The 57,671-nt window shown below is 66.9% G+C and carries 49 protein-coding genes and 1 pseudogene (1 of these 50 running past the window's edge); 15 read left to right on the top strand and 35 right to left on the bottom strand.

The window, feature by feature from the left end:
- The 8 genes from narI to U5771_RS19200 all read right to left on the bottom strand — a co-directional run.
- On the bottom strand, positions 1-200 hold the beginning of the coding sequence (gene narI, locus U5771_RS19235) for a respiratory nitrate reductase subunit gamma (RefSeq protein WP_322025443.1). Its footprint begins 484 nt before the window's first position; only the first 200 of its 684 coding nucleotides appear in the window; it begins with the start codon at positions 198-200; its stop codon lies beyond the left edge, outside the window.
- 24 nt (positions 201-224) lie between these two features.
- Positions 225-920, bottom strand: coding sequence for a nitrate reductase molybdenum cofactor assembly chaperone (narJ, locus tag U5771_RS19230; protein WP_322025442.1), 696 nt, complete (start codon positions 918-920; stop codon positions 225-227).
- Positions 917-2,446, bottom strand: a complete 1,530-nt coding sequence (gene narH, locus U5771_RS19225) for a nitrate reductase subunit beta (protein ID WP_322025441.1) — start codon at positions 2,444-2,446, stop codon at positions 917-919. Before narH ends, narJ begins: the two co-directional genes overlap by 4 nt.
- Positions 2,443-6,213, bottom strand: a complete 3,771-nt coding sequence (locus U5771_RS19220; RefSeq protein ID WP_322025440.1) for a nitrate reductase subunit alpha — start codon at positions 6,211-6,213, stop codon at positions 2,443-2,445. Before U5771_RS19220 ends, narH begins: the two co-directional genes overlap by 4 nt.
- Before the next feature lie 210 nt (positions 6,214-6,423).
- Positions 6,424-6,708, bottom strand: a complete 285-nt coding sequence (locus U5771_RS19215) for a hypothetical protein (RefSeq protein WP_322025439.1) — start codon at positions 6,706-6,708, stop codon at positions 6,424-6,426.
- 214 nt (positions 6,709-6,922) lie between these two features.
- Positions 6,923-7,381, bottom strand: coding sequence for a hypothetical protein (locus U5771_RS19210; protein ID WP_322025438.1), 459 nt, complete (start codon positions 7,379-7,381; stop codon positions 6,923-6,925).
- A 699-nt stretch (positions 7,382-8,080) separates the two neighbouring features.
- Positions 8,081-8,272 carry a DUF2964 family protein gene (locus U5771_RS19205; RefSeq protein WP_322025437.1) on the bottom strand — a complete coding sequence of 64 codons (192 nt, stop codon included), beginning with the start codon at positions 8,270-8,272 and terminating at the stop codon, positions 8,081-8,083.
- A gap of 12 nt (positions 8,273-8,284) precedes the next feature.
- Positions 8,285-8,764: a universal stress protein gene (locus U5771_RS19200; RefSeq protein ID WP_322025436.1), complete on the bottom strand. Its 480-nt coding sequence runs from the start codon at positions 8,762-8,764 to the stop codon at positions 8,285-8,287.
- 283 nt (positions 8,765-9,047) lie between these two features.
- Here U5771_RS19200 and U5771_RS19195 point away from each other — a divergent pair, with 283 nt between their 5' ends.
- Positions 9,048-9,809 carry a 2-keto-4-pentenoate hydratase gene (locus tag U5771_RS19195; RefSeq protein WP_322025435.1) on the top strand — a complete coding sequence of 254 codons (762 nt, stop codon included), beginning with the start codon at positions 9,048-9,050 and terminating at the stop codon, positions 9,807-9,809.
- A 131-nt stretch (positions 9,810-9,940) separates the two neighbouring features.
- On the top strand, positions 9,941-11,347 hold the full coding sequence (locus tag U5771_RS19190; protein WP_322025434.1) for a 3-deoxy-D-arabino-heptulosonate 7-phosphate synthase: 1,407 nt from the start codon (positions 9,941-9,943) through the stop codon (positions 11,345-11,347).
- A gap of 53 nt (positions 11,348-11,400) precedes the next feature.
- Here the strand turns inward: U5771_RS19190 and U5771_RS19185 are convergent, their stop codons facing one another.
- From U5771_RS19185 to U5771_RS19170, 4 genes are all read right to left on the bottom strand, one after another.
- Positions 11,401-12,456: an AraC family transcriptional regulator gene (locus U5771_RS19185; protein WP_322025433.1), complete on the bottom strand. Its 1,056-nt coding sequence runs from the start codon at positions 12,454-12,456 to the stop codon at positions 11,401-11,403.
- Positions 12,457-12,606: 150 nt separating this feature from the next.
- Entirely contained in the window at positions 12,607-12,933 is a 327-nt protein-coding gene (locus tag U5771_RS19180) for a hypothetical protein (protein WP_322025432.1), read from the bottom strand.
- A gap of 32 nt (positions 12,934-12,965) precedes the next feature.
- Complete coding sequence (locus U5771_RS19175) at positions 12,966-14,471, bottom strand: hypothetical protein (protein ID WP_322025431.1); 1,506 nt, start codon at positions 14,469-14,471, stop codon at positions 12,966-12,968.
- A 575-nt stretch (positions 14,472-15,046) separates the two neighbouring features.
- Positions 15,047-15,883: an alpha/beta hydrolase gene (locus tag U5771_RS19170; protein ID WP_322025430.1), complete on the bottom strand. Its 837-nt coding sequence runs from the start codon at positions 15,881-15,883 to the stop codon at positions 15,047-15,049.
- A gap of 250 nt (positions 15,884-16,133) precedes the next feature.
- Between U5771_RS19170 and U5771_RS19165 the strand changes: the two genes are divergently transcribed.
- Complete coding sequence (locus tag U5771_RS19165) at positions 16,134-16,508, top strand: VOC family protein (protein WP_322025429.1); 375 nt, start codon at positions 16,134-16,136, stop codon at positions 16,506-16,508.
- 50 nt (positions 16,509-16,558) lie between these two features.
- Here the strand turns inward: U5771_RS19165 and U5771_RS19160 are convergent, their stop codons facing one another.
- On the bottom strand, positions 16,559-17,392 hold the full coding sequence (locus U5771_RS19160) for an oxidoreductase (protein ID WP_322025428.1): 834 nt from the start codon (positions 17,390-17,392) through the stop codon (positions 16,559-16,561).
- A gap of 94 nt (positions 17,393-17,486) precedes the next feature.
- Between U5771_RS19160 and U5771_RS19155 the strand changes: the two genes are divergently transcribed.
- Positions 17,487-18,458: an AraC family transcriptional regulator gene (locus tag U5771_RS19155; protein ID WP_322025427.1), complete on the top strand. Its 972-nt coding sequence runs from the start codon at positions 17,487-17,489 to the stop codon at positions 18,456-18,458.
- 77 nt (positions 18,459-18,535) lie between these two features.
- Here U5771_RS19155 and U5771_RS19150 read toward each other — a convergent pair whose 3' ends face one another.
- Positions 18,536-19,225 (bottom strand): CoA pyrophosphatase, encoded by a 690-nt coding sequence (locus tag U5771_RS19150; protein WP_322025426.1) that lies wholly within the window; start codon positions 19,223-19,225, stop codon positions 18,536-18,538.
- 154 nt (positions 19,226-19,379) lie between these two features.
- Here U5771_RS19150 and U5771_RS19145 point away from each other — a divergent pair, with 154 nt between their 5' ends.
- Positions 19,380-19,580 (top strand): hypothetical protein, encoded by a 201-nt coding sequence (locus U5771_RS19145; protein ID WP_322025425.1) that lies wholly within the window; start codon positions 19,380-19,382, stop codon positions 19,578-19,580.
- A gap of 162 nt (positions 19,581-19,742) precedes the next feature.
- On the opposite strand, the gene U5771_RS19140 is transcribed toward U5771_RS19145, so the two are convergent.
- On the bottom strand, positions 19,743-22,076 hold the full coding sequence (locus tag U5771_RS19140) for a molybdopterin oxidoreductase family protein (protein ID WP_322025424.1): 2,334 nt from the start codon (positions 22,074-22,076) through the stop codon (positions 19,743-19,745).
- A 110-nt stretch (positions 22,077-22,186) separates the two neighbouring features.
- Between U5771_RS19140 and U5771_RS19135 the strand changes: the two genes are divergently transcribed.
- The 4 genes from U5771_RS19135 (at position 22,187) to U5771_RS19120 (ending at position 25,735) form a co-directional block, all read left to right on the top strand.
- On the top strand, positions 22,187-22,750 hold the full coding sequence (locus tag U5771_RS19135; RefSeq protein ID WP_322025423.1) for a TetR/AcrR family transcriptional regulator: 564 nt from the start codon (positions 22,187-22,189) through the stop codon (positions 22,748-22,750).
- Positions 22,751-23,164: 414 nt separating this feature from the next.
- Positions 23,165-24,049 (top strand): metal-dependent hydrolase, encoded by an 885-nt coding sequence (locus tag U5771_RS19130; RefSeq protein ID WP_322025422.1) that lies wholly within the window; start codon positions 23,165-23,167, stop codon positions 24,047-24,049.
- A 101-nt stretch (positions 24,050-24,150) separates the two neighbouring features.
- Entirely contained in the window at positions 24,151-24,648 is a 498-nt protein-coding gene (locus tag U5771_RS19125) for a DUF6632 domain-containing protein (RefSeq protein WP_322025421.1), read from the top strand.
- A 226-nt stretch (positions 24,649-24,874) separates the two neighbouring features.
- The gene (locus U5771_RS19120) at positions 24,875-25,735 is read left to right on the top strand and encodes a PhzF family phenazine biosynthesis protein (protein WP_322025420.1); all 861 of its coding nucleotides are present in this window, start codon (positions 24,875-24,877) and stop codon (positions 25,733-25,735) included.
- 105 nt (positions 25,736-25,840) lie between these two features.
- Here the strand turns inward: U5771_RS19120 and U5771_RS19115 are convergent.
- Positions 25,841-26,171, bottom strand: a pseudogene (locus U5771_RS19115) (hypothetical protein); the annotation flags it as partial.
- A 112-nt stretch (positions 26,172-26,283) separates the two neighbouring features.
- Here U5771_RS19115 and rbsK point away from each other — a divergent pair.
- Positions 26,284-27,210 (top strand): ribokinase, encoded by a 927-nt coding sequence (rbsK, locus tag U5771_RS19110; protein WP_322025419.1) that lies wholly within the window; start codon positions 26,284-26,286, stop codon positions 27,208-27,210.
- A 43-nt stretch (positions 27,211-27,253) separates the two neighbouring features.
- A complete protein-coding gene (gene fucP / locus U5771_RS19105; RefSeq protein WP_322025418.1) occupies positions 27,254-28,654 on the top strand; it encodes an L-fucose:H+ symporter permease in 1,401 nt (466 codons plus the stop codon).
- A gap of 22 nt (positions 28,655-28,676) precedes the next feature.
- Here the strand turns inward: fucP and deoR are convergent, their stop codons facing one another.
- Entirely contained in the window at positions 28,677-29,447 is a 771-nt protein-coding gene (gene deoR, locus U5771_RS19100; protein WP_322025417.1) for a DNA-binding transcriptional repressor DeoR, read from the bottom strand.
- A 146-nt stretch (positions 29,448-29,593) separates the two neighbouring features.
- On the opposite strand from deoR, the gene deoC reads away from it, so the two are divergent.
- Positions 29,594-30,274 carry a deoxyribose-phosphate aldolase gene (gene deoC, locus U5771_RS19095; RefSeq protein WP_322025416.1) on the top strand — a complete coding sequence of 227 codons (681 nt, stop codon included), beginning with the start codon at positions 29,594-29,596 and terminating at the stop codon, positions 30,272-30,274.
- Between the two features lie 162 nt (positions 30,275-30,436).
- Here deoC and U5771_RS19090 read toward each other — a convergent pair whose 3' ends face one another.
- The 14 genes from U5771_RS19090 to U5771_RS19025 all read right to left on the bottom strand — a co-directional run bounded on the left by U5771_RS19090 (position 30,437) and on the right by U5771_RS19025 (position 49,985).
- Entirely contained in the window at positions 30,437-33,958 is a 3,522-nt protein-coding gene (locus tag U5771_RS19090) for a pyruvate carboxylase (protein ID WP_322025415.1), read from the bottom strand.
- A 221-nt stretch (positions 33,959-34,179) separates the two neighbouring features.
- Positions 34,180-34,383, bottom strand: a complete 204-nt coding sequence (locus U5771_RS19085) for a hypothetical protein (RefSeq protein WP_322025414.1) — start codon at positions 34,381-34,383, stop codon at positions 34,180-34,182.
- Positions 34,384-34,954: 571 nt separating this feature from the next.
- The gene (locus tag U5771_RS19080) at positions 34,955-36,211 is read right to left on the bottom strand and encodes an aromatic ring-hydroxylating dioxygenase subunit alpha (protein ID WP_322025413.1); all 1,257 of its coding nucleotides are present in this window, start codon (positions 36,209-36,211) and stop codon (positions 34,955-34,957) included.
- 187 nt (positions 36,212-36,398) lie between these two features.
- Entirely contained in the window at positions 36,399-37,328 is a 930-nt protein-coding gene (locus U5771_RS19075) for a LysR substrate-binding domain-containing protein (RefSeq protein WP_322025412.1), read from the bottom strand.
- A 33-nt stretch (positions 37,329-37,361) separates the two neighbouring features.
- Positions 37,362-38,360 carry a LysR substrate-binding domain-containing protein gene (locus U5771_RS19070; RefSeq protein ID WP_322025411.1) on the bottom strand — a complete coding sequence of 333 codons (999 nt, stop codon included), beginning with the start codon at positions 38,358-38,360 and terminating at the stop codon, positions 37,362-37,364.
- A 528-nt stretch (positions 38,361-38,888) separates the two neighbouring features.
- Positions 38,889-40,382 (bottom strand): aldehyde dehydrogenase, encoded by a 1,494-nt coding sequence (locus tag U5771_RS19065; RefSeq protein ID WP_322025410.1) that lies wholly within the window; start codon positions 40,380-40,382, stop codon positions 38,889-38,891.
- Between the two features lie 16 nt (positions 40,383-40,398).
- A complete protein-coding gene (locus U5771_RS19060; protein WP_322025409.1) occupies positions 40,399-41,730 on the bottom strand; it encodes an FAD-binding oxidoreductase in 1,332 nt (443 codons plus the stop codon).
- A 6-nt stretch (positions 41,731-41,736) separates the two neighbouring features.
- Positions 41,737-42,624 (bottom strand): dihydrodipicolinate synthase family protein, encoded by an 888-nt coding sequence (locus U5771_RS19055; RefSeq protein ID WP_322025408.1) that lies wholly within the window; start codon positions 42,622-42,624, stop codon positions 41,737-41,739.
- 161 nt (positions 42,625-42,785) lie between these two features.
- Complete coding sequence (glyA, locus tag U5771_RS19050; protein ID WP_322025407.1) at positions 42,786-44,081, bottom strand: serine hydroxymethyltransferase; 1,296 nt, start codon at positions 44,079-44,081, stop codon at positions 42,786-42,788.
- A 167-nt stretch (positions 44,082-44,248) separates the two neighbouring features.
- Positions 44,249-45,130 (bottom strand): glycine betaine ABC transporter substrate-binding protein, encoded by an 882-nt coding sequence (locus tag U5771_RS19045; protein ID WP_322025406.1) that lies wholly within the window; start codon positions 45,128-45,130, stop codon positions 44,249-44,251.
- A 153-nt stretch (positions 45,131-45,283) separates the two neighbouring features.
- Positions 45,284-46,168 carry an ABC transporter permease gene (locus tag U5771_RS19040; RefSeq protein WP_287733644.1) on the bottom strand — a complete coding sequence of 295 codons (885 nt, stop codon included), beginning with the start codon at positions 46,166-46,168 and terminating at the stop codon, positions 45,284-45,286.
- On the bottom strand, positions 46,165-47,454 hold the full coding sequence (locus tag U5771_RS19035; protein WP_322025405.1) for a glycine betaine/L-proline ABC transporter ATP-binding protein: 1,290 nt from the start codon (positions 47,452-47,454) through the stop codon (positions 46,165-46,167). Before U5771_RS19035 ends, U5771_RS19040 begins: the two co-directional genes overlap by 4 nt.
- Complete coding sequence (locus U5771_RS19030) at positions 47,439-47,705, bottom strand: hypothetical protein (protein WP_322025404.1); 267 nt, start codon at positions 47,703-47,705, stop codon at positions 47,439-47,441. The genes U5771_RS19035 and U5771_RS19030 overlap by 16 nt, the downstream gene beginning before the upstream one ends.
- A gap of 318 nt (positions 47,706-48,023) precedes the next feature.
- Entirely contained in the window at positions 48,024-49,985 is a 1,962-nt protein-coding gene (locus U5771_RS19025; protein ID WP_322025403.1) for a HAMP domain-containing sensor histidine kinase, read from the bottom strand.
- Between the two features lie 647 nt (positions 49,986-50,632).
- Here U5771_RS19025 and U5771_RS19020 point away from each other — a divergent pair.
- Together U5771_RS19020 and U5771_RS19015 are read left to right on the top strand one after the other, a co-directional pair.
- The gene (locus U5771_RS19020; RefSeq protein WP_322025402.1) at positions 50,633-51,274 is read left to right on the top strand and encodes a response regulator transcription factor; all 642 of its coding nucleotides are present in this window, start codon (positions 50,633-50,635) and stop codon (positions 51,272-51,274) included.
- Positions 51,275-51,347: 73 nt separating this feature from the next.
- Positions 51,348-53,084: an ATP-binding protein gene (locus tag U5771_RS19015; RefSeq protein WP_322025401.1), complete on the top strand. Its 1,737-nt coding sequence runs from the start codon at positions 51,348-51,350 to the stop codon at positions 53,082-53,084.
- Positions 53,085-53,373: 289 nt separating this feature from the next.
- On the opposite strand, the gene U5771_RS19010 is transcribed toward U5771_RS19015, so the two are convergent.
- Positions 53,374-53,859 (bottom strand): DUF1772 domain-containing protein, encoded by a 486-nt coding sequence (locus U5771_RS19010; protein ID WP_322025497.1) that lies wholly within the window; start codon positions 53,857-53,859, stop codon positions 53,374-53,376.
- Between the two features lie 2 nt (positions 53,860-53,861).
- Positions 53,862-54,686, bottom strand: a complete 825-nt coding sequence (locus U5771_RS19005) for an NmrA family transcriptional regulator (RefSeq protein ID WP_322025400.1) — start codon at positions 54,684-54,686, stop codon at positions 53,862-53,864.
- A gap of 97 nt (positions 54,687-54,783) precedes the next feature.
- Between U5771_RS19005 and U5771_RS19000 the strand changes: the two genes are divergently transcribed.
- Positions 54,784-55,461, top strand: a complete 678-nt coding sequence (locus tag U5771_RS19000) for a TetR/AcrR family transcriptional regulator (RefSeq protein ID WP_322025399.1) — start codon at positions 54,784-54,786, stop codon at positions 55,459-55,461.
- A 73-nt stretch (positions 55,462-55,534) separates the two neighbouring features.
- Here U5771_RS19000 and U5771_RS18995 read toward each other — a convergent pair whose 3' ends face one another.
- On the bottom strand, positions 55,535-56,389 hold the full coding sequence (locus U5771_RS18995; protein WP_322025398.1) for a 3-hydroxybutyryl-CoA dehydrogenase: 855 nt from the start codon (positions 56,387-56,389) through the stop codon (positions 55,535-55,537).
- 38 nt (positions 56,390-56,427) lie between these two features.
- Positions 56,428-57,621: a beta-ketothiolase BktB gene (gene bktB, locus U5771_RS18990; RefSeq protein ID WP_322025397.1), complete on the bottom strand. Its 1,194-nt coding sequence runs from the start codon at positions 57,619-57,621 to the stop codon at positions 56,428-56,430.
- Between the last annotated feature and the right edge of the window lie 50 nt (positions 57,622-57,671).

Raw genomic sequence — 57,671 nt, 5'->3', positions numbered from 1 at the left:
TGCCCGAGCACGACGACCAGCACGCCCCAGTGGAACAGGTTGCTGCCGAGCCGCAGCATCCCGTGGCGCAACAACTGCGACGAATCGCTTTTCCACGTGTATTGCTCGCGGTCGAAGCGGATCAGGCTGCCGACCAGCAGCACCGCGAGACAGATGTACGGGTAGATCCCGAACAGGAACTGATGCAAGTAAGCGTTCATGTCTTTCCCCTGTTGGGCCCGCGCCTACGCGCCGCGGGCCGGCCGCTTGTCGTGGAACCGCACCGTCTGCCCGGCCGGTGTTGCCGCGCCGACGAAGCGCACGGCTTCGTCCGCATACGACGCATCAAGCGCGCGGTAGTCGTCGGCACTCGGCCGTTCGGCGGCGACGTCGTCGTCCGCGGCCGCCGGTGCGTCGGCCGGCGCGAGGCCGGCCATCGGCAGCAGCGCGCCGACGACGAAGCTGTAATGGCTGCCGCGCTGCGCGAGCTGGCCGGCCAGCGCGCGCAGGATCTCGCCGGTCTCGCCGAGCAGATTGCGCGCGTCGGGCGCCGGCAGCCGCGACAGGTATTCGAGAAACACGGGCAGGTAGTCGGGCAACTCGCCCGGGTTCAGCGCCAGCCCGTGCCGCTCGTACATCTGCAGCAGGTCGACCATCGCCTGCCCGCGGTCGCGCGATTCGCCGTGCACGTGCTCGAACAGGTGCAGCGAGGTCGCGCGGCCGCGATCGAACAACGCGACGTAGTTCTCCTGCAGCGTCAGCAGGTCGCGCTCGCGCACGTACGCGAAGAACCGGTCGAGGCCCGCGCGCACCGCCTTCGGCATGCGCGCGCGTTCGTGCAGGTGGGCTTCGATCGAGTCGAGCACGTCGACGAGCGCGTCGTCGGGATAATCGAGCAGCGCCGCGAACGCCGCGTAGGTCGGATCGGGTGCGGTGCTCATCGGGACGCCTCGTGGATCGGAATGGTTTTCGTGCCCTTCTTCGGGCTGAACAGGCTGCCCTCCGAACGGCCGTCGGAACAGCCGTTGCCGAACGAGAAGCCGCACGATGCACGCAGGTCGTACGCGTTCTCCGCATACTCGCGGTGCGTCGTCGGGATCACGAAGCGATCCTCGTAGTTCGCGATCGCGAGATAGCGGTACATCTCCTCGACCTGCGCGAGCGACAGCCCGACCTGGTCGAGCACGCCGCGCGCATCGATGCCGTCGACATGACGCGCGCGCATGAACGCGCGCATCGCCAGCAGCCGCTCGAGCGCGAGCTTCACGGGCGCCTCGTCGCCGGCCGTCAGCAGGTTCGCCAGATAACGCAGCGGAATGCGCAGCGATTCGACGTCCGGCAGGTAGCCGTTCATCCCGAGCGCGCCGCTGTTCGCGGCCGAGTTGATCGGCGACAGCGGCGGCACGTACCAGACCATCGGCAGCGTCCGGTATTCCGGATGCAGCGGGAACGCGATCTTCCAGTCGATCGCCATCTTGTAGGTCGGCGAGCGTCGCGCGGCGTCGATCCACGCGGCCGGCACGCCGTCGCGCTCGGCCTGCGCGATCACGGCCGGATCCTCGGGATCGAGGAACAGCGACAGCTGCGCTTCGTACAGGTCCTGCTCGTTCTCCGCGCTGGCCGCTTCGCTGATGCGGTCGGCGTCGTACAGCAGCACGCCGAGGTAGCGGATACGGCCCACGCAGGTTTCCGAACACACGGTCGGCTGGCCGGCCTCGATGCGCGGATAGCAGAAAATGCACTTCTCGGCCTTGCCGCTCTGCCAGTTGTAGTAGATCTTCTTGTACGGGCAGCCCGACACGCACATGCGCCAGCCGCGGCACTTGTCCTGGTCGATCAGCACGATGCCGTCTTCCTCGCGCTTGTAGATCGAGCCCGACGGGCACGACGCGACGCAGGCCGGATTCAGGCAGTGCTCGCACAGGCGCGGCAGGTACATCATGAAGGTGTTCTCGAACTGACCGTAGATCTCCTTCTGCACCGACTCGAAGTTGTAGTCCTTCGCGCGCTTCTCGAACTCGCCGCCGAGGATTTCCTCCCAGTTCGGGCCCCACTCGATCTTCTCGAGCCGCTGGCCGCTGATCAGCGAGCGCGGCCGTGCAACCGGCATCGCGCGCGTGTTGCCGGCTTCCTGCAGATGGCCGTAGTCGAACGTGAACGGCTCGTAGTAGTCGTCGATCTCGGGCAGGTGCGGGTTCGCGAAAATCTGCGCGAGCAACCGCCACTTGCTGCCGAGGCGCGGCTCGATCCTGCCGTCGGCGCGCCGCTGCCAGCCGCCGCGCCAGCGGTCCTGGTTCTCCCAGTCCTTCGGATAGCCGATGCCCGGCTTGGTCTCGACGTTGTTGAACCACGCGTATTCCATCCCTTCTCGGCTGGTCCACACGTTCTTGCAGGTCACCGAGCAGGTATGGCACCCGATGCACTTGTCGAGGTTCAGCACCATCGCGATCTGTGCACGTACTTTCATGACGTTTCTCCTGCGCGTACGGGCTGTGTGGTCGGATCGACCGCGGTCTCTTCTCCGTCGAGCCAGTCGATCCTGCTCATCCTGCGCACGATCAGGAACTCGTCGCGATTCGAGCCGACCGTGCCGTAGTAGTTGAAGCCGTACGACAGCTGCGCGTAGCCGCCGATCATGTGGGTCGGCTTCAGCGCGATGCGCGTGACCGAGTTGTGAATGCCGCCGCGCGTGCCGGTGATCTCGGAGCCCGGCGTGTTCACGATCTTCTCCTGCGCGTGGTACATCATCACCATCCCGGACGGAATCCGCTGGCTCACGACGGCCCGCGCGCACAATGCGCCGTTCGAGTTGTAGCACTCGATCCAGTCGTTATCGACCGCGCCGATCGCCTTCGCGTCGTCCTCCGACATCCACACGATCGGGCCGCCGCGCGACAGCGTCAGCATCAGCAGGTTGTCCGTGTACGTGCTGTGGATCCCCCACTTCTGGTGCGGCGTCAGGAAGTTCAGCACGCGCTCGGGATTGCCGTTCGAGCGCTTGCCGACCATGTGCGCATAGCTGCCCGTGTCGACCGGCGGCTTGTACGCGCACAGCGACTCGCCGAACCCGCGCATCCACGGATGGTCCTGGTACAGCTGCTGACGTCCCGTCAGCGTGCGCCACGGCACCAGCTCGTGCACGTTCACGTAACCGGCGTTGTACGACACGTGCTCGGATTCGATCCCGCTCCATGTCGGCGACGAGATGATCTTGCGCGGTTGCGCCTGGATGTCGCGGAAACGGATCTTCTCGTCCTCGCGCGCGGCGGCCAGGTGCGCGTGATCGATGCCGGTGATGCCGGACAGCGCGCGCCATGCCTTCACCGCGACTTCGCCGTTGGTTTCCGGCGCGAGCGCGAGGATCACCTCCGCCGCGTCGAGCGCGGTGTCGATGCGCGGGCGCCCCTGTGTCGCGCCGTCGGCGACCGTGTAGTTGAGCTGGCCGAGCAGCTGCACTTCGTCCTTCGTATCCCAGCCGATACCCTTGCCCGCATTGCCGAGCTTGTCCATCAGCGGGCCGAGCGACGTGAAGCGCGCATAGGTGTTCGGATAATCGCGCTCGACCGCGATCACCGCCGGCATCGTGCGGCCCGGCACCGGCTCGCATTCGCCGCGCTTCCAGTCCTGCACGTCGAACGGCTGCGCGAGTTCGCCCGGCGTATCGTGCGCGATCGGCGCGAGCACGACGTCGCGTTCGACGCCGAGATGCCCGTCGCACAGCTCGGAGAAGCGCTTCGCGATCCCCTTGAAGATCTCCCAGTCGCTCTTCGATTCCCACGCGGGATCGACCGCGGCCGACAGCGGATGGATGAACGGGTGCATGTCGGACGTGTTCATGTCGTCCTTCTCGTACCACGTCGCGGTCGGCAGCACGACGTCCGAATACATGCAGGTGGTCGACATCCGGAAGTCGAGCGTGACGAGCAGGTCGAGCTTGCCGCGCGGCGCTTCGTCGTGCCACTTCACTTCCTCCGGACGGGCGCCGCCCGTCGCGCCGAGATCCTCGCCCTGCACGCCGTTGGTCGTGCCGAGCAGATGCTTCAGGAAATACTCGTGGCCCTTGCCCGACGAGCCGAGCAGGTTCGAGCGCCACACGAACAGGTTGCGCGGGAAGTTGTCCGGTGCGTCCGGGTCCTCGCACGCCATCCGCAGCATGCCGGCCTTCAGTTGCCGCGCGACGTCGGCGCCGGCCTGCGTCGGGTCGCCGAGACTCGCGCCGACCTTCAGCGGATTCACCGCGAGCTGCGGCGCGGACGGCAGCCAGCCCATCCGTTCCGCGCGCACGTTGTAGTCGATCGGCGATCCGTGGAACTGCGTCTTGTCCGCGAGCGGCGACAGCAGCGCGCTCGGGTTCATCGTGTCGTAGCGCCACTGGTCGGTGTGCGCATAGAAGAACGACGTCGCGTTCATGTGCCGCGGCGGCCGGTTCCAGTCGAGCGCGAACGCGAGCGCGGTCCAGCCCGTCTGCGGACGCAGCTTCTCCTGGCCCACGTAATGCGACCAGCCGCCGCCCGGCTTGCCGACGCAGCCGCACATGATCAGCATGTTGATGATCGCGCGGTACGACATGTCCATGTGGAACCAGTGGTTGATCCCCGCGCCGATGATCACCATCGACTTGCCTTGCGTCTTGTGCGCGTTCTCCGCGAACTGCCGTGCGACCGAGATCACGTCCGCGCGCTTCACGCCGGTGATCGTTTCCTGCCACGCGGGCGTATAAGGCAGATCGTCGTCGTAGCTCGCGGCCACGTCGCGCCCGCCCAGCCCCTGGTCGAGCCCGTAGTTCGCGACGAACAGGTCGTAGACGGTCGCGACCAGCATCTCGCCGTCGCGCGTCGCGACGCGCCGCACGCCGATCCGGCGCGACAGCTCGGAGCCGTGCTGCGTCGAATTGAAGTGCGCGTGCGGCTGGTTGCCGAAGTACGGGAACAGCACGTCGACCACGTCGTCGTGCGCGGCCGTGCAGGACAGCCGCGGCGACAGCGCCGCGCCCTTCGACGTCTCGCCGCGCAGGTTCCACTTGCCCTTGTCGGCATCCGCCTGTTGCCCCCAGCGGAACCCGATCGAGCCGACCGGCACGACGAATTCGCCGGTCGCGTCGTCGATCATCACGGTCTTCCAGTCCGGATGCGCGGCCTCGTCGAGCGAATCGTCGAAGTCGGACGCGCGCACGAGACGCTCGGGCACGTAGCCGTCGCCGTGCGGCACGAGGCGCACGAGCGACGGCATGTCCGTATAGCGCTTGCAGTAGTCGATGAAGTAGTCGCTCTTTCCTGCAAGGTGGAATTCCTTGAGGATCACGTGACCCATCGCGAGCGCGAGCGCCGCGTCGGTGCCCTGCTTCGGATGCAGCCACAGGTCGCCGAACTTCGCGCCTTCCGAGTAGTCGGGAAACACCGACACGACCTTGGTGCCGCGATAGCGCGCCTCGACGAGGAAGTGCGCGTCGGGCGTGCGGGTCTGCGGGACATTCGAGCCCCACATCATGATGAACGTCGAGTTGTACCAGTCGGCCGACTCCGGCACGTCGGTCTGCTCGCCCCAGGTCTGCGGCGATGCCGGCGGCAGGTCGCAATACCAGTCGTAGAAGCTCAGGCACACGCCGCCGATCAGCGACAGGTAGCGCGAACCTGCCGCGTACGACACCATCGACATCGCCGGAATCGGCGAGAAGCCGACCACGCGATCGGGGCCGTGCCGCTCGACCGTGTAGACGTTGGCAGCCGCAACGATCTCGTTGACCTCGTCCCAGCTCGCGCGCACGAAGCCGCCGAGCCCGCGCCGGCTCTGGTACGAACGCCGCGCGTCGTCGTCCTCGACGATCGAGCGCCATGCGTCGACCGGCGCAAGCGTGCGGCGACGTTCGCGCCACAGCTTCACCAGCGCGCTGCGCACCATCGGATGCTTGAGCCGGTTCGCGCTATACAGATACCAGGAGTACGAAGCGCCGCGCGAGCAGCCGCGCGGTTCGTGGTTCGGCATGTCGGGGCGGGTGCGCGGGTAATCGGTCTGCTGGGTTTCCCAGGTGACGATCCCGCCTTTCACGTAGACCTTCCACGAGCACGAGCCCGTGCAGTTCACGCCGTGGGTCGAACGGACGATCTTGTCGTGCTGCCAGCGCAGCCGGTAGCCGTCCTCCCATTTTCGGTCCTCGTCCGTGACAGCGCCGTGTCCGTCGGAGAATGTTGGCCTTGTGGTGGAGAAATAACGCAATCTATCCAGGAAATGGCTCATGGGGATCTCGTTTTTTTCCGGTCTTTTGGCAGACCATGGTTATTTAAGGAGGTGAAATACCGGTTGTAAAGGACGATCGATCGTCGGCCAATACGCCGATGGGGTCACCGGTCAGTCATAGTGTGGTCGGAAACCACATATCACGACTTGATATAAATCACCGTATTGTTTATTGTCCGTGGTGACCGCTTCCGGGACGCCTGGACTGTGTCAGCGATCGCCCGGGCTGCTTGCCGCGGACGATCCTTCTTTGCCCCTTCGAGATTCGATTCCCGTATTTCGCTTGCGGCGCTGCATTGCCGCGCGCGACTCTGCAGCGCTGGCGGATCGCCATTCGCCATCGTCACCGTGCACACGCACGCGGTCACCGTGAATCTGGATCACGGCTTCGTCCCCCCATGCGTCGCGAAGCCGATTCAACCGCATCACCTGACTGCGATCGAGCCAGAACAGAGCGGTCGACGCCGCCGCGCCCCACCAGGGTGCCTTGCTCATGGGACAATCCTCGCGCCATGCTGCCGTCGCGAATGGCAGGCAGCGCTCCGCACGGGATGCCCGTCGTCGAACGCAGGCGCGACTCGCGCTGCCCCCGGGGCCGGCCGACCACCGCGACCACCGGAGCGCAATCGACATCCTCGGTGAAGTCGATCGACCTGGATTCGATGAAACGTCCTGCCGATCCGCGACCACGACGCGACGTGCTCCCGAATCATTGCCAGAGTCTTTCCATCCGACTGCCCGGCAAAGGAGACAGCTGGTCCGAATCCGCAAATCGACACATGCGCGCCCACGCTTCCTGATAGCGATATTTCGGCGTTTTCCGGATCAATTGGTCGAAGCACAGCAACATGCGCTCGATCGACGGCACGATGTCGCCCGACAAACGCCGCTCCCCGTCTCGCTCTGCCGCTTCGACGCTGATCTCCAATGCCGATTCGATGTCGAGAAACTGCTGTACATCTGCCTCGTATGCGGTTTTTTCCAGCATGAACCAGGTCATGTACAGCACGCGCATCACCGCAACGACCGCGTCCTTGTTGCCATGTCCCGCCTTGAGGGTGGCGAGCGCCAGATGGTTTTCCAGAGAAATGCCTCGTGCGACGTTCACCGGCAACGGTAGAAGCATCTCCGTGCTGATCGGCGTGCGGCCTCGGTTCTTTCGCGACATCCTGTCTCGGTACCCTGCAATTTCCCGCGGTTCCCCATGAACGGTACGCGTCCACGCCGCGTGCGGTGACTGCACACCGACACGTCGCGATCGCGTCCGGTGATTATTGACCGTGCGCCCACGTGTCTCTGTGAACAAATCTGACGGCGAATGGCACCTGCAGCCCTGCGTTCCGTGTCGCGACAAGCACGTATCGACCGGCACGCCAGCGCGAATGAGCGGTCGCTCTCGTCACGGACATTCCACTGCTGCCCGGCCTCGAATTGAAGCGCTGACGGTCCGGCGGATCGAATGAAATGGCGGTTTGAAGGAAGATCGCGCGAACGTCGATCGACAACCGACACCGGCGAGGACAGCGCGGCGCGCGACACCACGCGATTGACCGACGCACAAGAGAGGAGAGAGAAGCGCGGTGGCAGCCGGCGCGGGAACGAATCTCGCGACGCGTCCGGGCAGGCGCGGAAGATTCAGGCACGCAACGAGACGCGAAAGGAAACGTTGCAGCGGTTGAACATTCAGGCCGGACCCGACGGTGCGGCCTCACCGCGTCCGGCCAACAGGCGATCGACCGCGCAATGCACGGCGAGCAGCAATCGTCGGGAGAACGCCGGTCACTGCTTGCACGGATCGCGCGCGGGGCAGCATATGGACGTGCCGTACGCATTCACCATCGCGATCCGGCGTGGTTCGTATGCCGCGTCACCCCTCGCCCTTCGGCCCCGGGTTGAGCATCACGACGAAGCAGGCCACGCCGACGATCAACGCGATCGCGCCGCCGCGCAGCGCGATCGTTTCGTCGAACAGCAGCCCGGTCACGACGGCCATCATCCCCGCGAGCGACACGAACACGGCGATCGCCGCGACGACGATCCGGTACTGGCGACGTATCATCCCGCCCCCGCGTCAGGCTGCCGCGGCGGAAGCCGGCAGGCCGGCATCGTCGCCGCGAATCAGCAGCACCGGGCACTTCGAGCCGCGCACGAAGCGCTCGGCGACGCTCCCGAGCAACACGCGCCGGATACCGCGCCGCCCGTGCGTGCCGACCACCGCGAGGTCGATCCCGTGCTCCTTCACGTAACGCTGCAGGCGCTCCGCGACGTCCTCGCCGATGCTCTCGGTTTCGACGAGTTCGGCCTCGCCCTTCGCGCCGGCCCGCGCGATGACCTGCTCGGCTTCACGCAACACCTTGCGCCCGTCGTCGCGGATTTCCTCGACAAGCGCGTGCGGGTCGAAACGGCCCGCATACGTAAACAGCACCGACTTGTCGACCACGTACACGACGCTGACGTGCGTGTCGCCCGCCAGTGCCACCTTCACGGCCTCGGCAAGCGCCTGTTTCGACGAAGCGCTGCCGTCGACGGCCACCATGATCTTCTTGTACATGCGAACCTCGCTGGGGTGAGTTGCCGGGCGCGGTCGCGCGCGGCCATGCCCCCATCATCAGCCGACGGCCGGCTCGAAGGTTGACGGCGATCAAGATTCCGCGGAAGCGGGTCGTGCGGCAAAGCGCCACGCGGCGGAATCGGCACAATCGGCACAATCGGCACGCCGCCCACGCGGCCGCGCCGTGCAAACAAGCGGCCATGCCGCCGAAGGCGCTATCATCGACGGTGCGACCTTCGTCCGGCCCCTTTTTGCCGGCTCACTTTCAACTCGTTCAACCGACATGACAACGACTACCGAACGCGTGGACGGCGCCGCCCAGCATCTCGTCGCCGCCCGCCATGCCGGCGTGCCCGGCCCGCTGCTGCCCGACGCGTTGCGCCCCGAGAACGTCGACACCGCGCTCGCGATCCAGCATCGCGTCGCCGACCTGCTCGGCGAGACCATCGGCGGATGGAAATGCGCGCTGCCGCCGCCCGACCGCGTGATCGTCGCGCCGATCTTCGCGTCGACGATCCGCGCAGCCGATGCGCCGTACCGCGTCGTCGGCGGCCCGATCGTGCGGATCGAGCCGGAAATCGCGTTCGTGCTCGATCGCGACCTGCCCGCCCGCGCGCAGCCGTACGACGAGCACGACGTGCGCGGCGCGATCCGCGAAGTGCGCATCGTGCTCGAGGTGCTGGGTTGCCGCTATGCGGAGCCCGCGCGCGCGTCGAAGTTCGAACTGCTCGCCGACGGGCAGTTCAACCAGGGATTGTGCGTGGGTCCGGTCGTGCCCGACGGGTTGAGCGTGCCGCTCGCGACGCTCGCGCTGTCGTTCGAGGGCGCGCTGAATCGCACGATCGACGGCCGCCACCCGGATGGCGATCCGCTCAAGCCGCTCGTGTGGCTGGTGAATTTCCTCGCCGCGCGCGGCGACGGCGCGCGCGCCGGCCAGATCGTGACGACCGGTTCGTACGCCGGCGCGATCGACGTGCCGCTCGGCGATGCGCTGACGGTGCGCTTCGGCGAGCTCGGCAGCCTGTCCGTGACGCTGACGGCCTGACGTCCGACGGCCGCGGCCGTCGGCGCGCGAACGGCGGCTTCGCGTGCCGCGGGCTGCAGCATGCGCGCGCTGCGTGATACCGTTGCACATCGCCCGTCACGCGCGAACCGCGTGCACTTCCGTCATTCGCCATGCCGCCGACACCGTTGCCCGCCCTGCTGAACGAAGTCCTGGAGAGCGTCGATCGCCGCTACCGGTTGCCGCCGCTCGTGCGCGCGGCGTCGCTGACCCACGCCGCGAACCCGGCCACCGTCATCGCCGTCGTGATCGAGGAAGCGCGCCGGATGCAGGCCGACGGCCGAGCGCCCGATCCCGCGTTGCAACGCCGGTTCATCGACGCGCTCGCGCGGATGATCGGCGACGCGATGGACATGCAATCCGGCGACCCCGCGTTCCAGGCCGCGGTGCTTCGACACGGCGCGGCGACCGTGCGCGAATACGCGTCGCTCGCCGCGCATGCCGAGCAGGATCGGCGCACGCTGCGCTCGGCCGTCAACACGATCGCGCATCCGGCCCGGCTCGAACGGCATGCGCAGGCATGGCAACGCGAACCGCTCGCGCGGCTGCATGCGGCCGCGGCCGGCGCGTCGTGGGACGATCTCGATGCCACGCTGCGGCACCTGCTCGCGCAGCCGGAGATGGCGACGGACACCGCGTTCGGGCAGGACATCGCCAGACTGAAGGACAGCGCCGCGCTGGCCCGGCTGCAGCGGCTCCAAGCACTGTCGCCGGATCCGGACGTCGAGCAGTACCGCACGCTGTGGAGCCGTCAGGGGCCGCTCGAAGGCAGCGCGCTCGCCGTCGCGCAGGGCGTCACGTCGCAACAGCGGGGCGCGGCCGTCGAAGCGCTGGCCGCGCAGGCGCTCGACGCGCTGGCCGCGCAACTCGATGCGAGCGATGCGCACAGTACGTATCGCGTGGTCACGTCGATGCGCGTGCCGGCCTCGATACCCGGCAAGCACGACCGCGCGAAAACCGAGTGGGATGCGGTGCTGCTCGCGCGCACGCGCGGCGACGATGCGTCGGCCGCGTGGCACGTCCGGTTCCTCGTCGAAGCGAAGGCGTCCGCGGATGCCGCGACGACCGATTTGCCGCGCCTGCTGCGCGGCCTGAGCCTGCTCGCGCAAGCCGATCCGGACACCGTCTATGCGTTCGACACGCGCGAAGGCGCGGTACGCCTGCACGGCGCGTCGCTGCACGCGCTGACGATCGACGACGCGGCATTGCAACGCGAGGTGCTGTACTGCTGCGATGCATCGGCAGACCCGGCGCCGCGCCTGCTGGGTGCCGCAAGCCGGATGCAGCTGCTGTCGGCGCCGGCGAGCCTGGAATACGCGAGCGCGCTGACGCAGCGCACGGATGCCGATCCGCACGGCCTCGGCGTCATCTGGCACGCGCTGCTGGAACTGCCGTCATGGCGCGCGGTGCTGCACCAGTACGAATCGCTGCGGCAGGTTCGGGCGCTGATGGTGGGCGTCGACGATCTGATGGCCGCGATCGAAGGCGATGTGGGCGACAGCGCGGCAAACGAGGCGTGACGTGCGCGCCCGGATGGCCCGGCTTCCGCATCGAATCGCCACGCGCCGCCGGCTCAGTTGTTGAGCACCCCGAACGGTAGCGTCCACCCCGTCAGCCGCCCGCCGTCGCCCCAGCGATTGTCCCCGTCCGCGCCGACCGGCAGCAGAACCGGCGCCGCCGCACATGCCAGCGTTTCCTTCGGCGTATGGCCGAACTCGGCCTTGAACAGCCGATGGAAGTATTTCTCGTCCGGAAAGCCGTGCGCCCACGCAATCTCCGCGATGCGCTGGTGCTGGCGCCGCGGATCGCCGAGCACGTGGTACGCGTGACGCAGCCGCCTGCGCGTGATCTGCCGCATCACGCCGCCCTCCTCCTTGAACAGCTGATAAAGCCGCGCCCTCGACACACCGATGTCCCGGCAGATCCGGTCGGGCGTGAGGTCGGGTTCCAGCAGATGCGTGTCGATGTAGCGCCGCACGCGTTCGACCAGCGCGTTGTCGATCGGGCCGCGCGCGTCGTCGAGCGCCTGTGCGCTCGGGGCAACCGCCGCGGTCAGGAGCAGCAGCAACGATTGCACGACGCTCGGCAATTCGTGCGTGCGCAGGTTCGGCAGGTTGCGGTACAGCGACAGCATCTGGTCGCCGAGCAGCCGCCCGACACCGCTCGAAAGCGTCTGCCCGTGCGCGTTCGCCGCATGGGCCGGCAGCAGGTAGCGCGGCACCACGACGCTGATCACGTCGCCGGCCTCGACCCGGCAGTCGTTGACCTGCGCGACGTCGTAGACGAACAGCTCGCCCGCGCGCTTGACCAGCTCCGGCCCGCCGGTGCGGCACGTGAGCTGTCCGCCCAGCAGCAGCGTGAAGCGGATCGAATCCTGGCCGTCGAGCCGGATCCGCCGCGTCGTCCGGTGCACCGTGTAGGTCGGCGCGCGCGACCGCCAGCGCCGCCCCGAGAAGATCAGCGGGCCGAGCGCCGCGCCGGTCGCTTCCGCGTTGAACGCGCCGTAGCCGCCGACGTCGTCCAGCCGGTAGTCGCAGAGCATGTCCTTGACCCACACGTGGAATCGGTCCCGGACCGGATAGTCGGTGGTGCGAAACCTGAAAACGGGGATGGCATCCGCTTGATCCATGGCAGTTTTTATTCGAGCCGACGGGGAAGGATGAATCGGTTCGTCGATTATCGGACCAAAATGCGGCGCCGGACAGTGGGTTCATCGAGGCGCCCGCCGCGCCGTCGATCGACGGCGCGGCGGCGGGCCGCGCTGCCTTCCGCGCGGCCATCAGCGACGCGGATGGCATTCCCAGTCGTTGTACGTCGGCCGATCGATCGGCGTGAGGCCGGGAATCATGAACACGGTGCAGGTGAACCGCCGCCCCTTGCCCGTCGTCGCGTCATAACTCACCTTCTGGCCGCCGAGCCCGTCCTTCTTCCCGTACTGCACGTTGGCGATGGTGATCTCGTCGGACGACGCGAGGCCGATCGTCTTCGCCGTCGACGTCTGCACGTCGGTCATGTTCATCTGCGTCGTGCCGCACGCGGACAACACGAGGCCGGCGGCCGCGGCCGCCAGCGCGGTCCTTACGGTGCAATGCAAGGTCTTCTTCATCACTTCTCCCCTCGGTTTCCCGCGCAACGCGATCACGTGCCCGGCGTATAGAAACTGGACTGCAGCTGGCTGCCGATACTCGCGACATACGACTGCCAGACGAGCGCCATCGCCCCCGTCGCGTTGACGGCCAGCGCCGGCCACGACGCGCTCTGTGCCGCCACCGTCGACGCCCCCCACGCACCGTTCCGGTAGCTGGCCGCGATGACGGCCGACGCGCCCGGCAGGCCCGTGTCCTGCCATGCAGCCGTCACATTGCCCGCCGCGTCGATCACCAGCGGCGGGTACTGGGCGGCCGCCCCGTTCAGGTGTTCCGTCAGCCGCTGCAGCGGCCCCCAGTTTCCGCTCGCATCGGACACGCTCGCCTGCAGCACCGCGCCGCCTTCCGCCCACATCACGGCCGCAATGCCGTTGTCGTTGACGGTCAGCATCGGCGTCGCGATGAAGCCGGTCGGCTCCGTGATCGCCGGCGCCACCGGCACGGCCGGCTGCCACCCGGTGCCGGCGACGAAGCGTTGCGCCATCGTGGTCGTCTCGAGATGCCCGCCGGTCACGTCGAGCTGCCCCCACACCAGCGTGATGTTGCCCTTCGCGTCCATGCCGGCCGCGGGCGAGATGATCGTCGTAAACAGGCTCGTGTTCGAGACGGCCTGGTTGACGTCGGTCCAGCCGTTGGTCGCGTCGTACGTGGCCGTCCACAGCGCCGACTGCGTATGGTTGGTCTGCCGCCATGCGAGCACCGCGCGGCCGGACGCCAGGACCGACATCATCGGCCTCACGTTGTCGGTATCGCCGGTCACCGCACCCGGCCCGGTCTGCACCGGCATCTGGATCAGCGCCGTCGGCGACCACTGTCCCGCTTGCGTATAACGCGTCCACGCGATGCGCGTATCGAGCAGGCTGATCGACTGCGTCCAGGCGACGAGCGCGTTGCCCTGGCTGTCGATCCCGGCCGTATAGGACGAACCGGCCATGTCCGGCGCCAGCTCGAACGCCGTGCCCCAGCCGGCGCCCGGGCTGTACGGGCGGGCCCACAATGCGTACGTGTTGGGGCCCGGCATCCATTCGGTCCAGAACGCGACCGCCTGGCCGCTCGCGTTGCCGACCAGTTGCGGCTGAACGCCGGTCAGCCCGTTCATCGAATGCGACCCGTCGCTCGTGTCGAGCCGCGTCGCGCTTTCCCAGCCCGCGCCGGGGACATAACGCGCGCCCCACATTTCGTTGCCGTACGGACTGGCCGGGTCGACGGTCATCCAGGTGGCGAGCGCATTGCCGCTCGCGTCGATGGTCACGCTGGGGTCGCCTTCCGGTCCCTTGCCGTCCACCGCGACGGCCGTCGACCAGCCGGCTTGCGGCTGCGACGGCCCCCCGCCCGTCGGCCCGCCGTTCGAGCCGCCGCCGGGCGACGACGGCCCGGAAGGCGATCCTGGATTCGTCGGCGTCGACTGCGACGCACCGCTCTTTGTCGAGACGTCGTCGCCGCCGCATGCGGTCAACGCGAGAACGACGGCCATGACCGTCCAGGTAACGGGTTTCATCACAATCCTCTTGTTCTGGATTGACGGCATGTGCTTGCCCGAGCAGCAGGTCAACCCTGCCGCGCATATTGATAAGCAGTGCCATTCAATCGATATGGAATGCCGCGCTTTCGTCGAGCCTCGCCCGGTTCGATCGCGCGGACGGCCTTTGCTTCCGGCACGGACGACGGCTTGCATCCTGTCTGTGTCGCCCATCGCCGGACACCCCGAAGTGCCGGCTGCATCTTAATTCAACCGATCCGGAATCAAGGTGGGGTTGCGTCCACAGTGAGTGGACATGCATTTCGCCGGGTATCGGGTATCGGGTATCGGCACGCGCATGAGCCGGCGATGCGCGGATGCGGATGACCGCGCCGGCCGCGGCGGGCGGCGGCTGCAATCCTGCGGTGCATGGAAGGGGGGGATTCGACGGTGGCGAGCGGGACGCTGCGCTGCGTCGTGGCGACGTCGCGGTGCCGCGCCGGCGGCATCGTGCCGCGTCACCGGTCAAACCCGCCGTCAAAGCGGGATGAGGCCGGCGCGGTGTGACCGGCCGGCGCGGCGCAGCCCGCGAAAGCGGGCTTGCGCCGACAGCGTTACGACTGGACGAAGGCCAGCAGGTCGGCGTTCAGCACATCGGCGTTGACCGTCAGCATGCCGTGCGAATAGCCCGGATACGTCTTCAGCGTGCCGTTCTTCAGCAGCTTGACCGACTTCAGCGCCGAGTCCGCAATCGGCACGATCTGGTCGTCTTCGCCGTGCAGCACGAGCGTCGGCACCGAGATCGACCGCAGATCTTCGGTCTGGTCCGTTTCCGAGAACGCCTTGATGCCGTCGTAGTGCGCCTTTGCGCTGCCTTCCATCCCCTGGCGCCACCAGTTCCGGATCACGCCCTGGTGGACCGTCGCGCCGGGCCGGTTGAAGCCGTAGAACGGGCCGGACGGCACGTCCAGGAAGAACTGCGCGCGATTGTCGGCAAGCGCCTGGCGGAAGCCGTCGAAGACGTCGAGCGGCAGGCCTTCCGGGTTCGCGTCCGTCTTCAGCATCAGCGGCGGCACCGCGCTGACCAGCACCGCCTTCGCGACGCGGCCGGCCGGCTCGCCGTGGCGGGCCACGTAGCGCGCGACTTCGCCGCCGCCGGTCGAGTGACCGATATGAACCGCGTTGCGCAGGTCGAGCGCTTCGGCCACCGCGAACGCGTCCGCCGCGTAGTGATCCATGTCATGGCCGTCGGAAACCTGCGCCGACCGGCCGTGGCCGCGGCGATCGTGCGCGACCACGCGATAGCCCTTCTGAACGAAGAACAGCATCTGCGCATCCCAGTCGTCGGAAGACAGCGGCCAGCCATGGTGAAACATGATCGGCTGTGCATCCTTCGGGCCCCAGTCCTTGTAGAAGATCTCGACGTTGTCCTTCGTGGTGATGATCGGCATGGCTGCAGGCTCCTTTGGGGTAGGTGAACATCACGTGCCGGCCGGCGACCCGGGCGGGTGTCGGTGACGGACTGCGGCGCGGCGGCACACCGCGCCCATCGATGCGGCACGTTCCCGTTGTAGCGGAAAACCGCGAACGTGTCATGACGCCGATGACATGCCGGCCTCAACCGGGGCCCGCGGGCGATCTCGACCTATGGCAATATCGCGTCGGATCCGTCGTGCAGCCCAATCCACTTCAGGAACCCTCATGTTCGACCACGTCAAATTCGGCGTCAGCGACTATGCAGCGAGCAAGGCGTTCTTTCTCGACGCACTCGAACCGCTCGGCGTCGTGATACTCGGAGAAGGGGTGCCGACCTACGGCGTCGAACTCGGCGCGCCCGGCAAGCCGACGCTGTGCCTGTTCCAGACCGACGAGAAACCGGCCCGGCTTCACCTCGCATTCGCGGCCGACACGCGCGCGCAAGTCGATGCGTTCCACCGCGCGGCGCTGGCGGCGGGCGGCCAGGACAACGGCGCACCCGGCCTGCGCCCGCAGTATCACGCGAACTACTATGCCGCGTTCGTCATCGGACCGGACGGGCACAACCTCGAAGCGGTTTGCTCGCGTCCCGAGGCGTGACCGCTCAACGCAACTAACCGTAGGCTGCACCACACACGCCCCCCCGTGCGTCAACCGTCGGTCGACACGGTCACCGCCTCCCACGCGCGCAAGTCGTCTTCCAGCGCAGACCATTTGGCGCGCACGAGCCGAAGTGCATCGCCGCCGAGCAACAGGTGGGCCGGCGGATGGTCCGCTGCGATGACCGCAAGCATCGCGCGCGCGGCCTTCGCGGGATCGCCCGGTTGCCGGCCGCTTTTCTCCTCGCGCGCCTGGCGGATCGGACCGAAGAGCGCGTCGTAATCGGCGATCGAGCGCGGCGTTCGCGTCATCGAGCGGCCGGCCCAGTCGGTGCGGAACGAGCCCGGCGCCACGGCGGTCACCGCGATCCCGAACGGCGCGAGCTCCTTGCCGAGCGTGTCGGAAATCCCTTCCAGCGCGAACTTGCTGCCGCAGTAATAGGCAATGCCCGGCATCGTGATGTGGCCGCCCATCGACGTGATGTTCAGAATGCGGCCGCGCCGGCGTTCGCGCATGAACGGCACGACGGCCTTCATCATCGCGACGGCGCCGAATACGTTCACGTCGAACTGTCGGCGCATCTCCGCCAGTGGCGACTCCTCCATGATGCCTTCGTGCCCGTAGCCGGCGTTGTTCACCAGCACGTCGACCGGCCCGACACGCGCCTCGATCTCCGCGACAACGGCGTCGATGCGCTCGAAGTCGGTCACGTCGAGCACGCGCCCGATGGCCGCATGCGGGGACAGCGCTTCGAACGCCCGCTGTGCCGCTTCGCTTCTCACGGTGCCGACCACCGTATGACCCGCGGCCAGCGCCGCTTGTGCGAGCGCGCGGCCGAAGCCGCTGCTGACGCCGGTGATGAGCATGAGGTTGCCGAATGCCATGTGCGCTTCTCCCGAATGTCGATCGAAGCATGCATGCTAGTCTGACGATCTACGCCGATTAAGCCCGATTCCGCTTATTTTCTTGCACAAAACTATGAGCGCCGCACCCTCTTCCGCCCGATCGCCGTCGCTGCCCGCGCGCGGCGGCCAACGCCTGATCGCATTGCTGCACGCGTTGGCGCCGGACGAAGGCTACAACCTGACCGCGCTGCCGAGCGTGCGCATCCTGCGCTCGAACCGGGCGCTGTCGCGCACGCCGGTGCTGTACGACCCGGGTATCGTGATCGTGTGCCAGGGCCGCAAGCGGGGCTATTTCGGCGGCGAACGCTATCTGTACGACGCGGAGCACTATCTGGCCGTATCGGTGCCCGTGCCGTTCAGCATGGAAACCGACGCAACAGCAGAGCACCCGCTGCTCGCGCTGTATCTGCACCTCGATTTCCCGATGGCCGCCGAACTGGCCGCGCAGATCGATCGCGAAGGAAGCGCCGAACCCATGCAGGCGCCGAGAAGCATGATGTCGACGCCGATGGACGACGCGATGCAGGCGACCGTGCTGCGTTTCGTCGAGGCGATGCACCGGCCGCTTGAAGCGGCCGTGCTCGGCCCCGGGTTGCTGCGTGAACTGTATTTCCGCGTGCTCACCGGCGCGCAGGGCGGCGCGATGAGGAATGCGCTGGCGATGCGCGGACAGTTCGGCCGGATCGGCCGTGCGCTGCGCCTGATCCACGCCGACTACGCGCAATCGCTCGACGTGGCACACCTGGCCGGGGAAGCCGGCATGAGCGTGCCGAGCTTCCATAGCCACTTCAAGGCGATCACGCAGGTGTCGCCGATGCAGTACCTGAAGTCGACGCGGCTGCATCAGGCGCGCCTGTTGATGGTGCGCCGGGACCTGACGGCGGAGGCGGCCTGCCATGCGGTCGGTTATACGAGCCCGTCGCAGTTCAGCCGGGAATTCAAGCGGCTGTTCGGGCTGACGCCCGCGCAGGAGACGAAGCGCATGCGCGCGCAGTTCGCGATTCCGGCGGCGTTCGAAGATGCGGTGTTCGTGTCGTCGCACTGAGCGGCGAACCACGAGCGGCACGCGCACTCTTGCGGGCCCGAGGCCCGAGGCCCGAGGCCCGAGGCCCGCTGAAGCCCCTACTCGAGACGTGCACGCTCGCCGCGCGCTGCATCTCGCACCAGACCCGCCAGCGATTTCAGGATGACCGCGGTCACGCCCCAGATGTCCTGCGCCTGATCCGCCCAGTACCACGCGCCGGTGCGTTCGCCGTCGCTGTATTGCCGCGGCAGATCGGGATTCAGCAGCGCCGAGAACGGAAACTCGAAAATCTCCTCGACTTCAGCCGGTGCGGCTTCCCATGCGGCCGTTTGCGGCACGAAGCCGATCACGGGGAAAATGGCGTGATTGCGCTTTCTGGTTTTATGAATCGGCAGGCTCCCGATCACCCGGACCGTGTCGGGCTCGAGGCCGATTTCCTCGAACGCCTCGCGCAGCGCGGTCGCACCGATGCTGGTGTCCGACTCCGCCGGACGGCCGCCGGGGAAACTCACGTGCGACGAGTATTCGCTGAGCCCCGACGATCGCTTGGTCAGCAGGATCGTGGGCTCGGGCCGCGCCACGATCGCGACCAGGACAGCGGAGAATTTCCACTGCCGGTCGTTGTCCGCGAGGTAGCGCTGCGCCGCGGACCAGGGCGTATCGGCAGGAATCAGCAGACCTTCCACGGCGCGCGCGATCGTTTCCAGCACGCTTTGCGGCGAGGCGGCGTCCGCATGAAGCTTCGCAAGTCCGCCCCCGGTTTTCAGGTCGCTGCCGTGGGATTCCATGTCTTCTGCCAGATCAATGTCCGGGAATATCCATCAAAACCCCAGTATCCGCCAACTCATCAGAAACTTGCATCAACAATCCGTTCGATTTCCTCTAACGCCATCCAGCCCGGTCCAGTGCCTCTCGACGAGCGACACGATGGGCCGAAAAACGATGCTGACCGACAAATCAGTCGTCAACGACAAAGTAACCGGACTGCTGCCAACGCCGGCGAAGTCGGACTGCAAATGGACCGGACGCCTCGCCAGTCGCGTGACCGGCAAGCGACGTAATGCAGGTTTGGGTACCTACCCCAAACCGCGTCATCCGATCTTCACGCCCGACATGTCGCCCTGCAACTTGAGCTGCGTCTGATCGTAGGCTTCGCAGCCCCACATTCGCCCCCGTTTCCATGCGACAAATCCTTGCCTACGCGCCGATGAACACGTCAACAGCACCGACGACGAAAATGATCGAGCCGCAAGCCATCACCGATCCAGCATGTTCGAACCTCTGCCTCAAGCAGGCTCCGCGAGTTCAAGCCGTGCTCACCTCGCTGGTTGCCGGCGCGGCGACCGGCGTGTCGACGACGCGCAAATGCACGGGTACGTACTTGTGATAGGGCGTGCGCGACAACGGATCGCAATGCGCCCCGGACGTCAGGCGATTGAGATCGGGGCCGACCGGCGGCCCGCCCTTGTAGCGCATGCCATACCCGTGCGGCAATGTGACCATCCCGCGCCGCACGCTGTCGTCGATCTCGGCGACGACTTCGATACTGCCCGTCGCGGACACACACTGGAGCCTGCCGCCGTCCGCGACGCCGAGCGCCGACGCATCGTCGGGATGAATCCGCAGCGAGCCGTGTGGATCGACCTTGCGCCACGACGGATCGCGATAGATCTGGTTCGCGTTGTAGGCGCGCCGCTCGCCCGCCATCAGCACGAACGGATAATCGGCGCCGGGCGGCGTTTCCGTCCCGAGCGCACGCAATTCGTCGATCATTTCCGGAATGTGCAGATGCACACGGCCGTCCGGATGGCGGATGAAGTGCCACATTTCGTCGAACGCGTGAATGCTCATCACCGTCCCCGAGCGACGCTCGAGAATCGCGCGAAAGAGCGCGGTGCCGAGCGTCGCCCGATTGCCGTGCAATCCCGCGCGGCGCACGGCGGCACGGTGCCGTTGGGCATACAGCATCGTGAGCGCCAGGAGCGGCGCGGTCGCCGCTGCTCCGTTCGGTAGCGTGCGGCCGAGCGTTCGATAAACGATCGACGCCGCGTGACGCTGCCATTTCCTGTTCGCCATGAGCACGATCCCAAGCGCCCCCATGTAGGCGAGATGTTTCGACGCGCGCGGCTCGAGCCGTGCGATGCGCTCGAGGATGGGAAAACGGCGCGGCAGCTCGCCCATCTTCTCCAGCAGCCGCGTGTAGATTTCGGGCTCCGGAAGCGATTCGCCAAGCGGCTTCAGCAGCGGATGTCGCAGATGAAACGCGTTTGCCGGAAACTCGAGGTTGAAGCCCGTCGCCTCCCACTTCTCGAATTGCGACGCGGCCGGCAGCACGTAATGCGCGAGGCGCGCGGTCTCGGTCATCGCGACGTCGATCACGACCAGCAACTCGAGCTTTCCGAACGCGCGCTCGTACGCGTTCGAATCGGCGTACGTGACAACCGGATTCGCGCTATCGACGAATACCGCGCGCACGCGGCGCTCCCCCGCGAGCTCGATTTCGTCGGGCAGGATGTTCGGCGGGTAGATGCCGGCGATCGGGAACATGCCGTGATGCGCCGTCCGTTTGAGCGACTTGCCGTTCCGGGTCACGCGCTCGTCGGTATGACCGATGACGGGCAGCAGAAACGAATGCAGGTTGTTGCCCCCGCGCTTGCCGAAGTTGCCGGTCAGCAAAAACAGCAGCTTCTCGAGATAGCCGTTCAGCGTCGTGTGCAGCGTGTGCTGGATGCCGAGATCGATGCGCAGGCAGGCGGCGCGTGCGGTCGCGAACCCGCGCGCGACACGCTCGATGTCCTCGAGCGGCACGTCCGCCCGGCGGGCGTACTCGGCGATCGGCACGTCGCGCAGCGCGCGCTCGACAAACTCGAAGCCCGTGCAGTGCCGCGCGACGAACGCGCGGTCGATGAGCCCGTCGCGCAGGATGATCGCGAGCATCGCACTCATCAGATACGCGTCCGTGCCGGGGCGCACCTGCAGATGGAGATCGGCTTGCTGCGCCGTCTCCGAGCGACGCGGATCGACCACGACCAGCGTGCGGTCCGGATGCTTCTTCAGATCGCGCAGCGTGTCGCGCGCGTTCGGAATGCCGTGCGCCTGGTACGGATTCGCACCGATGATGAGCACGTAGTCCGCATGCTCGATATCCTCCGTTGTATGGCAGTCCTGACGACCGAAGAGCCGACCGTTGAGCCAGAAGTCGCCGGTCTTCTCCTGGCCGAGCGAGTTGTACGCATAACGGCTTCGCATCGCCGCGAGCAACTGCCGGCTGTATGCGCCGCCGAGGTGATTGCCCTGGCCGCCGCCGCCAACGAACGCGAACGCGTCGCCGCCGTGCCGCTCGCGCAACGCGACGAGGCGCCGCGCGATGTCGTCGAGCGCCTCGTCCCAGGTCACACGCACGAAGCTGCCGTCGGGCTCGCGACGCAACGGATGCGTCAGGCGGTCGTCATGATGCTGGTAGTACGCGAGGCGCGCGGCCTTCTGGCACAGATAGCCTTTCGAAACCGGATGATCGTCGTCGCCGCGGATTTTCGCGAACTTGCCGTCCACGACATCGACAACCAGGCCGCAATTGCGTGAGCACAAGATACAGGCGGTTTTCTCGACAGCCATCGCACACTCCATCTGACAGCGCATTCGCCGGGAACAGGAAAGAACGACTATGAAATAACGATCGTTACCATAACGTACGCTATTCTATGCAATCGTTGGCGTCAATCGAACAACGCCTCCAAACGGAAACGGACATGCGTTACTCACCGACACACAAGGAGGCGAGCCGAGCGCGCCTCATCGAGGCGGGCGCCGCGCTCGCCAAGCGGAGCGGCTTCGCGAACACCGGCATGGACGCGCTCACCGCGGCGGCCGGCGTGACGACGGGCGCGTTCTATTCGCAATTCCGCTCGAAGCCGGAATTCCTGCACGCGATCGTCGAGCACGAGATGTCGAAAGTACTCGCAACGGTCGAGAACCGCTCGAAAGACGACCTCGTCGCCGCGTTGCGCAGCTATCTGAGTCCCCAGCACGCCGATCATCCGGAACTCGGCTGCCCGGTGCCCGCGCTCGGCGCGGAAATCGCGCGCGCCGACGTCGCAACCCGCCAGATGTTCGAAGACCTGATCACACGCTTTCAGGCGTCGCTCGCGAACGCGTTGCACGACGATGACGCGGCATGGACGCTCGGATGCGCTGCGATCGGCGCGGTGCTCGTCGCGCGCGCGATGGCGACGCCCGAGCGCCGCGGCGAGGTATTGCGCTCGGTGCTCGCCTATACGATGCAATCGTTCGACGGCGACGTGCCGAAGAAGTAACGATGGGCGCCGGCATGGTCGCCGGCCGGCCCGATGCCTGAGGGCGACCTCAGCGCTCCAGACCGAAATATCCGACCGACAGCATCGCAGCCGGCATCAACCGGCTGCGCGCGATGCATGGCCGCCGTCGCCCGCCCGACGCGCGGTCGCTCGGCCGAGCCCGTTGCGCCTGCCGCGGGCAAGCACGCAGGCCCGCGATCGAGCGATCGCGCGCCCCAATCTATACATTGCACAATGTTTCAGTTGACACCGTCTTGATGGCGGCGTAGCGTTCTGCGCATAACGATCGTTATTTAAAGGCCACGGAGGTTCGGCAACCGGAACCAGACCGGGCCGTTCGTACCGTGTCCGATGTCCGCCCGCGATGCGTCAATTTGATGCGCGCGACCGATTCGCAAGAAATGGAGAGACCCGATGTCTGCTATTGTCCGCCGCGACGTACGCTTCGCCCTCCCACCCGATCGCATCGGCGATTGGCACGTGAACGGCGTGGCCAACACGCATTATTTCAACGCGCTGTCGCTGATGTTCCCGGCAGGCGAGCGCTTTTTCATCGATTCGGTTCGCCATTACCGGGATCGCATTCAGGATCCGGAACTCCTGAAGCATGTCCAGGGCTTCATCGGGCAGGAGGCGATGCACAGTCGCGAGCACGTCGAATTCAACGACGTCGCCGAAGCAGCCGGCTATCCCGCCCATCGGCTCGACCGGGGCTTCTGGAAATTCACCGGCCTGATGCAGAAAGTGTTGCCGCCGCCGCTCCGGCTCGCGCAGACGATCGCATTCGAGCACTACACGGCGATCATGACCGACATGCTGCTCAGCAACTTTGAACACTTCCACGACTCGGCCGACGCATACGCGAACATGTGGCTCTGGCACTCGATCGAGGAAACGGAGCACAAGGCGGTCGCATTCGACGTATGGAACGCAGTGATGAAGCCGGGGCCGATGCGCTATCTGCTGCGTGTCGGCTCGATGGTGCTGACGAGCGCGGTGTTCTGGGGAACGAACTTTTATTTCCACATGGTGCTCATGAATGCACACCGACGCATGTACGGCAAGGTCACCGGCAAGTTGGCATTCCTGAGATTCTTCGTGAAGGGTGTCGTGAATCTGACGCCGCGAACGCTTGCCTACTTCAAGCCCCGCTTCCATCCCTGGGATCACGACAATCGCAGGCACTTCGCGACGCTCGACCAACTGCTCGCGAACATCGACGCCAGCAACGCGCGACATGCGACCAATGCCGCACCGCGGCGCATTCCGTTGCATCCGGTGACGGCGCAACCGAACTGAACGCGGCGCAATCGCCCGCCACGGCGCCTTTCGCGATCGCGAGCGCCGCGGCCTCCCGTCGAAACGCCCGGGCGTCCAATCTCACATGAACGGTGCACACCATGTCTTCGACCTCGACACTTCGGCGTGACTGGCCGCCAGCCTCGTCGTGGCTCTCGCTGATCACGCGCGTGCTCGGTGCGTCGTTCCTGCTGTTCTTCGGCGCGGCGATCGTCACGATCCTGCTTGGCATCGACCACCGGATCGCGGGCAATCCCGTCGGTCTGCTGGTATTGCGTCTCGTCCGCTGGGGAAGCGTGCAGGGCGGCGCCGAACACTACGAATTGATGATTTCGGTCATCTACGTCGTGTGGGGGGGCTTCCTGTGGAAGGCCGCCAACGATCCGTTCGAGCACACGCTGTTTCTCGACTTCACGGTCGCCGCGAACGCGGCGCATTTCGGCCTGATGCTCGTTCAGGGCGTGGTGATGCCGGGCGAGCACATCCATCTCGCGGGCGACGTTGCACTCGGCTGGTTCCTGCTCGCGTTGTTTGCAGCGACCTGGATTCCGGCGCGGCGCAAGGCGGCCAGGCTGCGGGCAGCGCGCGCCGGACGCTGACCGGACATCGCGCGCAACCGGGACGCGTGGCCTCGGGCGCTGTCGCGCAGCACGGCAGGGAATCCCGCGCCAGCAGTTGCCTTTCCCCGGAAAAATGAAATTTCGAGCGACCGTCTGTTGATCGGCGCACTGCGTCCGGCAGAATTCAGGATCGCGCCGAAGCAGCCCGACAAGCCGTCGATGCTCGCGCGACCCGACCGGCAAGCCCCAGCCACGCGAGATCCCGATGACACAGTACGCGTTCCGCCTGCTCAACGTATTCGCCGAATCCACGCTCGGCGGCAACCCGCTCTGCGTGTTCGAGGACGCGCGCGGCATGGACGACGCGACCATGCAGGCACTGGCCGTGCAGTTCAACCTGTCGGAAACGACCTTCGTGCTGCCGTCGGCGCGTGCACATGCACGCGTGCGCATCTTCACGCCCGGTCATGAAATGGCGTTCGCGGGCCATCCGACGCTCGGCACCGCGCATGTCGTGCGCGACCGGCTGAATGCCGCCAACGATCTCTCGCTCGAATTCAAGGCCGGCGTGGTCGACGTCAAGGCCGCCGACGACGCGTGGTCGTTCACCGCGCCGCACGCCGGCATGCCGAAAACGGCACCCTGCGCATTGTCCGATGCCGAAACGGCCGCCATGCTGGGACTGACGAAGGACGATTTGCTCGCGCCGCCGCGCTGGGTCGATACCGGTGCCGATCAACTGCTGGTCGCCGTCAAGAACCCGGCGGCCGTGCGCCGCGCCCGGCCCGACAGCGCCTGCCTCGATATCTGGCCGACCAGCAGCCTCGGCCGCAAGACCGCCTACGTGTTCGCGTTCGACGCGGAGCGCCCCGGGAAGGTGGTCTCCCGCTATTTCTTTACGAAACCGGGCGGCGGCATTTTCGAAGACCCGGGCACCGGGTCGGCCTGTGCGAATCTCGGCGGCTGGCTGCTCGCGGCCAAGCACCCGCTGCCCGCCGCGTTTCAGGTCGAACAGGGCGAAGCCGTCGGCCGGCCTTGCCTGCTTCGGTTGTCGGTCAGCTCGAATGGTGAAATCAGCGTCGGCGGTCGTGTGGTGGAGCTCGGGCGCGGCGTCATCAACGTCTAGCGACTGTCGCCCGCCACCCCGGACGGGGTGCCCGCGGCAGGGCGCTATCCGCGCGACATGCGTGCTCCAGGCGACCGCCCCCTCAACGTACCCCCTCAACGCGCCCTATCTCCACACCGTCGCCTCATGCAGCGTCAGTCCCGGCGCGAGCCGGTCGTCGGGAACGACGGATGGTCCGGCGAATCGGGACTGTGCTCGGCTTCGAGCACGAATGCGTCGGTCTGCCGGTAAAACGTCCCCCTTGCCCGCGGCACTGCGGTTCAACCCGCTGGACGCATGGAACTGCAGCGCCGGCTGCGTCTCTCCAGTCGCGCGGTCGGAATCGAACGGCGTCGGTCGGCGTGAAGCGCGACGCGACGATCTCGATCGACTGCCGCTCGACGCTTCCACTCGCCAAGGCGGCCAACCGGCAGCCCGAGCCATTCCACATAGTGACTCACCTAACATCATACGATTGCATTCTCACATTCATTGTGATTTTATTATCACTCGTTGCGGCCGCCGCCGATCGCGCGCGCGGCCCACCCCATTCCAAGGAAGAAACGCAGATGGAGACGATCGCCGTCATCGGCAGCAACATGGTCGACCTCGTGACCTACGTGGCGCGCATGCCCGCCCGGGGCGAAACGCTCGAGGCGCCGAACTTCGAGCTCGGCTGCGGCGGCAAGGGCGCGAACCAGGCCGTCGCGGCCGCGCGCCTGGGTGCGCGCGTCGTGATGGTCACGAAGATCGGCGACGACCTGTTCGCCGACAACACGATCCGCAACTTCGAGCGCGAAGGCATCGACATCACGCACGTGCGCAAGATCGCCGGCGTGCCGAGCGGCGTCGCGCCGATCTTCGTCGAGCCCGATTCGAGCAACAGCATCCTGATCGTCAAGGGCGCGAACCGTCACCTGCGGCCGGCCGACATCGACGCGGCCGCGTCGAAACTCGTCGAATGCGCGCTGATCGTGCTGCAGCTCGAGATCGAACTCGACACCGTCTATCACGCGATCGCATTCGGCGCGCGGCACGGCATCCCGGTGCTGCTGAACCCCGCGCCCGCGGTCGCCGACCTCGACTTCGAGCGGATCCGCTCCGTCGAATTCTTCGTGCCGAACGAAACCGAGCTCGCGATCGTGTCGGGCATGCCGGTCGATTCGCGCGACAGCGCGACCCGCGCCGCCGAATCGCTGGTCGCACGCGGGCTGAAACACGTGCTCGTCACGCTCGGCAGCGACGGCTCGCTGCTCGTGTCGGGCGACGGCGCCCGGCACGTGCCGGGCGTGCAGGTCGACGCGCGCGACACGACGGGCGCCGGCGACGCGTACATCGGCTGCTTCGCGCGCTGCTATGCGGCGTCGCGCGATCCGATCGACGCGATGCGCTACGCGTCGGCATACGCCGCGCATTCGGTCACGGGCCTCGGCACGCAGAAGTCGTACGCCGACGCCGCGACGTTCGCACGCTTTCTCCGCGACGCCGGCCGCTGAGCCGCGCCGTCCATCGACGAGACAACCCGGGAAGGAGACACCCATGCGCCGCGCCAGGATCGAACACGCACCCGACGGCTACTACCTGAACCGCACGCCCCTCTTCGCGTTCACGCTGCTGTGCTGCCTGTTCGCGCTGTGGGGCACGGCGGCGAACCTGAACGACGTGCTGATCGCGCAGTTCAGGAAGTCGTTCTTCCTGTCCGATTTCGAATCGGCGTTCGTGCAGTCCGCGTTCTATCTCGGCTACTTCTTCCTCGCGATTCCCGCCGCGACCGTCGTGAAGCAGTTCAGCTACAAGACGACGATTCTCGTCGGCCTGCTGCTCTACACGACCGGCTGCCTGCTGTTCTTCCCGGCCGCGTCGATGGCGAAGTACGGGATGTTCCTGGTCGCGCTGTTCGTGATCGCCGCAGGGCTGTCGTTCCTCGAGACGGCGTCGAACTCGTATTCGACGCTGATGGGCCCACGTGACACCAGCACGCGCCGCCTGAACATCTCGCAGACGTTCTATCCGTTCGGCGCGATGGCCGGCGTCTACATGGGCAGCTTCCTGATCTTCAAGGAAGGCGACGCGTCGCACGCGCAGCTCGCGGCGATGTCCGCGGCCGATGCGCACCAGCACCAGCTCGCGATGATCCAGGCGACGCTCGAGCCGTACAAGTGGCTGGTCGTCGTGCTCGCGGCCGTGTTCGTCGTGTTCGCGCTGACGCCGTATCCGGCCTGCAAGGGCACCGGGTCGAACGCGGTCACGCACCGGATCGACGCGCGCGGCACGCTCGCGCGCCTGTTCGGCAACCGGCGTTTCGTCGCGGGCGTCGTCGCGCAGTTCCTGTACGTGGGCGCGCAGGTCGGCGTGTGGAGCTTCACGATCCGGCTCGCGATGCAGATCGGCGGCCTCGACGAGCGCGGCGCCTCGCACTACCTGCTCGCGACGTTCTTCGCGTTCTTCGTCGGCAAGCTGATCGCGACGCTCGTGATGAAGCGCGTCGGCCCCGCCAAGGTGCTGATCGCGTACGGCGTGCTGTGCATCGCGCTGCTCGCCTATGCGATCGGCGTGCACAACATCACGGCCGTCCATGCGGCGGTGTGCGTGAGCGTGTTCCTCGGCCCGTGCTGGCCGACGATCTACGGCCTCACGATCGACGGCCTCGGCCAGGACACCGAATACGGCGGCTCGATCCTCGTGATGAGCATCGTCGGCGGCGCGGTCGTGCCGCTGATCCAGGGGCTGATCTCCGATCACACCGGCGGCAACATGCAGCTCGCGTTCGTCGTGCCGCTCGCGCGCTTCGTCGTGATCGTCCATTACGGCTTCTACTGCCTGCGCCACCTGCCGGCGGCGACGCCCGATGCAGCGGCGCGCTACGTCGAGGCGCGCGACACGCCGGGAGCCGAAGTCGTCACCGGCTACGCGAGCGCGACGGACGCACGCGATGCATGACACCGCGAGCCGCCGCGTTGCGTCAGGTCACCAGCGCGATCCCGTGATCGCGGATCGTCGTTTCGTACCGGCGGCTCAACTGCCCGTCGGAAATCACGTAGTTGAAGTCGGTCAGCTCGGCGAAGTACGCGGCGCGCACTTCGTCGAACTTCGTGTGATCGACGAGCAGGAAGCGGTTCTGCGCACGCGCCATCATCTTCTTCTTCGCATCGACTTCGTGGAAGTTGAAGCACGTGACGCCGCAGCGGTCGCTGACGCCGGCCGCCGAGATGAATGCCTTCGACACGCGCACCGTGTCGAGGATGCCCGTCTCGGCCACCGACTCGAACACCATGTTCTTGCGGTGATACACGCCGCCGCACAGGATCACGCTGCAATGCGGCTTTTGCTGCAGCTTCGCGAACACGTTCAGCGAATTGCAGACGGCGGTGAATTCGAGGTCGTCCGGAATGAAGTCGACGATGAACGGCGTGGTCGAGCCGCAGTCGACGAAGATCGTGTCGCCCGTCTTCACGAACTGCGCGGCGAGCTTGCCGATGCGGCGCTTCTCCTCGGTCTGCCGATTGTTCTCGGCGCTGATCAGGTATTCGCCGATGTCGCTGCGCTGCGCGGCGAAATGGCGCGTCACGTAGCCGCCGATCAGGCTGAGGCCGTGCGGGTTGTCCGCGAGGTCGCGGCGAATCGTCATTTCCGACACGCCGAACAGTTCGGCGACTTCCCTCAGATGAATCGCGTTCTGCCCTTGCAGCACGTTCATCAGCGTCTTGATCCGTTCGCCCTTCCTGGTTTCCATGCCTGTATCCTGCTTACCCGTCCCACGCGTCGCTCGTCGTGCCGGGCGCGCGGGCCCGGCCGGAATGTCGTATTTGTAACAAACCGATGTGAAAACATCAACTTTCCGTGTGCCCGCCCGGCACACGATCCGTGGAGTCCTGACACATGCCGCTTTCCAACGCCCAACTCGCCCAAACCATCGATCACACGCTGCTCGCACCCGACGCGAGCGACGCGCAGATCAGCACACTCTGCCGCCAGGCGGCCGAGCATCGCTTTTACTCGGTCTGCGTGAATTCGGCGAACGTGCCGCTCGCCGCGCGCGAGCTGGCCGACACCGGCGTGCTCGTCTGTGCGGTGGTCGGCTTCCCGCTCGGGGCGGGCCTGTCCGCCGCGAAGGCGTTCGAGGCGTCGGCCGCGATCGCGGCCGGCGCGCGCGAGATCGACATGGTGATCAACCTCGGCGCGCTGAAGAGCGGCCGCGCCGACGACGTGCAGGCCGACATCGACGCCGTGCACCGCGCGTGCGGCACGGTGCCGCTCAAGGTGATCCTCGAAACGGGCTTGCTGACCGACGACGAGAAGGTGCGCGTGTGCGAGATGTGCCGCGACCTCGGCGTCGCGTTCGTGAAGACGTCGACCGGCTTCGGTCACGGCGGCGCGACGCTCGCGGACGTCGCGCTGATGCGCCGCACCGTGGGCCCCGCGCTCGGCGTGAAGGCATCGGGCGGCGTGCGCGACCGCGCGACCGCGCTCGCGATGCTCGAGGCCGGCGCGACGCGGCTCGGCACGAGCTCGGGGGTGGCGATCGTCACCGACCAGGGCGGCAGCGACGCGGCGTACTGACCGGGCGGCCGGCCGGCTGCCGGAACGTCGGCACGTCGGCACGTCGGCGCGTCACGACGTGCGGGCAGCGGGCGGTGAACCGTTCGGCACGCGACCCGGACGCGCGGCGTGCCGGTTGCGGTTCCCTGCCCGGTCAGCGCAACCGACCGATCGCGGCAACCCTTACTGCGCCGGGTCTTTCAACTCGATCAGCAGATCCTTCGCCGCGACCCGCTCGCCGGGCTTCACATGCACAGCCGCGATCTCGCAGTCGCGCTCCGTCGCGATGTGCGTTTCCATCTTCATCGCCTCGAGCGCGACGAGCGTCGTGCCGGCCGTCACGCGCTGCCCCGGCTGCACGGCCACCGTGACCACCGAGCCCGGCATCGGCGCAGCGATGTGCAGCGGATTGCCCGGATCGGCGCGCTGCAGGCCATGACGTTCCTTGCCCGCCTGCACGACCGTCTTCTGCTCGACCAGCGCGGAACGCGACTGGCCGTTCAGCTCGAACAACACCTTCACGATGCCGTCCTGCGCATCGGCATGCTGCCCCTGCAGCGACACGAGCAGCGTCTTGCCCGGCTCGATGTCGATCGCCACTTCCTCCTGCGGCTGCAGTCCGTACAGGAATGCCGGCGTCGGCACGACCGACGTGTCGCTGTACGCGCGAACGTGCGCGTAGTAGTCGACCGTCTGCTTCGGATACATCAGGTAGGACGCGAGCTGGCGATCGTCGAGCGGCTGCTCGCAGCCGGCCTCGGCCTGCTTGCGGACCGCGTCGAGGTCGACCGGCGGAATCTGGTCGCCCGGGCGATACGGCGCCGGCGGCTCACTCTTGAGCACCTTGCGCGACAGGTCCGCCGGGAAACCATCGGGCGGAAAGCCCAGCTCGCCCTTGAACAGCGACACGACCGACTCCGGGAACGCGATGTCCTTGTCCGGGTTGCGCACGTCGTCCACGGCAAGATCGTTCGCGACCATCATCAACGCCATGTCGCCGACCACCTTCGACGTCGGCGTGACCTTCACGATGTCGCCGAACAGGCGGTTGACGTCCGCATAGGCGCGCGACACCTCGGTCCAGCGATGATCGATGCCGAGCGAGCGCGCCTGCTCGCGCAGGTTCGTGTACTGGCCGCCGGGCATCTCGTGGCGGTAGACGTCGGCCGTGCCCGCGCGGATCTCCGATTCGAACGGCGCGTAATAGCGGCGCACGCCTTCCCAGTACATCGACGCTTCGTGCAGGCGGTCCTGATCCAGCCCCGGATCGCGTTCGCTGCCGGCCAGTGCGGCCGCGATGCTCGACAGGTTCGGCTGCGACGTGAGCCCGCTCATCGCGTCGAGCGCACCGTCCACCGCATCGCAGCCCGCATCGACCGCCGCCAGCACCGATGCCGCGGCGATGCCGCTCGTGTCGTGCGTATGGAAATGCACGGGCAGCCCGGTTTCTTCCTTGAGCGCCTTCACGAGCGTCGCGACCGCCTGCGGGCGGCAGATGCCGGCCATGTCCTTGATGCCGAGCACGTGCACGCCGGCCCGCTGCAGCTCGCGCGCGATGCCGACGTAATACTTGAGGTCGTACTTCGCGCGCGACGTGTCGAACAGGTCGCCGGTATAGCAGATCGCGCCTTCGCACAGCATCCCGCTCTCGCCGACCGCATCGATCGCCACGCGCATGTTGCGCACCCAGTTCAGCGAATCGAACACGCGGAACACGTCGACGCCCGCACTCGCGGCCTGCTGCACGAAGAAGCGCACGACGTTGTCCGCATAGTTCGTATAGCCGACCGCGTTCGAACCGCGCAGCAGCATCTGGAACAGGATGTTCGGCACGCGTTCGCGCAGCAGCGCGAGCCGCTCCCACGGGTCTTCCTTCAGGAAGCGCAGCGCGACGTCGAAGGTCGCGCCGCCCCAGCATTCGAGCGAGAACAGCTGCGACAGCTCGCGCGCGTAGAACGGCGCGATCGGCAGCATGTCGGCCGTGCGCATGCGCGTCGCGAACAGCGACTGGTGCGCGTCGCGCATCGTCGTGTCGGTCAGCAGCACTTCCTTGCGGTCGAGCATCCAGTTCGCGAACTGCTCGGGGCCCAGCTCGCGCAAGCGATCGCGTGTGCCGGCCGGGATCGCCACCGCCGTGTCGACCTTCGGCAGCACGGGTTTCGACAACGGCAGCGCCGGCAGCGTGCGGCCGTTCATCTCGGCGTTGCCGTTCACGTTCAGCTCGCCGAGATAGCGCAGCAGCTTCGTCGCACGGTCGCCGCGCTTCGCGAATGCGAGCAGCTCCGGCGTCCTGTCGATGAAGCGCGTCGTCACGTCGCCCGCGATGAACGCCGGGTGATTGATCACGTTCTCGAGGAACTGCAGGTTCGACGTGACACCGCGAATCCGGAACTCGCGCAGCGCGCGATCCATCCGGTGGATCGATTCGGCGGCCGTCGGCGCCCAGGTCGTCACCTTGACCAGCAGCGAGTCGTAGTACGGCGTGATCACCGCGCCGCCATAGGCGGTGCCGGCGTCGAGGCGCACGCCGAAGCCCGCCGCGCTGCGATAGGCCGTGAGCCGCCCGTAGTCGGGCAGGAAGTCGTTCTCCGGATCCTCGGTCGTGATCCGGCATTGCAGCGCGTGGCCGTTCAACGGAATCGCCTGCTGCGCCGGCACGCCGGCCGCGCGCGCGACGAGCGCGCCGTCGCCGTCCGTCGCGTCCTCGGCCAGGCCGATCCGGCCGCCTTCCGTGATGCGGATCTGCGCCTTCACGATGTCGATCCCGGTGATCATCTCGGTCACCGTGTGCTCGACCTGGATGCGCGGGTTCACCTCGATGAAGTAGAACTGGCCGGTGTCGGCATCCATCAGGAATTCGACGGTACCCGCGTGCGTATAGCCGACGGCGCGCATCAGGCGCAGCGCGGATTCGCACAGCGCCTGCCGGCCGTCGTGATCGAGGTACGGCGCCGGTGCGCGTTCGACGACCTTCTGGTTGCGCCGCTGCACCGTGCAGTCGCGCTCGTGCAGATGCACGACCGTGCCGTGCAGGTCGCCGAGCACCTGCACCTCGACGTGCCGCGCATTGCGCACGAGCTTCTCGACATACACCTCGTCGTTGCCGAACGCGGCCAGTGCCTCGCGGCGCGCGACGGGCAGCAAGGTTTCGAGGTCCTGAGCGTTTTCCAGCACGCGCATCCCGCGTCCGCCGCCGCCCCAGCTCGCCTTCAGCATCAGCGGATAGCCGACTTCCGCGGCCAGCGCCCGGCACGCGTCGAGATCGTCCGGCAGCGGCGCGGTCGCGGGCATCACGGGCACGCCGGCCGCGATCGCCGCGTTGCGCGCGGCCACCTTGTTGCCGAGCGTGCGCATCACGTCCGGCGACGGGCCGATCCAGCGGATGCCCGCGTCGATCACGGCTTGCGCGAAATCCGGGTTCTCGGACAGGAAGCCGTAACCGGGGTGAATCGCGTCGACCTTTGCCTGCCGCGCGACGCGCAGGATGTCGTCGATGTCGAGATACGCGGCGAGCGGCTTCCTGCCTTCGCCGATCAGATAGCTTTCGTCTGCCTTGAAGCGATGCAGCGCGAGGCGGTCTTCCTTCGAATACACCGCCACCGTACGCATGTTCAGTTCGGCGGCGGCACGCATCACGCGAATCGAGATTTCCGAGCGGTTCGCGATCAGGATGGACTGGATGGGGGTAGGCGTCACGGCGGCCATGGAAAGTGAATGGTTGAATTGAACGCGCCGACGCGCCGCATTCCACCCGCTTGCTCCGCTGGGCGGTGTGCGGATCGTCGCGTCGGTCGCTCGCGGTTGCATCGTCCCGGCTTTCGCCAGTCGACATGTTCGCCATATCGCCCAACTGTCGCTATAACCGTCTCGACAACGAATGGTATTCAGCCGACCAACAGGAAATAGGGAACCGGCTCGCGACAGGATCAATCGCGGTGATCGAAAAGCGGGGCGTGATCCATCCAGTCGTAGCCCGCCGCTCCCTTTGCCCATGCCCAGTTCGAATCGCGGCGTCGTTCACCGGACGATCCGGGTGTCGACGCGGATCGATTGACGTCCACCACACGTTCCTGCACAACGCGATCCGCATCGTCCTTCGATACCGTGTTTCGTTTGCCGTAGCCAGTCATTGCATCACCTTACGATTGAAAAGCGGGTCGCCTCTCGAACTGTCGGGTTCGCCTGTCCGGAAAGACCGGTCAGACGAGAGGACATCGAGCGTGTCATCCCGTTGATGCAAAAAGCAGGCCACCTCGGATATCGGGCGGGCAGCGTTGATGCACGGTGAACGGACGCGAAGCCCGGCCCCGTATTGGCTCAGATATGGAATCGAAATTTCAATTCTGAAATCAGGCGAGCCACGACCACGCAACCCGCCGATCCCGCCCGACGATCACGGCGTCGAATACTTCTCGTGTCCGTTCGCGGTATTGAATGTGCGGATCATGCGTGTCTCACCGCGCGGGGGATCGAACCCGGTGCGCGACGCTGCGTGTCGAGAAGGCGTCGTGCGCTTGCTGCTCGATGAAGGCGAGCAATACGCGGGCTCTTGCCGCGACCATTCACCCAGGAAAATTCGGGGCCTGCAACGCTTGGCGGGGCGTTCGCCAATCAGGCGATCGGCCGCTTGCCGGCAGGGACCCGCATCGCACATCCGTGCGAGCGGATCCGATATCACCCTTTCAGCGCGCCCCGCCTCCGTCAGATCCCGTGCGCGCTCAACCGCGCGCCATACCAGCGCGAAAACTGGTCGACGTAAGCCTCGGTGAACGGCGAGAACACGCCCGGCGCATACGCCGGATCCTGGGTGCCCGCATGCGTGATTTCGACGAGATGCTTGTCTTGCGTATTCGTCGCGACCCATACCTCGGTCAGGTCCGACAGCGTGTAATCGACGCCCTCCACCGCATCCGCATGGACCAGCCACTTCGTGCGGACGAGCGTCTTGTCCGGTGCGAGCGGGATGATGTACGAAATCACCGCGTGGTCGCTCATCACGTGGGTCCACGAGTTGTGCGTCCACAGATGCGTGTCGCCGAGATCGCGCCGCTGCAGGTTGCCGAACAGCTTCGTGCTCGCCACCTTGGTGCTCATCGTCTGCGACTCCCCCGCGCCGGCGATCACGAGCTGCTGCGTCCTGAACTGCGTGACGGCATCCTCGTCGAGCCGTTCGACGGTCGAGCCGACGAAGCCTTCGCGCGCCCAGTTTGCCTGGCAGCTGGCATTGCGCGTCGTGTATTCTTCGAACGCCTGAAGCTGTTCCTCGGTGAGGTTTTCCGGACAGAAGCCGAAATCCTCGGGCAGGAACGACGCGGTCAGCTCGGGATGGGTGCCTGCACAGTGGTAGCACTCGCGGTTGTTCTCGATCACCAGCTTCCAGTTGCCGTTCTCGACGATCTCCTGCTCGAATGCGATCTTCGTATGCCGCAGGTCGTACGGCGCGAAGCGCGGCGCCATCGTCTCCTCGAGCTTCGCGATGTCTTCGGGGGCATCGTCGTCGAGGCACACGAAGATGTGCGTGCCGATGATGCGCGTCCGCACCGGAATCAGGCTGCGGCATGTCGCGTCGAAATCCTTGCCCATGTGGGTCGCGTGACGCAGCGCGCCGTCAAGGTCGTAGGTCCATTGATGATAAGGACACACGAGCATCCCGACCGTCGACTTCCCGGCCTCCTTCAGGCGCGCGCCACGGTGACGGCACACGTTCCGGTAGGTCCGGATGTGTTCGTCGTCGTCGCGCACGATGAGGATCGACGACTTGCCGATGTCGACGGTCGACACGTCGCCGGGCTCCGGAACGTCGGCGGTCACGCCGACCAGGATCCAGTGCTTCCGGAAGAAGATCTCGACGTCCGTTTCGAAGACGTCCTGACGGCCGAACAGCTCGCCGGGCATCCCGTGGCCCGGCTGGCGACCGCGGATCAGCTCGCCATGCGTCTTCACATGCACTTCAGACATCGTCTTTCTCCAATCCAGTATTGATGGAATCTCGCGGCTTCGAATGTTGCGCGTCGATTTCAGTATTGGATTGACGAAAACGAGCGTCAACGCGCTTTATTTTCGTTCTGGCATTACCTGGGATCATGCGAGTCGGAACGCGCGGGAATCGCCGGAATCGCCGGAAAAACCGGCCGCCGTGCCCGCGTCAGTCCTGCCGGACGTCCGCGCGCAGCCATTCGACGAGGCCGTCGATCGCCGGCGTGATCGACTTCCCGTGCGGCACGACGATGTAGTAGGCGTCCGTCGTCCGCAGGGACGCGACCGGCAACCGCAGCAGTTCCCCTGCGTCGAGCAGGTCGTGAACGAGCCGCCCCCAGCCGAGCGCGACGCCGTGGCCGTAGCGCGCCGCATCGATCGCATCGGTATACAGGCTGCAGCGCAGCGCGTAATTCAACCGGTCGGGCCGGAAGCCGGCAGCCTGGAACCATGCTTCCCACCCCATCCAGCCCTCCGACGTCGAATCCGACTCCACCAGCGCGACGGCAGCGAGTTCCGCCAGCGATTCCGGGGTGCCGTGCTGCCGCAGCCAGGCCGGCGAGCAGACGGGAAAGACTTCTTCGTCGAACAGGTGGATCGCGGTGCCGTCAGCCCAGCGGCCATTGCCGTAGCGCACCGCGATATCGATTTCGTTGTGTCGAAGATCGGCGGTGAACATCAGCGTCGCGAGGCGCAGCTGCAACTCGGGCTGCGCGGCCTTCAGCGCGGCGAGCCGCGGCAGCAACCGGAAATGCGAGAACGCGGAGGTTGCCGCGAGCACCAGCTCCTGCCGGATCGGGCCGCTCGTCAGGCGGTCGAACACGCCCGCGATCTTCTGCATCGACTCGGCGACCACGCGGTACAACGCCTCGCCCTCGTCCGTCAGCGCGATCGCGCGATGCAGCCGATGGAACAGGCGCGTGCCGAGCAGGTCCTCGAGGAACTTGATCTGCCGGCTCACCGCGGCCTGCGTGACGCCCAGCTCGTGCGCGGCCAGCGTGAAGCTGCCGAGCCGCGCGACCGCCTCGAATTCGACGAGCGCGGTCACGGACGGGATCAGACGACGATAGCCTTTGGGCGGGGTCGACGCAGGTCTCATGTGACGAGCCAACGGTGTCGGGGCAGCGTGCGATCAACCGATCTCGACGCCGGCATCGAGCCAGCCGCGCATCATCACGCCGGCCTCGTCGCTCAGCCATTGACGGAACAGCCGGTACTCCGGGCGCGGCTGCGCATTCCGGTGCGTGATCACATAGTGATGACGATCGCGAAACACCAGCACGTCCTGTACCGGACGCACCAGCGTGCCTTGCTCGATCTGCCGGTGCACGAGGTGATGCCAGCCCAGCAGCGTGCCCTCGCCGGCCTCGGCCTGCGCGACGAGCAGCCGGTAGTCGTTGCTTTCCAGATACTTGTTCTCGGTCAGCGTGTCGGACCCGTCGCCTTGCTGGAACCAGTTGCGCCACACGCGCCAGTCGACGTGCTCGCACACCTGCGCGCGGCCGAGCATCGACAGGTTCAGGGTCGGGCTCGTCAGCAGGTCCAGCGGCTTCAGCGACCGGCCACGGAAATGCCGCTCGTGGAAGGACGGGCTGCACACCGGATACACGATGTCGTGAAACAGCGGCTCGGCTTCGAACTCGGGCTCGCGCGGCGGGTTCTTCGTGATGATCACGTCGGGCTCGATGAGCCCGTCGAGTTCCATGAAGTGCTCGGTGACGATCACATGCAGCCGGATATCCGGGAACTGCTCGCGAAACGCGGGGAGCCGCGACGACAGCCAGAGCGCCGAGAACGTGTGCGACACGCAGACCATCAATGCATGCTTGTCGGTCCGGCGCACCGCCTCCGCCGCCTCGGCGATGTTCATGATCGACAGGTACGACGCGTTGTAAAGGATGCGCCCCGCATCCGTCAGCGCGATATGCCGGCCGGTGCGCTCGAACAGCGCGACGTCGAGCGAATCCTCGAGCTCCTTGATCTGCCGGCTGATCGCGGCCTGCGTCACGCACAGCACCTCGGCCGCCTGAGTGAAGCTCTCGTAGCGCGCCGCCGTCACGAAACACCGCAGCGCCCGAAGCGACGGCATCTGCGCGAGGAGTCGGTCTGCAAACAATTGCTTCTTCAACATGGCTTCACTCTCAAAACGGAGGTCGGACGCGGCGTCGGCGAACCCGTCGACGACAGTCCCGTCGGCTGCCCGCGGGCAGCCTCATCGCAAACCTTTCAATTATCTGATTTTTGCGGCTTGCGAGTCGGCCGGGCGGCGGCTGGCAAGGGCAGCACCGCCGAAGCGGCGTCGCGATGACACCATTCTCGATCGATTGTGCGCTGCGTCGCTATTATCGGAAGCGATGACGGGGACGGCAAGACGCACGTCGAATCGGCATGCCGTCTGCCACGCCGCCCCGTCGCGCGGCGCGTTTGCGCAGCGCACCACGCGGTGCCATCGCAGCCGGCAGCCGCGCGCACACAGCCGCCGGTCGCGGCAGCCTGCGCGGCTTGCGCCGGCCGATCGACCGGCGGCGGTGTGCGCGCGGCGTCATGCATGACGTCAGCGCGGTCGATCCGCCGGGTGCGCCGGGCGGCCGAAGCCGTTCCGCGCACGCCGCCGGCCGGACCGCACGGGCCCGGCGTGCTGCGTGCCCGGCCCGCGCACTCAGTCCAGCTTCAGCCAGGTGGTCTTCAGCTCGCAATATTGATCGTGCGCGTAGACGGACTTGTCGCGCCCGCCGAACCCCGATTGCTTGAAACCGCCGAACGGCGTCGACAGGTCGCCTTCGCCGAAGCAGTTCACCGTGACCGTCCCGGCACGAATCCGCGCGGCGACCTTGTGCGCGCTGTTCACGTTGTCGGTCCACAGCGACGCGGCCAGCCCGTAGCACGTATCGTTCGCGATCCGCACCGCATCGTCGACGTCGTCGTACTCGATGAAGCACACGACCGGCCCGAACACCTCGTCGCGCGCGATGCGCATCTCCGGCGTCACCTGATCGAAGATCGTCGGCTCGACGAACCAGCCGCCCGTCTCCGCGAGAATCGCGCGCCCGCCGCACACCACGCGTGCGCCTTCCGCCTTCGCCTTCTCGATATGGCCGAGCACCTTCTCGTAGTGCTTCTGCTCGATCAGCGCACCGAGCTTCACGTCCGGGTCGAGCGGATCGCCGGTCTTCCACCCGGCGAGCACGGCCTGGACCTTTTCCAGCAGTTCCGCCTTCCGGCTCGACGGAACAAGGATCCGCGAGCCGGCGCTGCAGTTCTCGCCCATGTTCCAGAACGCGGCCGCGACGGCCTGCTCCGCCACCGCGTCGAGGTTCGCGACGTCCGGCAGGATGACCTGCGGATTCTTGCCGCCGCATTCGAGCACGACGCGCTTCAGGTTCGTATCGGCCGAGTAGTGCAGGAACCGCTTGCCGGTCGCGGTCGAGCCGGTGAACGCGACGAGATCGACGTCCGGATGGCGGCCGATCGCCTCGCCGGCCTCGCCGCCGAACCCGGTGACGACGCTGAACACGCCCGGCGGCACGCCGGCCTCGAGCGCGAGATCGGCGATCCGCAGCGTCGACAGCGACGTCTGTTCGGCCGGCTTCACGACCACGCTGTTGCCGACCGACAGCGCGGGGCCGATCTTCCACGCGAGCATCAGCGCCGGGAAATTCCACGGCAGCACGGCGCCGACGACGCCGATCGGCTCGCGCGTGATCATGCTCACGACGCCCGCGCCGGACGGCGACAACGCGTCGTAGCGCTTGTCGGTCACCTCCGCGTGCCAGCGCATGCACGCGGCCGACTCGGGAATGTCGAGCCCCAGGCATTCGCCGATCGGCTTGCCGGCTTCCAGCGCCTCGAGCAGCGCGAGTTCCTCCGCATGCGCGTCGATCAGTTGCGCGACGCGCAGCAGCACCGCCTTGCGGTGCGCGGGCGCGGCCTTCGACCAGACGCCCGCTTCGAACGCCTCGCGCGCGGCCGCGACCGCGCGGTCGACGTCGCGGTCATGACATCGCGCGACCTCGGCCAGCACCTTGCCGGACGCGGGGTTGAGCGTCGCGAACGTCTCGCCCGACGCCGCCGCGCTGCGCTGCCCCGCGATGAACGCGCGACCGTCGAGCGACAACGCGTTCGCCTTCTGTTTCCAATCCTGATGGGTCGTCATGTCGTTTCCTTGAAAATCAAAGCTCGGCACCGGCCGAGAATTCCTTGGCCCAGATCGTCGCCGACACGGCCAGGTCGACGATCGGCCGGACCGGCAGCGAACGCGGATGCGGCTGCTTCAGCAGTTGCTGCACCAGGCTGTTCGATTCGCCGAGCGCGTATTCGGCGATCAGCTTGCCGGAGGCCGACCCGCGGCTCAGGCCGAGGCCGTTGCAGCCGATCGCCTCGTAGAGGCCATCGTCGCGCCTGCCGAACAGCGCGCCGTTGTTGGCGGACAGGCAGAGCGGCCCGCCCCACGTATATTCGAGCTCGACGCCGCCGAGCATCGGGAAGCGGCGCTCGAACGAGCGCTGATGCAAATGCCGCGACTTCGCGAGATCGGCCTGCGACACCTTCAGGTCCGGCCGGAACGCGAAATGGTTGCGCACGCAAATGCGATCGGTGATCAGGCGCCGCACCGTCGTGCCCATCGGATCGGCCGGAATCAGCGCCCACGAGCGCATGCCGCCGAGCTTCGCCACTTCGTCGGGGTTCATCGGGCGCGTAAGCGATGCGAACGTATAGACCGGCAGCAGGCCGTTCGAATGCATGCCGAAAGTCGCCGCATACGCGTTCGTGCACAGGATCACCTGCTTCGCGACGATCGTGCCGCCGGCGAAATGCAGCACCCGCGTGTCGCCGCGCGGTTCGATCCGCGTCACCGGGCTGAGCTCGAACACCGTCACGTTCGCCGGTTGCGTCGCTGCCAGGCCGCGCATCAGCGCGGCCGGCTGCACCGTGCTGCAGCCCGGCGTGAACAGCGCGCCCGTGTAGAAATCCGTTCCGGTCACCGCCTGGATTCCGGCCTGGTCGAGCCATTCGCACGCTTCGCCGATGCGGGCCAGCCCGTCGGCAAAATGCGCGAGCGCGGCGGCGCCCTTCCTGTTGACCGACGCGTGGAATTTGCCGTCGTCGCGCCAGTCGCACTCGATGCCGAAGCGCTGCACGATCGCGCGCACATAGTCGATGCCGTGCCGCTGAAACCGCACGTCGGCACGATCCTCCTCGATGCTGCGCGAGTAGCTTTCGCTGCTGATGTCGTGCGGCAGGTCGACGAAGAATCCGGAATTGCGTCCGGCCGTCGTGCGGCCGATCCGGTCGGCCTCCACGAGCGCGACGGACGCGCCGGGCGCCAGCTCCGCGAGCCGGCGCGCCGCGCACAGCCCGGTGATGCCGCCGCCGACCACGACCCAGTCGAACCGGCTGTCGGACGCGACGGTAACGGCGTCCTGCGCCGGCGGCAGGCTCTCCCACCAGCCGTTCATCCCGTCCGGCGCCGGAAACCGCGCGAATTCCAGATTCGAGCCCATGGTGGATTACCGGCCCTCGCGCAGCAGCGGCTTCACGAGCTTCGCAAACGCATCGCGCTCGTCGCCGGACAGCGCGCCGAGCGGTGCGCGGGCGACGCCGACCGGCAAGCCGGCCAGCTCGCAGCCGTAGCGCACGTACTGGATGAACTTGCCGCTGCGCTCGAGCAGTTCGAGCACCGGCAGCAATTGCGCCATCAGCGTGCGGCCGGTCGCGAAATCGCCGCGCTTCACGCATGCGTCGAACAGGTCGGTGTGCGCTTCCGGCAGGAAGTTCGATGCGCCGCCGACCCAGCTGCGCGCGCCCCACGCGAAGAACTCGAGCGCCTGGTCGTCCATCCCGCAGCTCAGCACGAGCCGGCCGCTGAAATGCGTCGACAGATGATGCAGATGCGCGATATCGCCGGTGCTCTCCTTCATCGCGACGAAGTTCTTGCGCGCGAGCAGCGTCTCGAGAATGTCGTCGCCGATTTCCGTGCCCGTGCGGGCCGGGAAGTTGTACAGCATGATCGGCATGTCAAGCGCGTCGTCCACTGCCAGCAGGTGCGCGAGCAGTTCCTGCTGGGTCGGCTGCGCGTAGTACGGCGCCGCAACCAGCAGCGCGTTCAGTCCCGCGCGTTTCGCTTCGCGGCCGAGGCGCAGCACTTCCTTCGTCGTCGTCGCGTTGATGCCGGCGGTCAGGAAGGTCTTGCCGCCGGCCGCGGCGGCGACCGTGTCGAACGTGCGCACGCGCTCGTCGAAGCTCAATGCGTAGTATTCGCCCGTCGTCCCGCCGATGCCGAGACCCGACACGCGGCCGGCAAGATCCGCCGCATGCCGGCCGAGCAGTGCGTGATCGATTTCACCGTCCGCGTCGAACGGGGTGACCAGCGGTGTATGTACGCCCTCGAAGCTCATTTTCGATTCCTCAATCAAGTGGTTGAGCCAGGTTGCCGCCGTCAGGCAGGCAACCGGCAATTCGACAAAACGTCGTCGGTACGTCGCTGCGCCTGCGCAGCCACGCCGATCGATTCACTACGTTGTCCGGACCATGTTCCAGTCCCGGCCCGATTCAGGCATCAGGCGAACGCCTCCGCATGCGCGTAGATGGGGAACTGGCCGCACAGGTCGCGCACGCGGGTCCGAACGGCGCGCTCGACCGCTTCGTCGCCGTTCGGATCGCGCTCGAGCGCGGCCAGCACGTCGACGATCATTTCGCCGATCTCCTCGAACTGCGCGGTTCCGAAGCCGCGCGTGGTGCCGGCCGGCGTGCCGAGCCGGATGCCCGACGTGACGGTCGGGTTTTCCGTATCGAACGGAATCCCGCTCTTGCTGCAGGTGATGCCGGCGCGCTCCAGCGCCTTCTCGGCCTGCGTGCCGGTCAGGCGCCGGGCGCGCAGGTCGACCAGCAGCAGGTGGTTGTCGGTGCCGCCCGTGACGAGCGTCAGACCGCCGGCCGTCAGCACGTGCGCGAGCGCCTGCGCGTTGCGCAACATCCGGTCGATATAGCGGGTGAACTCCGGACGAAGCGCTTCCGCGAAGGCCACGGCCTTGCCCGCGACGACATGCATCAGCGGGCCGCCCTGCAGCCCCGGAAAGACCGCCGCATCGATCTGCTTCGCGACGTCGGCGCGGTTCGTCAGGATGAAGCCGCCGCGCGGCCCGCGCAGCGTCTGGTGCGTGGTGGACGTCACCACGTCGGCGAACGGCACCGGGTTCGGATGCCGGCCGGCCGCGACGATGCCGGCGATATGCGCCATGTCGACCATCAGCTTCGCGTCGACGCTGTCGGCGATCTCGCGAAACGCGGCGAAGTCGAGCGTGCGCGGATACGCGGAGTAACCGGCGATGATCAGCTTCGGACGATGCCGCTCGGCGAGCCAGCGCACGTCGTCGTAATCGATGCGCAGCGTGTCCGGGTTCACGCCATACTGCACCGCGTCGAACCACTTCCCCGACAGCGCGGGCCGCGCGCCGTGCGTGAGGTGGCCGCCCGCATCGAGCGACATGCCCATCACCGTGTCGCCGGGTTTGACGAGCGCGAGCATCACCGCGCCGTTGGCCTGCGCGCCCGAGTGCGGCTGGACGTTCGCGTGGCTTGCGTCGAACAGCGCACACGCGCGGTCGATCGCGAGCGCCTCGATCCGGTCGACATGGTCGCAACCGCCGTAGTACCGCCGCGACGGATAGCCTTCCGCATACTTGTTCGTCAGCACGGTGCCCTGTGCTTCCAGCACCGCCGCCGACGCGATGTTTTCGGACGCGATCAGTTCGATCTGGCTCTGCTGGCGACGCAGCTCCAGCGCGATCTCCGATGCGATCACCGGATCCCGGCTCTGGAGCGGTTCAGAAAAAAAGCGGGCGTTCTCGTTCACTTGCTGACTCCGCGACGCGATTCGTGACGTGCTGCATGGACTGCGTGTACCGCACACCGCGAGGGCGGCGCCATCGTTGCGGCCCCGGCCATCGGCTTCGCGCGATACGACCGGCCGGTTCGCACGGACGACACCGATCGCGTCGTCCGCGCTACCGGGGCGCGGCTTTACTGCTGCAGCCAGGCCTTCAGCTTCTCCGGGTGCGCATCAACGAATTTCTTCGCGGCCGTCGCGTAGTCGTTCGTGCTGTTGCCCTCGAACTCGATCGCCTCGACGTCGGCCAGCGTCAGCTTCAGGTGCTTGAAGAACACATCGGCACGCGGGAACTTGCCCGCGAACTTCTTCGACGCGAACGCGTGGACCTGCTCTTCACCGCCCAGCGTGCCCTTCGGATCCTTCAGGTAGCGCATCTGCCACTTCTGGAACAGCCAGTGCGGGCTCCACACCGTCGCGACGATCCACTGCTTCGACTGGTACGCACGCGACACGCTCGCCAGCATGCCGGCCTCGCTCGATGCCTGGAGGTTGTAGCCGTCCAGGGTGTACGCCTTGATGGTCTTCTCGGATGCCTGCATCAGGCCGCCGCCCGGCTCGATGCCCTGGATCGTGCCGTTCAGCTTGCTCTTGACTTCCGGCTTGTTCAGGTCGGCGATCGACGACAGCTCCGCTTCCGGAATGTAGGTCGGCACCGCCCAGCCGTTCTTGCCGCCGGTGTAGATGATGCCGACGTCGTCCAGGTCGTTCTTGTACTTTGCGTAGTACGTCCCGTGCGTGACCGGCAGCCAGCCGCCGACCATGATGTCGAGATCCCCGCGCGCGACGCCCTGGTACTGGATGCCGATGTCGGCCTGGACGAATTGCACCGGTTGCTTCAGTTGCGTCTCCAGCACGTACTTGGCGACGTTGGCCACCGCCAGCACGTCCGCCCAGTTGGTCACCGCGATCTTGACCGGCTCGGCCGCCGACGCCGCGCCCGCACCTGCGCCGCAGGCAACCACCGTCGATACCGCAAGTTTCGCCAGAAGCGATTTGAACGTATGGGTATTCATCTAGTACTCCTTTTTAATCACGCGAGTCTTTCAAGGGTGGGGAACGCCTTGGGTCGGCGTTTCCGGTCTCCATGCACTGCCATACCGGTTCCGCCGCGGCACCGTGGCCGCGGCGCTTCATCGTCCGTCAACTGCCTTCGACTGCCGTATCCGTCAGGTGCGTGCCGCGCCACGCGGGCCGGCCTTGCCGGCACGCGCGGCCGGCCGCGCCTTCTTTTTCGCCTTCACGCCGAAGCTCTCCGTCAGGCGATCCAGCACGATCGCGAGCAGCACGACGCCCAGCCCGCCTTCGAAGCCGATCCCGATGTCGAGGCGCTGGATGCCGCTCAGCACGTATTCGCCAAGGCCGCCCGCGCCGATCATCGACGCGACCACCACCATCGACAGCGCCATCATGATCGTCTGGTTCACGCCGGCCATGATCGACGGCAGCGCATTCGGCAGCTGGATCTTCCACAGCAGCTGCCAGTCGGTGCTGCCGAACGAGCGGCCGGCCTCGATCAGTTCCTCGCGGACCTGCCGGATGCCGAGCGTCGTCAGCCGCACGACGGGCGGCATGGCGAAGACGATCGTCGCGATCACCGCCGGCACGCGTCCGAGCCCGAACAGGATCACGGCCGGGATCAGGTAGACGAACGCGGGCATCGTCTGCATGAAGTCGAGCAGCGAGCGCAGGATCATGCCGATCCGGTTGTTGCGCGCGCCCCAGATCCCCAGCGGGACACCGATCACCAGGCTGAAGAAGGTCGCCGCGGTGACGAGCGCAAGCGTCGATACCGTCTGCGCCCACAAGCCCATGTAGTGAATGACGAGCAGCGCGAAGCCGACGAAGATCGAGAACACGATGCCGCGGCGCCACAGCGCGAGTCCCACCATGATCACGACCATCGCGATGAACGGCACGGCGGCGAGACCGTCCTCGAGCAGCTTCACGACCGCGCCGAGCCCCGCCGAGAAGGTATCGAAGCCACCGCGGAAATGCAGAAACAGAAAGTTGACGAAATCTTCCGCGAACTTCCCGATCACCGACGAATTCATGCTGCCCTCCGTTGCATCATCTGCTTGAGTATCGTCCGGCAGGACACGACGCCCGCCAGTTGCCCCGCCGCATCCGTCACCGGCACGTCGTGCTGCCGGGTCAGCGCGATCGACGCGAGCCGATGCAGATCCGTCTCGATCGACACCGCGTTGAAATCGGGCAGGAATGCCTCGCGAATCGGCCGCGCACCGGACCGGTGCAGCGTGGCCGGCGTCACGCAGCCCAGGTAATGGCCGGCCTCGTCGCACACGTAGCCGCACTCGGCGCCGCTGTCGATCAGCTGATTCAGGTAGCGATCGGACGGCGCGCCCGCATCGCAGCGAAGGAGCCCGCGCTCGACCTTCGTCATCATGCTGGATGCCTTCAGGAAGCGCGACACGTCGACGTTGCGGAAGAAGTCCTGCACGTACGCGTCCGCCGGCGTCTGGATCAGTTCGGCCGGCGTGCCGACCTGGATCAGGCAGCCGTCCTTCATGATGCCGATGCGGCCGCCGATCTTCACCGCTTCCTCGATATCGTGGGAAATGAACACGATCGTGCGCTGCTCTTCCTTCTGCAGGCGCAGCAGCTCGTTCTGCATTTCGAAGCGGATCAGCGGATCGAGCGCGGAGAATGCCTCGTCCATCAGCAGGACCGACGGATTCACCGCGAGTGCGCGGGCAAGCCCCACGCGCTGCTGCATGCCGCCGGACAATTCGCTCGGCAGCAGCTTCTCGTACGAACCCAGGCCGACACGCTCCAGCGCGGCACGCGCAACCTCGTAGCGCTGCGCCTTCCTGATCCCCGCGACTTCGAGCCCGTACGCGATGTTGTCGATCACGGTGCGGTTCGGCAGCAGTGCGAACGACTGGAACACCATCGCCATCTTCTGGCGTCGAACCTCGCGCAGTTCGGGCGTCGACATCGGGGCGATGTCGCGGCCTTCGAGCACGACCTGCCCGGACGTCGGCTCGATCAGCCGGTTCAGCAGCCGGACCAGCGTCGATTTACCGGAGCCCGACAGCCCCATGATCACGAAGATCTCGCCGGCCCTGACGCTCAGGCTCACGTCGTCGACCGCCACCATGTTGCCGGTCTCCGCGAAGATCTCGTTGCGTCCGACACCGCGCTTAATCAGCTCGATCGCACGCTCGGGCTTCGGACCGAAAATCTTCGACAGGTGCTTGACGGTCAGGATGTCGGTTCCGGTCGCGATGCTCGACCGGGCGATCGACGGCGTGCCGTCGGTGTGGATTGCTCCGGGGGGAAGTACGTCGCCCGGTGCAAACGTCAGATTGGGGGCCATTCTGTCATCCCGACTAACTGGTAACGGAAACCGCGAACTTCGCACGTGTCGCCATCGATCGCCCGCTTGCTGCCGAGGTCGATGCCGCGCTCGCGTGGTTGACGGCGCTGATTCAGTGATTGCAGCGTATCAATCCAATTTCGTTGCTCCAGATACATTTTCTGTGCGCTTTTCCATACCTTTGGTAATGCATCGAATGTGGGCAAAAAGGCGCGAATGGTGCAGAACCGCACGAACGGCGTGAAAGCCAATGCCGGCGCGGCTGCGCGGGATCAAGGCGGGATTGCGCCGATGCGGCGTGCGGGGCGCGTGGAAGGGCGTGCTAGGGGAAAATCCGGACGGAGGGGTGTAAGGGAAACTACTGAGAAGACGGGCATTCGAGCGAGTAAATGCACCGTCAGGCCGGCTCTCGGGGAGGGAGGACCGGCGTTCGACGACTGACACTATCGTCCGCAAACCCCGCGACGAACCACACGCAGGTCGCCGCCGTCGCACGCAGGTCGTCGGCAAGCGCAACGGCTCGATCCGGCCGGCCGCCGGCGCTTCCCGGCCGGCCGGGCAGCCGCGCGTCACCCGCGCGTCGCTTCCGTCGCTCCGTACACACCCGCCACGGGCAACGTCACCGTCACCGTCGTCCCCTGCCACGCGGCGCTGCGCACGTGGATAGCGCCGCGATGGCGCTCGACGACCGCCTTGGCGAACACCATCCCCAGCCCGACGCCCTTTGCGTCGGGTTGACCGGGCAGGCGAAAGCGCCGGTATCGCTCGAACAGCCGCGCCTGATCCTCGGCCGCGATCCCGTAGCCGTGATCGCGGATCACGCAGCGCACCGACGCGCGATCCTCGGCCAGTTCGACACTGCACTCGACGCGCGTATGCGATGCGCTGTACGCGACGGCGTTCCCCAGCAACTCGACCAGCGCGCGCGACAGCAGCGCCGGATCGCCGTGCACGAGTGCGTCGTCGCAATGCGGCACGTCGTCGACCTTGATGCCCTTCTCGCTCGCGCACGGCCAGATCGCGTCCCGCGCCTGGTTCATCAGGTCCGCGACATTGACGAGCTGCGGTACGTACTCCCCGGTCTCCGCCCGCGACACTTGCGCGAAGCCGTCCGCCATTGCGAGCGTATGACGCGCCAGCTTGCCGATTTCGTGAAGGCGCTCGCGCAACGAGCAGTCGAGCGGACAGGCTGCCGGCGCGCCCACGAGCACGACGACCGACGTAAGCGGCGCACGCATGTCGTGCGAGAACAGCGTCAGCATGTCGTTACGCTGCCGCTCGAGCACCTCGCGACGGGTGTACGCGCCGCGCAGCCGGTCCAGCGCGTCGTTCAACCGCGCGATCTCCGGGCCCGCGCCCGGCACCGCAACGATCGGCGATATGTCGCCCTGGCTCAGCGCGACGATACCCCTGCTCAACGCATCGAGCGGTTTCGACAGCGTACGTTGCGTGCCGCGCACGAGCAGGAACAGGATCGCGATGCAGCATGCCGCCTCGGCGGCAGACAAGGCCATCCTGAAGCGGGCCGCATCGCGCAGCTCGACCGCACGCGCCCGCGTGACGTCGATCACGTAATCGCGCAATTGCTCCGCCGGTCCGAGGTCGCGCACGATGCGCCGGGCGAAATCCTCGGCATTCGTCGCATAGCGGCCCGTGCGGCCTCCGCGGATCGTCGCCGAGACGAGCGGCAGGAAGCTGCCGTCCATCGTGTCGTTCAGTCGTGCGAGGTTGTTCGCGAGCGTTGCGTCGGCGAGCTGCGGCGCGATCGCTCCGGCAATCAACGCACGCAGTTGCACGATGCGTCCGCGCATCTGCAGAATGCGTGCGAGCCGCTCGTCGTCGAGCGGCGCATTCTGCATCAGTGACGCGACGAACAACGAGCCGAGACGCCCGCTGTATTCGCGCAGGTCGCCGAGCAGGTACACGAGCATCAGCGCGTTCGCCGTATCGGGGTGGCGCATCGCGGTGCCCGCCATCACGTCCTGCGCCAGGGCCGCCAGATCGTCGGCGACCGCGAACATCCGGTCCTGCGCGGACTGGACTTCCCATACCATGCGCGCTTCCGGCGGCCGCGCGGCGAGCGCGTCGACCTGACGTCGCGCGTCGGCCAGCCCGGCGCGGATCGCATCGAACGTATGCAGCGCGATCGTGCGCCCGGGCGCATCGAGCACGGTCGTCCGCGCGAGGTACGCTCGAAGCCCGTCGAGCGCCTGGTCCGAGCGCACGCGGGCGGCGCGCACCGCCACCGTGTCGGCCGCCGCGTCGCGCCGCCGATGCGCGAGCAGCGCGTTGGCCGGCCAGCGTTCGGCCGAGATCAGGTTCAACGCGAGCGTCGCGCGTTCGACCTGTTCGAAGTCGCGCAGATCGAGGCTCCCCTGCCGGTACAACCGGTAGCTTTCCCAGACGTTCGACCCGCACACCACCGCCGTCAGCGCCGCGACCAGCGCAAAGACGGCACGCATGCGCTGCCGGATCGAGAAGTCGCCGAGGTTCACGATGCCGGCCCGGTCCGCCACGAACGCGCAGCGCACGCAGCCTCGTCCGCTCCGCCAACCGGAATCGCATGCCCCGGCCTCCCCGCGCGTCGCGATAGCGACGCCCTCGCGGCCGGACGCGATCGCCGCACGCGCATCCTGCCGCATCGCCGATTGCGCGGCGGGACGACGCGCGGCGGCGTGTCGATCGCACCAACCGATTGCAACAACCGCCGAGCGAGGCACGGATACGACATGTTCAATTCCCACATTGCGTCACTGTCATTGACAAGTCCCACCATTCACCTCGATTGCTGCGCGATCGGGATCAATAGGTCATCGTCAAAAATGCGTACCGGTAAAAACATATTACGAATATCTATTTTCTTATGGCAGTACGAAATATTGAAACCGGACTCCCGGGATGATGGACATCGCGTGCATGCAAGGGCCGCGCTTCAATTCCGGCGACGCTCGCGACGCGTCGCATGGCGCCACGAATCCACCTGCATTGCAAACCGTCGTGATCGAGTCTCGGCGATATTGCGGCAAATGTAAACGCGACGTTGGACGCAAGACAAACACGGACACGCGGACGACAAGCGAGACTTTGGTATCGGGACTTACGTATCGAGACTTTCGTCTTGTACAATCCGGTTCGCTCGCCTTGATTCAGCATCGGTCACCCACATTTCATCGTCCTAATGAAAATTCTGATCGTCGACGATCATGCGATCCTGCGGGACGGCGTGGCAATGCTGCTCCGTCAGGAGGACAGCGGCACGGTCGTCGTTCAGGCGGGCAATGCGGATGACGCCATGCGAATGCTTGACCAGCACCGCGACCTCGACGCCATCGTGCTCGACCTGAAACTCCACGGCATGGACGGGCTGGAGGCCCTCGCCGTGTTTGCGCGGAAGCGCCCGGGGCTGCCCGTCATCGTGCTGTCTTCGTCGGAGGATTTGAGTGCCGTGCGCAAGGCGTTTGCGCACGGCGCCATGGGCTACGTGCCGAAGTCCGCCGGTCCGCTCACGCTGTTGTCCGCGATCCGGATCGCGCTCAACGGTGAACGCTACGTGCCCCCGCTCCTGCTCGACGAGCTGACCGTGCTGCACCCGGACGGCGCCACGAACCTGTCGTCCGCTCTACGCGGTTCGAAGTTGACGCAACGCCAGATCGAAGTACTGCGCTATGTCGCGGAAGGCGTGCCGAACAAGGTCATCGCCGACAAGCTCGGCCTGTCCGAAAAGACCGTCAAGGGGCATGTCACCGCGATCTTCAAGGCACTGAACGTGATCAACCGGACCCAGGCCGCCGCCGCCGGCAGGAAGGCCGGGCTCATCTGAGCGCCCGCGCGGATTGCCAGACCGACGCAAATCGCCTGGATTTTTTTCATCGCCAACGCCAGCGGAATCGCAGATGGCTTCCACGCCCCGCCCCACGGACAGTCGCGCAGCGCCCGACACGCCGGCCGACGCCGACGGCCCGTTCGATCTCTCGTCGGACGTGATCGAGCGATGGCAACGCCTGGTCGATCTGATGGCGGATATCATCGGCGTCCCGTCCGGGCTGATCATGCGCCATGTCGGCAACGACATCGAGGTGGTCGTGGCCAGCCGGAACGAGACCAATCCGTTCCATCAGGGCGAATCGGCCGAGCTGTCCGGATCGGGGCTCTATTGCGAAGCCGTGATCGCGAACGACCGCTCGCTGATCGTGCCCGATGCACGGCGATCGGAACAGTGGCGCAACAATCCGGACCTGCGCGTGGACATGGTCTCGTATCTCGGCCTGCCGATCCACTGGCCCGACCGCACGACCTTCGGCACGATCTGCGTGCTCGACTGCAAGGAAAATGCATATTCCGAGCGGTACCTCCGGCTCGTCGAGGAATTCCGCGACCAGATCGAAATGCAGCTCCAGTTGATCGGCGCGCAACGGATCGCCGAGCGCGAGCGCCAGCGCGCCGCGCAGCTCGCCGAGAGCTTCCGTCAGCAGAAGGATCTCGCCACCGAAGCGTCGCACGTCAAATCGCGTTTTCTCGCGGCCGCGAGCCACGACCTCCGCCAGCCCGTCCATGCGCTCAGCCTGTTCGTCGGCGCGTTGCGGCACGTCCCGATGCCCGCCGACGGTGCGCGGCTCGTCGAACGCATCAACCAGTCAGTCAATGCGATGGACGAACTGTTCACCGCGATCCTGGACATCTCGCGGCTCGACGCGGGCGTCGTGCCCGTGCATCGCCGGCCGTTCGCGATCGACACGGTACTGGAGCGCGTGTGCAGCGACGTCGCCGTCGATGCACACGCGAAGGGGCTGCAGCTGTCCTACGTGCGCAGCACCATCGTCATCGACTCCGATCCGGTGCTGCTCGAGCGCATCGTGCGCAACCTGCTGTCGAACGCGGTGCGCTATACCGACGCCGGACGCATCGTCGTCGGCTGCCGGCGCACCCGCACGCACGTGCGCGTGCAAGTCATCGACACCGGCCACGGCATCCCGGCCGACGAGCAGCGCCGCGTGTTCGACGACTACTATCAGTTGACCCGTCACGGCCGCCGGCACGAACAGGGCATGGGTCTCGGGCTGGCGATCGTGCGGCGCCTGGCCGAGCTGCTCGATTGTCCGCTGACGCTGCGCTCCGCGCCCGGGCTCGGCTCGTGCTTCGAACTGCAGGTGGCACGGACGCCCGCGACGGTCCCGCCGCCCGCCACCGTCGGGGACGAGATCGCCGTCGACGCGGCGGCGGCCGCCGCGCACCTCGTGGTCGTGATCGACGACGAATCGGCCATCCGCACCGGCATGTCGATCCTGCTCGCGCAATGGGGTTATCGGGTCGTTGCGACCGCGTCGGCGAACGAGGCCATCGCACGCCTGGCGTCGGATGCCGTACGCCCGACCTTGCTGATCTGCGATCTGCACCTGCACGGCGACGAGAACGGAATCAGTGCGATCACGCGGCTGCGCGACGAGTACAACGCGGCGATTCCGGCGATGCTGATCACCGGCGACACGACGGTGCGTCGGCCCGGACAGTCGAAGCACGGCGGCTTCATCCTGCTGCACAAACCCGTGCCGAGCGACAAGCTGCGCTCGGCCATGGAGCGCCTCCTGCACGCGCAAACGGCGAAACCGGCGCGACCGGCCGGGCCGGGTTAGTCGGCGCGCGATCCCGCATCACGCGTCAGCCCCGCGCTGCGTTCGCGCCGCCGGGGCGCGACGCAATCGTGGAACGCTCACAGCGGATCGGTCGATGAAAGCGCTTTCCAATGTGCTGAGAGGCGGTGTTTCAATTCGTGATCTGCGCGAGCTCCGCCGCAGCCGGCCGCGGTTCGATCATCGATTCCGCATCGCGCACCGGCACGATCCGGTACGCGGTTCGCCGATCGCATTCGATACATGCACGCTCGCCGCATGCCGGTTCGCACACGCGTCATGTCGTGCGGCACTACCGCGCCGCAATCCCCGCGACGAACAACACGCAAGCGAGCGCCGACGCCACCGTGCGCACGTGATTCCACCGCGTCCAGTCGTGCACGTAGCGTGCCCACTGCGCCGCCCCCTGCGCGGTGGCCGGATCGGCGGCAGCGAGCGCATCGTTGAGCGGCACGTTGACGGCCATCGTCACCGCGAACATGCCGAACAGATAGAGCACGCCGCCCGCGAGCGCTGCCATCGCGCCCGGCTGGCCGCGATCGAGCAGCGCGATCACGATCAGCGCGAGTGCCATCAGCGTCGTGCCGAGAAACAGCGGCATGAACGGCGAACGCACGATGTCGACGTTGATCGCATTCATCGCGGCGATGCCCGCCTGCGGCGCGATTCGCGCGAGCGACGTCATCACGAAGGTCGAGAACGCGAAATAGACGCCGGCCATCAGCCCGCAGCCGATCGCCGAACCCCACAGCAACGCGGCAGTCAGGAACGCGATCATGGTCATGCGCGCCACACGCCGGTCGCGGCCGTCGCACGCGCGTAGTCGGCGAAATCGCGCGCGGGCCGCCCCAGCGTAGCCTCGATGCCATCGGCGACCGGGCTGTTGCGGCCGTCGAGCACCACGCCGAACAGATCGTCGAGCAGCGCGACGATCGGCTCGGGCACGCCGGCTTCGTGCAGCCCCGCGACGAACTCGGCCGGTTGAATCTCCCGGTAATGAATGGGCCGGCCGGCTGCCCGCGCGATCTCGGCCACCGCTTCGGCGAACGTCAGCGCACGCGGGCCCGTCACTTCGATCACGCGGTTCGCGAAGCGCGCATCGGTGAGCGCGGCGACGGCCACGTCCGCGATGTCGTCCGCATCGACGAACGGCTCGCGCACCGCGCCGGCCGGCAGCGCGACTTCGCCGGCCAGCACGCCGTCGAGCAGATAGCCCTCGGAGAAATTCTGGTTGAACCAGCTCGCGCGCACCACGCCCCAGCCCACGCCGGACGCCTGCAGCGCAGCCTCGGCCGCCTGCGCGCGGGGCTCGCCGCGTCCCGACAGCAACACCACGCGTTCGACGCCGCTGTCGCGCGCGAGCCGCCCGAACGCCGCAATCGCTTCCACCGCGCCGTCGACGGCGAGGTCGGGCTGGTAGGTCACGTACGCAGCAGCCGCGCCTTCGAGCGCGGCCGGCCAGGTGCCGGGCGCGGTCCAGTCGAACCGGACAGCCGACGTGCGCGACACCGGCCGGGTAACCCGCCCGCGTGCGCGCAGGCGCGCATCGACGCGGGCGCCCGTCTTGCCCGAGCCGCCGACGATGACGATGGGAAATGCCGACATGTGCGCCTCCTTCTCTCCCAGTAATGCGAGAATTTCTCGCGTTTCAAAAACACGATAGACTCTCGCATTAGCAAGGTCAAGTTTTTCCGGAGGCGGCATGGGCCGACAGAAATCGGGGCAGAACGTCGGCGGCGAAGCGGCGGCGGCAACCACGGCAGCCGACGCGCCGGCCCGCGCGCGGCTCGTGCCGACGCAGCAGCGCAGCCGCGAACGGTTCGAGCGCATCCTCGCGTGCGCGTCGGAGGTGATGATCGAGAAGGGGTGCGACGCGTTCCGGATGAGCGACATCGTCGAGCGCACGGGCATCTCGTTCGGTTCGCTGTACCAGTACTTTCCGGACAAGGCGGCCGTGATCGGCACGCTCGCGGAGCGCTACAACGCGATCGGTCACGACTGCGTGCGGCGCGACCTCGCCGGGATGAAGACGATCGGCGACCTGCACGGCACGCTCGCGCGCATCACGGACAGCTATTACCGGATGTTCGTCGACGAGCCGCTGATGCGCGACATCTGGCGCGCGACGCAGGCTGATCGTGCGCTGCAGGCGCTCGACCGGGCGGACGGAGCGCTCCTGGCCGGCCTGCTCGCGGATGCCTTGGCCGAAGTGGCGCCCGGCACGACGCGCACGCAACGCAGCGCGTTCGCGGAGCTGATGATGATCCAGATCGCGGCGGCCGTGCGGCACGCGATCACGTTGCCGCCGAAGGCGGCCCGGCAGATGCTTGCGATGTTCAAGCGGACGTTGCCGCGGGATCTGGCGGTGCTCGACGCGTAAGCGCGCCGTGCAACGCACGCGGCCGCCCGAAGGCGGCCGCGCGAAGACGCACGAAGAGGCACCGACGTGCCGCTTACTTGCTGTAGTCGTACACCCCACGCCCCGTCTTGCGCCCCAGCCGCCCTGCCGACACCATCTCGCGCAGCAGCGGGCACGCACGATACTTCGTGTCGCCGAAGTCCTTCAGGAACACGTCCATCACCGCGAGGCACACGTCGAGCCCGACGAGGTCGGCCAGCGCGAGCGGCCCGATCGGATGGTTCGCGCCGAGCTTCATCCCCGCGTCGATCTCCTCGGCCGACGCGATGCCTTCGGCCAGCACGAAGAACGCTTCGTTGATCATCGGCACGAGGATCCGGTTCACGACGAAGCCCGGCGCGTTGCGCACGCCGATCGGCGACTTGTCGAAGCGCTCGGTCAGCGCGCGCACCGCCGACGCGGTCGCGTCGCTCGTCTGCAGCCCGCGGATGATCTCGACGAGCGGCATCAGCGGCACCGGGTTGAAGAAGTGCATGCCGACGAAGCGCGACGGATCGGCGAGCAGCGCCGCGAGCGACGTGATCGAGATCGACGACGTGTTGGTCGCGATGATCGCGTCGGGCCGCGCGACCGACTCGATCTGCTTCAGGATGCGGCTCTTCAGCTCGACGTTCTCGGTCGCGGCTTCGATCACGATGTCGACCGCGGCGAGCTTCGCGTAATCGGTCGACGTCGTGATGCGTGCGAGCGCGGCGTCGCGTGCGGCGGCGGCGAGCTTATCCTTCGACACGAGCCGCTCGAGGCTGCCCTTCAGGGCGGCGACGCCCTTGTCGAGCGCCGCATCGCTGACGTCGATCATCACGACGTTGAGTCCTGCAACGGCGGCGGTTTGCGCAATGCCGTTGCCCATGGTTCCGGCGCCCACGACGCCGACGGTTTCGATGGCCATGACGATTCCTGTATGTTCGGGTGCTGAGCGGTCGATTATCAGATGTTCTCGAAGATCGCCGCAATCCCCTGGCCGCCGCCGATACACATCGTCACGAGCGCGTAACGCCCGCCGATGCGCTTCAGCTCGTACAGCGCCTTGACCGTGATCAATGCGCCGGTCGCGCCGATCGGGTGACCGAGCGAAATGCCCGAGCCGTTCGGGTTGACCTTGGCCGGATCGAGGCCGAGCTCCTGCGTGACCGCGCATGCCTGCGCGGCGAACGCCTCGTTCGCCTCGATCACGTCGAGATCGGTGATCTTCAGGCCCGCGCGCTCGAGCGCCTTCTGCGTGGCCGGCACCGGGCCGATGCCCATGTACGCCGGATCGACGCCCGCATGCGCGTACGCGACGAGACGCGCGAGCGGCTTCACGCCCTGCGCGCGCGCGGCATCCGCGCTCATCATCAGCACCGCGGCAGCGGCATCGTTGATCCCCGACGCATTGCCGGCCGTCACCGTGCCGTCCTCCTTCACGAACACCGGCTTCAGCTTCGTGAAATCGTCCGGGCCGGCGTCGTGACGCACGTGCTCGTCGGTGTCGAACGCGACCTCGCCCTTCTTCGAGCGGATCGAGATCGGCAGGATCTGGTCCTTGAAGCGCCCTTCCGCGATCGCGCGCGCCGCGCGACGATGCGATTCGAGCGCGAGCGCATCCTGCGCGTCACGCGAAATGCCGTACTTGCGTGCGACGTTCTCGGCCGTCACGCCCATGTGGATCGTCTGGAACGGGTCGTGCAGCGCGCCGAGCATCATGTCGACGAGCTTGCCGTCGCCCATGCGCTGGCCGAAGCGCGCGGCCGGCACGGTGTACGGCGCGCGGCTCATGTTCTCCGAACCGCCGCCGATCGCGACGTCGGTGTCGCCGAGCATGATCGTCTGCGCGGCCGACACGATCGCCTGCAGGCCCGAGCCGCACAGGCGGTTCACGGTCAGCGCCGGCGTGTGCTGCGCGACGCCGCCGTTGATCGCCGCGACGCGCGCGAGATACATGTCCTTCGGCTCGGTGTTCACGACATGGCCGAACACGACATGCCCGACCGCATCGCCCGGCACGTTCGCGCGCGACAGCACTTCGCTCACGACCTTCGCACCGAGATCGGTCGGCGAGAAATCCTTCAGACTCCCGCCGAAATCGCCGATCGCGGTACGGACACCGCTCACCACCACGACTTCCTTCGCTGCATTGCTCATCGTCTCACTCCGGTTCGTTCGCGCCCGCGGGCGCGGGGATGCGTTGCGTT

This window comes from Burkholderia sp. BCC1977, assembly GCF_905339595.1.
GTDB lineage: Bacteria > Pseudomonadota > Gammaproteobacteria > Burkholderiales > Burkholderiaceae > Burkholderia.
Note: the sequence above shows the minus strand (reverse complement) of the source record. Positions and strands in the feature narration are given on the sequence as shown.

Excerpts from the sequence above, each read along its gene's own strand:
- narJ (WP_322025442.1), bottom strand. The coding sequence starts at position 920 with ATGAGCACCGCACCCGATCCGACCTACGCGGCGTTCGCGGCGCTGCTC.
- narH (WP_322025441.1), bottom strand. The coding sequence starts at position 2,446 with ATGAAAGTACGTGCACAGATCGCGATGGTGCTGAACCTCGACAAGTGC.
- U5771_RS19220 (WP_322025440.1), bottom strand. The coding sequence starts at position 6,213 with ATGAGCCATTTCCTGGATAGATTGCGTTATTTCTCCACCACAAGGCCA.
- U5771_RS19215 (WP_322025439.1), bottom strand. The coding sequence starts at position 6,708 with ATGAGCAAGGCACCCTGGTGGGGCGCGGCGGCGTCGACCGCTCTGTTC.
- U5771_RS19210 (WP_322025438.1), bottom strand. The coding sequence starts at position 7,381 with ATGTCGCGAAAGAACCGAGGCCGCACGCCGATCAGCACGGAGATGCTT.
- U5771_RS19205 (WP_322025437.1), bottom strand. The coding sequence starts at position 8,272 with ATGATACGTCGCCAGTACCGGATCGTCGTCGCGGCGATCGCCGTGTTC.
- U5771_RS19200 (WP_322025436.1), bottom strand. The coding sequence starts at position 8,764 with ATGTACAAGAAGATCATGGTGGCCGTCGACGGCAGCGCTTCGTCGAAA.
- U5771_RS19195 (WP_322025435.1), top strand. The coding sequence starts at position 9,048 with ATGACAACGACTACCGAACGCGTGGACGGCGCCGCCCAGCATCTCGTC.
- U5771_RS19190 (WP_322025434.1), top strand. The coding sequence starts at position 9,941 with ATGCCGCCGACACCGTTGCCCGCCCTGCTGAACGAAGTCCTGGAGAGC.
- U5771_RS19185 (WP_322025433.1), bottom strand. The coding sequence starts at position 12,456 with ATGGATCAAGCGGATGCCATCCCCGTTTTCAGGTTTCGCACCACCGAC.
- U5771_RS19180 (WP_322025432.1), bottom strand. The coding sequence starts at position 12,933 with ATGAAGAAGACCTTGCATTGCACCGTAAGGACCGCGCTGGCGGCCGCG.
- U5771_RS19175 (WP_322025431.1), bottom strand. The coding sequence starts at position 14,471 with ATGAAACCCGTTACCTGGACGGTCATGGCCGTCGTTCTCGCGTTGACC.
- U5771_RS19170 (WP_322025430.1), bottom strand. The coding sequence starts at position 15,883 with ATGCCGATCATCACCACGAAGGACAACGTCGAGATCTTCTACAAGGAC.
- U5771_RS19165 (WP_322025429.1), top strand. The coding sequence starts at position 16,134 with ATGTTCGACCACGTCAAATTCGGCGTCAGCGACTATGCAGCGAGCAAG.
- U5771_RS19160 (WP_322025428.1), bottom strand. The coding sequence starts at position 17,392 with ATGGCATTCGGCAACCTCATGCTCATCACCGGCGTCAGCAGCGGCTTC.
- U5771_RS19155 (WP_322025427.1), top strand. The coding sequence starts at position 17,487 with ATGAGCGCCGCACCCTCTTCCGCCCGATCGCCGTCGCTGCCCGCGCGC.
- U5771_RS19150 (WP_322025426.1), bottom strand. The coding sequence starts at position 19,225 with ATGGAATCCCACGGCAGCGACCTGAAAACCGGGGGCGGACTTGCGAAG.
- U5771_RS19145 (WP_322025425.1), top strand. The coding sequence starts at position 19,380 with ATGCTGACCGACAAATCAGTCGTCAACGACAAAGTAACCGGACTGCTG.
- U5771_RS19140 (WP_322025424.1), bottom strand. The coding sequence starts at position 22,076 with ATGCGCTGTCAGATGGAGTGTGCGATGGCTGTCGAGAAAACCGCCTGT.
- U5771_RS19135 (WP_322025423.1), top strand. The coding sequence starts at position 22,187 with ATGCGTTACTCACCGACACACAAGGAGGCGAGCCGAGCGCGCCTCATC.
- U5771_RS19130 (WP_322025422.1), top strand. The coding sequence starts at position 23,165 with ATGTCTGCTATTGTCCGCCGCGACGTACGCTTCGCCCTCCCACCCGAT.
- U5771_RS19125 (WP_322025421.1), top strand. The coding sequence starts at position 24,151 with ATGTCTTCGACCTCGACACTTCGGCGTGACTGGCCGCCAGCCTCGTCG.
- U5771_RS19120 (WP_322025420.1), top strand. The coding sequence starts at position 24,875 with ATGACACAGTACGCGTTCCGCCTGCTCAACGTATTCGCCGAATCCACG.
- rbsK (WP_322025419.1), top strand. The coding sequence starts at position 26,284 with ATGGAGACGATCGCCGTCATCGGCAGCAACATGGTCGACCTCGTGACC.
- fucP (WP_322025418.1), top strand. The coding sequence starts at position 27,254 with ATGCGCCGCGCCAGGATCGAACACGCACCCGACGGCTACTACCTGAAC.
- deoR (WP_322025417.1), bottom strand. The coding sequence starts at position 29,447 with ATGGAAACCAGGAAGGGCGAACGGATCAAGACGCTGATGAACGTGCTG.
- deoC (WP_322025416.1), top strand. The coding sequence starts at position 29,594 with ATGCCGCTTTCCAACGCCCAACTCGCCCAAACCATCGATCACACGCTG.
- U5771_RS19090 (WP_322025415.1), bottom strand. The coding sequence starts at position 33,958 with ATGGCCGCCGTGACGCCTACCCCCATCCAGTCCATCCTGATCGCGAAC.
- U5771_RS19085 (WP_322025414.1), bottom strand. The coding sequence starts at position 34,383 with ATGACTGGCTACGGCAAACGAAACACGGTATCGAAGGACGATGCGGAT.
- U5771_RS19080 (WP_322025413.1), bottom strand. The coding sequence starts at position 36,211 with ATGTCTGAAGTGCATGTGAAGACGCATGGCGAGCTGATCCGCGGTCGC.
- U5771_RS19075 (WP_322025412.1), bottom strand. The coding sequence starts at position 37,328 with ATGAGACCTGCGTCGACCCCGCCCAAAGGCTATCGTCGTCTGATCCCG.
- U5771_RS19070 (WP_322025411.1), bottom strand. The coding sequence starts at position 38,360 with ATGTTGAAGAAGCAATTGTTTGCAGACCGACTCCTCGCGCAGATGCCG.
- U5771_RS19065 (WP_322025410.1), bottom strand. The coding sequence starts at position 40,382 with ATGACGACCCATCAGGATTGGAAACAGAAGGCGAACGCGTTGTCGCTC.
- U5771_RS19060 (WP_322025409.1), bottom strand. The coding sequence starts at position 41,730 with ATGGGCTCGAATCTGGAATTCGCGCGGTTTCCGGCGCCGGACGGGATG.
- U5771_RS19055 (WP_322025408.1), bottom strand. The coding sequence starts at position 42,624 with ATGAGCTTCGAGGGCGTACATACACCGCTGGTCACCCCGTTCGACGCG.
- U5771_RS19045 (WP_322025406.1), bottom strand. The coding sequence starts at position 45,130 with ATGAATACCCATACGTTCAAATCGCTTCTGGCGAAACTTGCGGTATCG.
- U5771_RS19040 (WP_287733644.1), bottom strand. The coding sequence starts at position 46,168 with ATGAATTCGTCGGTGATCGGGAAGTTCGCGGAAGATTTCGTCAACTTT.
- U5771_RS19035 (WP_322025405.1), bottom strand. The coding sequence starts at position 47,454 with ATGGCCCCCAATCTGACGTTTGCACCGGGCGACGTACTTCCCCCCGGA.
- U5771_RS19020 (WP_322025402.1), top strand. The coding sequence starts at position 50,633 with ATGAAAATTCTGATCGTCGACGATCATGCGATCCTGCGGGACGGCGTG.
- U5771_RS19015 (WP_322025401.1), top strand. The coding sequence starts at position 51,348 with ATGGCTTCCACGCCCCGCCCCACGGACAGTCGCGCAGCGCCCGACACG.
- U5771_RS19010 (WP_322025497.1), bottom strand. The coding sequence starts at position 53,859 with ATGATCGCGTTCCTGACTGCCGCGTTGCTGTGGGGTTCGGCGATCGGC.
- U5771_RS19005 (WP_322025400.1), bottom strand. The coding sequence starts at position 54,686 with ATGTCGGCATTTCCCATCGTCATCGTCGGCGGCTCGGGCAAGACGGGC.
- U5771_RS19000 (WP_322025399.1), top strand. The coding sequence starts at position 54,784 with ATGGGCCGACAGAAATCGGGGCAGAACGTCGGCGGCGAAGCGGCGGCG.
- U5771_RS18995 (WP_322025398.1), bottom strand. The coding sequence starts at position 56,389 with ATGGCCATCGAAACCGTCGGCGTCGTGGGCGCCGGAACCATGGGCAAC.
- bktB (WP_322025397.1), bottom strand. The coding sequence starts at position 57,621 with ATGAGCAATGCAGCGAAGGAAGTCGTGGTGGTGAGCGGTGTCCGTACC.